Raw genomic sequence first — 54456 nt, 5'->3', positions numbered from 1 at the left:
TCACGGGAGCCGTGCCACTTCTCGCACCAGTAGTGCAGCGCCGCCAGATGCGCCCCCATGTGCGCGGGAGCGCGGTCCAGGATCTTCAGCCAGAGCTGCTCGAACTCCTCGCGGGGGTACGCGAGGCCGCGCGCGATGGAGAGCTCGATGATGTACGGAATGGGGTCACCGGGGGCGAGCAGCGCCGCCTGCGCGCACGCCTCCTTCGCCTCTTCGAGGATGATCCGGAACTCGTCGGTCCCCTGCGTGGACGTCCGCCACGCCTGCTGGACCAAAAACTCCGCGTGCACGGCGGCGCCTCCCGCGTCCTTGGGCGCCTCCGCCCGCCAGACGCGCAGCCACTGCCCGCCGGGGCTCTCGCTCACCCCGCCGGGCCGCTGACGCAGCTCCAGGGAGGCCGCGCCCGCGAAGGCCTGCACGCGCTGCCACCGCTGCTCACCGTGGGTCTCCGTGCCCACGAGGAGCTGCGAGGCCGCCTTCCACTCCTGCGTGCGCTGGACCAGGTCGAGCACTTCGAGGAGGTCGGCGTCCGGCCCGGGCATGCGGATGTCCAGCTCCTCCTGGCGCAGGAAGCCGTAGTCCGCCGGGTCGGCGGCGTCCGGCGAGCCCGGGGCTACCTGCCGGATTCCACCGCGCCTGCGCAGCAGGACGGGTCCGAGGACCGCGCCGATCATGATCACTGCCATCAGGACCCAGAGAATCTCCATGAGCCAAGCGAACCAGACGGGTCCGACAATTGGCGAACCTGCGGGGACGTACCGGACCGACTCGGGCGGAAGGTCCCTTCGGCGCACTACGCTCAGGCCGCATGAGTGACTCGTACAGCAGGCAGAATTTCGAGACCGTGGCGATCCACGCCGGCAACACCGCCGACCCCCTCACCGGTGCCGTCGTCCCGCCCATCTACCAGGTCTCGACCTACAAGCAGGACGGCGTGGGCGGCCTGCGCGGCGGCTATGAGTACAGCCGCAGCGCGAACCCGACGCGGACCGCCCTGGAGGAGAACCTGGCCGCGCTGGAGGGCGGCCGTCGCGGGCTCGCCTTCGCGTCCGGACTGGCGGCCGAGGACTGCCTGCTCCGTACGCTGCTCGCCCCCGGCGACCACGTCGTCATCCCCAATGACGCGTACGGCGGCACGTTCCGGCTCTTCGACAAGGTCGTCTCGCGCTGGGGTGTCAACTGGTCGGTGGCCGACACCTCGGACCCGGAGTCGGTGCGGGCCGCGCTGACCGAGCACACCAAGGCGATCTGGGTGGAGACCCCCTCCAACCCGCTGCTCGGCATCACCGACATCGCGGCGCTCGCGCAGATCGCCCGCGAGGCCGGCGTGCGCCTGGTCGTCGACAACACCTTCGCGAGCCCCTACCTCCAGCAGCCGCTCGCGCTCGGCGCGGACGTCGTCGTGCACTCCATGACGAAGTACATGGGCGGCCACTCGGACGTCGTCGGCGGCGCGCTCGTCGTCAGCGACGCGGCGCTCGGCGAGGAGCTGGCCTACCACCAGAACGCGATGGGCGCCGTCGCCGGGCCCTTCGACGCCTGGCTGGTGCTGCGCGGCATCAAGACCCTCGCCGTGCGCATGGACCGGCACAGCGAGAACGCCACCCGGGTGACGGAGATGCTGTCCCGGCACGCGCGCGTGACGCACGTCCTGTACCCGGGCCTGCCCGAGCACCCCGGCCACGAGATCGCCGCCAAGCAGATGAAGGCGTTCGGCGGGATGGTGTCCTTCCGTGTCGCGGGCGGCGAGGAGGCGGCCGTGGAGGTCTGCAACCGCGCCAAGCTGTTCACCCTGGGCGAGTCCCTGGGCGGCGTCGAGTCCCTGATCGAGCACCCGGGCCGCATGACGCACGCCTCGGTGGCGGGCTCGGATCTTGAGGTCCCCGCCGACCTGGTGCGCCTCTCGGTGGGCATCGAGTCCGCGGACGACCTGCTCGCCGACCTCCAGCAGGCGCTCGGCTAGCCGCGGACAGCGCCCACGGAGACCGCCCCTACCAGCGCGTCAGCGGTGGAGTCGTCTCCGTGGGCGGCTCCACCCACGGCTGCGCGACGGACGCCCACACGGCGAAGGCGACGACGGCGGCGAACAGCGCGAGCCACAGGAACCTGCGCGCCGCCCTGCGCCGCCGCAGCCTGCGTCCGCCGCGCCGTACCGCCTCCTCGTACAGCTCCCGCGGCACGGACGGCGGTGTGCTCTCCAGGAGGCGCCTGACGGCGACCTCCTTGCGTTCGTACTGGCTCATGTCGGCGCCGTCCCGCTGAGGGCCCGCGCGGGCGCGGGACCGCGCGGCGGGTGCAGGACCCGCGCCATGGCCCGGGCGCAGATCACCTGGACGCGTTCCGTGGGCAGGCCGAGGAGCGCCGCGGTCTGTTCCTCGGCCACGCCCTCGTACATCCGCAGGACGAGGATCAGCCGCTCCTGGGGGTTCAGCCGTTCGAGGACCCCGCCGTGGCCGCGGTGGCGGCGCCAGGAGTCACGCACGAAGCGGACGGCGACCTGCTGCCGGGTGCGGTCGTACGGGTCCTCGCCGCGCAGCCTGTCCCACGTCGCGTACGTGTGGGAGAGGGCGGCCGTCAGCAGGGCACGCGCGCGTGGGTTGTCGTCGGGCAGCTCAGCGGTGAGCAGCGTGGCGGCATGGAGGAGCCGCCCTGCCGCGCCCGCGACGAACGCCTCGAACTCCCGGGCACGGCGGGCGTCGTGGAACGCCTGCCGTTCTCGCACCGCACCTCCCGGCCGGAAGGAAGGGGGATCCCGGTCTCATATGAGGCCCAACGCGGGGCCGGGGTCAAGACTCCGGAGTGGCCGGAACTTCTCCGCCGGGCGCCGACTGTGACGTCTGTCGTGCCGAGAGGGCGGAATTGAAGCGTGTGAGGAGCGCACAGAAGCTCTCGCGCTCCTCCGGGCCCCAGTCGTGCGTCAGCTCGGCCATCAGCTCGCGCCGCGAGGAGCGGACCTCGTCGAGCCTGGCCTGGCCGCGCGGCGAGAGCTGGAGCACCACGGCTCGGCCGTCCTCGGGGTGCGAGGTGCGCTTCACGAGCCCGGTGTCGACCAGCGGGGCGACCTGCCGGGTGACGGTCGACGAGTCGATGCCCATGCTCGCGGCGAGCGCCTTGACGCCCATGGGGCCTTCCTTGTCGAGGCGGTTGAGCAGCAGATACGCGGCTCGGTCCATGGAGTTGCGGACCTGGCCTACGCCGCCGAGGCGGGTCTGTTCGGCCCGGCGGGCGAAGACGGCCACTTGGTGCTGAAGGCTGTCGAGAAGGCCGGGTTCACTGGCGGTCGTCATGTCCGGAGTTGTGGGCATGGCCGGGGGCTCACTTCATGCGAGGGAGGTGGGTTGGGGGACAGGGTACGCGGCCACGGGGCGGACCGTACCTGCGCTGCGTAAACCTACGCGGCAAACGGTCTCGGCCCTTGGTCGTCGCGAGAGGACACGGCCGTCGGCTGCAAGACTTGCGGTCATGAGCTTCCGGACGCCTGACTCCTTTCCGACGGTGACCCTCGACGACGTGCGCGGCGCGCGGAAGATGCTGTCCGGCGTGGCGCGCATGACCGCGATGGAGGGCAGCAGGCACCTGTCGCAGCTCGTCGGTGCCCCGGTGCACCTCAAGTGCGAGAACCTCCAGCGGACCGGCTCCTTCAAGCTGCGCGGCGCGTACGTGCGGATCGCCGGCCTGCTGCCCGAGGAGCGCGCTGCCGGTGTGGTGGCCGCCAGCGCGGGCAACCACGCGCAGGGCGTGGCGCTGGCCTCCTCGCTGCTCGGCGTGCGCTCCACGGTGTTCATGCCGGCCGGCGCGCCGCTGCCGAAGGTCGCCGCGACGCGTGAGTACGGCGCCGAGGTGCGGCTGCACGGCCAGGTCGTCGACGAGACGCTGGCCGCCGCGCAGGAGTACGCGCACGAGACGGGCGCGGTGTTCATCCACCCCTTCGACCACCCCGACATCATCGCCGGGCAGGGCACGGTCGGCCTGGAGATCCTCGAACAGTGCCCGGAGATGCGCACCCTCGTGGTGGGCGTCGGGGGCGGTGGCCTCGCGGCGGGCATCGCGGTGGCGGTCAAGGCGCTGCGGCCGGACGTACGGGTGGTCGGCGTGCAGGCGGCGGGCTCCGCGGCCTACCCGCCCTCGCTGGCGGCCGGACGCCCGGTGTCGATCACGGGCCAGGCGACGATGGCCGACGGCATCAAGGTCGGGCGCCCCGGTGACGTCCCGTTCCGTCTGGTCGCCGACCTGGTCGACGAGATCGTCACGGTCTCCGAGGATGAGCTGTCCAGCGCCCTGCTGCTCTGCCTGGAGCGGGCCAAGATGGTCGTCGAACCGGCGGGCGCCAGCCCGGTCGCGGCCCTGCTCAGCCGCCCGGAGGCGTTCGAGGGCCCGGTGGTCGCGCTGCTCTCCGGCGGCAATGTGGACCCCCTGCTCATGCAGCGCATCCTGCGCCAGGGCATGGCGGCGGCGGGCCGCTACCTCTCGCTGCGGCTGCGCCTGACGGACCGCCCCGGCGCCCTGGCGAACCTCCTCGGCGTGATGTCGGAGATGGACGCCAACCTCCTGGACGTCCGGCACGTGCGCACCGATCCGCGCCTCGGCCTCACGGAGGCGGAGGTCGAGCTGCACCTGGAGACGAAGGGGCCGGAGCACTGCTCCGAGGTGGCGACGGCGCTGCGGACGGCGGGGTACACGGTCATCGGCTGACCCGGGGCCGAGCCGCCCCCGCCGGGCCCCGTACGCCCGTCGGAGCACTCCGGAAACCTCCGTCGGGTGACTTTCCGAAAAGAGGGCGCGCGAACGCGATGTATCGCGTTATGGTGTGCTGCACATCACGCTTGCGCGACATCACTCATCACGGGGAGGCCTCTCATGCCAGGCGCCATCTATGCCGAAGGTCTGGTGAAGACCTTCGGCGACGTAAGGGCTCTGGACGGCGTCGATCTGGATGTCCCTGAAGGCACGGTGCTCGGCCTGCTGGGGCCGAACGGCGCGGGGAAGACCACGGCGGTCCGCTGCCTGACGACGCTGCTCACACCGGACAGCGGCAAGGCCGTCGTCGCGGGCATCGACGTGCTCAAGCACCCGAACGAAGTGCGCCGCTCGATCGGCCTGTCCGGCCAGTTCGCCGCGGTCGACGAGTACCTGACCGGCCGCGAGAACCTCCAGATGGTCGGCCAGCTCTACCAGATGCGGGCCAAGGAGGCGAAGGCCAGGGCGGCCGAGCTGCTCGACAGGTTCAACCTGATGGACGCCGCCGACCGGCCCTCCAAGACGTACTCCGGAGGCATGCGGCGCCGTCTGGACCTGGCGGCCGCGCTCGTCGTGTCGCCGCCCGTCATGTTCATGGACGAGCCCACCACCGGCCTCGACCCGCGCAACCGCCAGCAGCTGTGGGAGGTCATCCAGGAGCTCGTCGCGGGCGGCACGACCCTGCTGCTCACGACCCAGTATCTGGAGGAGGCCGACCACCTGGCGCACGACATCTGCGTCATCGACCACGGCCGCGTCATCGCCCGCGGCACCTCCGACCAGCTCAAGGCCAGGACCGGCGGCGAGCGCGTCGAGGTCGTGGTGCACGAGCGCGAGCACATCCCGACCGCCTCGGAGGTCCTGCGCGGCTTCGGCAAGGGCGAGGTCGCCGTCGCCGAGCACACGCGCAAGCTGACCGTGCCCGTCACCGGCGGCGCCAAGCTGCTCGCCGAGGTCATCCGCGAGCTGGACGCCAGGGGCATCGAGATAGACGACATCGGTCTGCGCCGCCCGACCCTCGACGACGTCTTCATCTCCCTCACCGGCCACGCGGCCGAGCTGCCGGACGAGGGCGGCGCCGAGGGCGCGGACGGCGCGGAAACCAAGGCCCGTACGAAGACCAAGCACGGCAAGGAGGCCGACAAGTGAGCACCGTCACCGACGCCGTGCGGGGCACGGGTCCCAGGCCCGCGGGCGGTATCGGCCAGTCCGTCAGGGACTCCCTGGTCGTCGCCAAGCGGAACCTGATCCGGATGACCCGGATCCCCGAGATGATCCTCTTCGGGCTTGTCCAGCCGGTGATGTTCGTGATCCTCTTCACGTACGTCTTCGGCGGCTCGATGAAGATCGGCGACACCGCGAACGCGGACGTCTACAAGAACTTCCTGATGGCGGGCATCTTCGCGCAGACCGTCACCTTCGCCACCGCGGGCGCCGGCGCCGGTATCGCCGACGACATGCACAAGGGCCTCATCGACCGCTTCCGCTCGCTGCCCATGGCGCGCGGCGCGGTCCTCACCGGCCGCACCATCGCCGACCTCGTGCAGACCGCGCTGACCCTGCTCGTCCTCGCGATCGTGGCGCTGATGGTCGGCTGGCGCGTCCACGAGGGCATCGGCAAGGCCCTGGGCGCCTTCGGCCTGCTGCTCCTGCTCGGGTACGCCTTCACCTGGGTCGGCGCGCTCATCGGCCTGTCGGTGCGCACCCCGGAGGCGGCCACGTCGGGCGGGCTGATCTGGCTCTTCCCGGTCACGTTCATCTCGAACGCGTTCGTGGACTCCAGCCAGATGACGCCCTGGCTGCGGCACGTCGCCGACTGGAACCCCTTCAGCGCGACCGTCCAGGCCTGCCGTGAGCTCTTCGGCAACCCCGGCGTCTCCGCCTCCACGGCCTGGCCCATGGAGCACCCGGTCTGGGCCTCGGTGATCTACTCGGTCCTGATCATCGTGGTCTTCCGCACGCTGGCCGTGCGCAAGTACCGCTCGGCGACGGCCTGACCAAGGCCTCGGGAAGGTCTCTCCCGGAAACGGGAGAGGGCAGGGTTCCCGGCGCGCGTGGCGCCGGGAACCCTGCCCTCTCAGAGCGTCGCTCGGGCCTCAGGCCTGGTACGGCGTGGCCGCGAGGATCTTGACGGAGGCGAGCTTGCCGTTCGGCAGTTCGTACTGCGCGTTCTCGCCGATCTTCTTGCCGTTCACGCCGGTGCCCAGCGGGGACTGCGGCGAGTACGTCTCGATGTCCTCGCTCGCGTACTCCCGCGAGGCGAGGAGGAACGTCACCGTGTCGTCCTCGTCGCCGTCGAAGGCGATGGTCACGACCATGCCCGGCGCCACCACGCCGTCGGCGGCCGGAGCCTCACCGACCTTCGCGGTCTCCAGGAGCTGGGTCAGCTGGCGGACGCGGAGCTCCTGCTTGCCCTGCTCCTCCTTGGCCGCGTGGTACCCGCCGTTCTCGCGCAGGTCGCCCTCCTCACGCGCTGCCGCGATCTTCGCCGCGATCTCGGTGCGCGCGGGACCAGACAGGTACTCCAGCTCGGCCTTGAGCTGGTTGTACGCCTCCTGGGTCAGCCAGGTGACGTTTTCGCTGGTCTGGGTCACAGGTGCTCCTCGTAGGTACTGGGAATACAAAGCATCGCCCTACCCAGAAGGATGTTCCTTCTCGGGTGGGCGAAACCACGAGCCTAACAATTCAGGCGCGCGAGAGGGAGGACATAAGTCGTCAGACTTACGTCGGCGCTGCTGGGAGCCGTAAAGCCGCTACGTCAGTCGGCGTGGCAGCCGAGCAGCTCGATGCTGGTGGCCTTCTCCGTCGTGCGGAGGGTGACGACCTTGTCGACGCGGTCGGTGTGCTGGTCGAAGCGGAAGTCCGCGCGGCCGACCTCGGCACCGGACTCGGCCTGCGAGCGCAGGGTGCAGTAGCCCTTGGCGCCGGCGTCCTTGCGCACTTCGAGGTGGGCCTCGACGGATTCGGCCGAAACCACGTCGAACTTGATGACCTCGGCGCTGAGCCTCGTACCGCTGACGTAGTCGTAGCCGAACCAGCCGACGACGCCGAGCAGGAGCACGCCGAGCACGGAGCCCACGATCTTCAGCTTGCGGTCGGCGGCTTCGTCGGCCGTGCGGGAGCGGCCGTACCGGCCCGCGGGAGCCTCGTCCCGGTGTTCCTCGGGAAGCCCATCGGGGAGCTTCGAGCCCGCCGCCGCCATGATCGCCTCCAGGAAACACGGGATGCCGGAATTTTCCGCCCCCCGGTTCCGTCACTATAGAAGCCTCCATTTGCCACCCGACCGCCGCCCCGCGACGACGCCCTGCGGGACGGCAGAGCCTGACCGCGCCGGAAGCACGAGGGCGCCCAATACCTTGAGGATCGAGTCTTGACTGAGCAGCTGCGACTGATGGCAGTGCACGCCCACCCCGACGACGAGTCGAGCAAGGGCGCGGCCACCATGGCCAAGTACGTGTCCGAGGGGGTGGACGTGCTCGTCGTGACCTGCACGGGCGGGGAGCGCGGCGACATCCTCAACCCCAAGCTCCAGGGCGACGCCTACATCCAGGAGCACATCCACGAGGTGCGCAAGAAGGAGATGGACGAGGCGCGCGAGATCCTCGGCGTCAAGCAGGAGTGGCTCGGCTTCGTCGACTCGGGGCTCCCCGAGGGCGACCCGCTGCCGCCGCTGCCCGACGGCTGTTTCGCCCTGGAGGACGTCGACAAGGCCGCCGGTGAGCTGGTGCGGCAGATCCGCTCCTTCCGTCCGCAGGTCATCACGACGTACGACGAGAACGGCGGCTATCCGCACCCCGACCACATCATGACCCACAAGATCAGCATGGTGGCGTTCGAGGGCGCGGCGGACGCCGAGAAGTACCCGGAGAGCGAGTACGGACAGGCTTTCCAGCCGCAGAAGCTCTACTACAACCAGGGCTTCAACCGTCCGCGCACCGAGGCCCTGCACCAGGCGATGCTCGACCGCGGCCTGGAGTCGCCGTACGGGGACTGGCTCAAGCGCTGGGACGAGTTCGAGCGGGTCGAGCGCACGCTGACCACGCACGTTCCGTGCGCCGATTTCTACGAGGTCCGCGACCGCGCCCTGATCGCGCACGCCACGCAGATCGACCCCGAGGGCGGCTGGTTCCGGGTGCCGATGGAGCTCCAGCGGGAGGTCTGGCCGACGGAGGAGTACGAGCTCGCGAAGTCGCTCGTCGATACTTCCCTCCCCGAGGACGACCTCTTTGCGGGCATCCGCGACAATGCCTAGCGTGAACGTACATCTGGCAATGACGCATCTCGTCCCTCTTGCCAAGGAGGTCGACGACGACAAGGTGACGCCCGGCGTCCTCGGGTTCATCGTCTTCGCCGTGATGGCCCTCGCCGTCTGGGCCCTCATGAAGTCGATGAACCGCCACATGGGCAAGGTCGACTTCAAGGAGCCCGGGAGCGAGTCCGAGAAGGACCGGACGGAGAAGGACGAGCCGGTCGGCGCCGCGGCGGGCGGCGACGGCTCGTCCACGAAGAAGTCGGGCACCACCGGGAAGTAGCGGCCCTCCGGGCTCCGGTGGCGCGGCCGGCGGCTCTCCGGGCCGTCAGCCGGTTTGTGGCATGTCCACTCCCATGACTTCGCGGGCGTGCCGGCTCGGGACCATGCCCAGGCGCCAGGCTTGCCAGCCCGTCTCCAGGTCGGCGCCCCGCTCCAGGAGGAGCCCGTACGCCCGTACGTACTCCGCCAGCTTGCCGTCGCGCGTCGGATGGCCGGCGCGGTCGAGCTGGGCCAGCTCCTCCTGGGCGACCGCCGTGCCGATCTCCCAGCCGCCGGGAGAGGCGTACGGCAGCAGCGTGCAGCGCAGGAAGCGCGCCCAGTCCTCGCCGCGGCGGTCGCCGTACGAGGTGAAGAGCGTGATCGCCTCGTCGCAGAGGGCCAGCGCCTGCTGGGTACGGGTGTTGCCCGCGTCCACCACCACCAGCTCCAGACACGTCCAGGCCTCGCCGTGCGCGACGCCGATCCGCTGGAAGTCGGCGCGGGCGTCGACCAGGAGCTGACGGGCGAAGCCGGAGTTGCGCAGGGAGCCGGTCTGCGCGGCGCGCTGGTCGCGGGTGACGCGCGCGGAGTGGTGCCTGGCGCACGCAAGGCCGTACACGTCCCGCATCCGGGAGAACGCCGTGCGCGCCCGCTCCAGCTCCCGCACCGCCTCGTCGAGGTTGCCGGTCTCCTCCAGGGCCTGGCCGAGGTAGTACTGGGTCCACGCCTCGCCCCGCGCGTCCTCGTTGTCGCGGTGCCGGGAGACCGCCTGGCGCAGGCCGTCCACGGCGGGCGAGAGGTCGCCGTCCACCAGGCGGGCCCGCGCGAGCTGGGTGAGGGCCCAGGCCTCGCCGCGCGCGTCGTGGGTGCGGCCGTAGCGGTCGAGGGCGTCACGCAGCTCGGACTCCGCACGCGGTACGTCACCCATGCGCAGGCAGAGCTGGCCGAGCTGGAAGTGCGTCCACGCCTCGCCGTGCACCGAGCCGCTCTCGCGGTGCAGCCGCAGCGCCGTCCCCAGCATCTCCAGGGCGTGCGCGAGATGGGCGCGGTCCCGCTCCACCGCCGCGAGCGCGTGCAGCGTCCAGGCGCGGTCGCCCGCGAGTTCGTCGGCGGCCTGGAGGTTCAGCGCCTCGGTGAGCCGGGCCGCGGCCTCGGTGAGGTTGCCCTGGTGATGCAGCGTGATGCCGAGCGAGCCGAGCGCACGGGCCGCGGCGGCGTCCTGGTTGGCCTCGAAGTACAGGTCGACGACGGAGTTCAGCGTCGTACGCGACTGATCCAGCTCGCCGAGCTGGCGGGCCGCGATGCCGGTGCGCCACTGCACGCTGCGGCCCAGCAGCCCCTGGTCGATGGCCTGCGTCAGCTCCTGGATCTCGCCCAGGCGGTACAGGTCGCCGCGGAGCAGGCAGTAGTCGCACAGGGCGCCCAGGAGATTGAGGACGGCCCGCTGGTCGACGCCCTCGGCGTGCCGCAGGGCCGCCGTGATGAACGTCGACTCGTCGTCCAGCCAGCGCAGCGCCGCGTCGAGCGAGGCGAAGCCGTGCTGCCCGACCTGGTCGGCGCGGGTGGACGTCTTGCCGTCGACCAGGCGGATCACCGTGTCGGCCAGCTCTCCGTAGCTCGCGATGAGCCGCTCCTGCGCGGCCGTGCGCTCGGCGGGCTCCTCCTCGTCCAGGAGGCGGCCCTGCGCGAAGGCGCGCACCAGGTCGTGCAGGCGGTGGCGCCCGCCGCGGAGCCGGTCGACGAGGCCCGCGCGGGAGAGCGCGGTGAGCAGCCGGGCCGCCTCCTGCTCGTCCGTGCCGAGCAGCGCGGCGGCTGCGGAGGGCCCGAGCGAGGCGCGCCCGGCGAGCGCGAGGCGCCGCAGCAGGCGCCGGGCGGGCTCGGCCTGGTCGTTGTAGCGCAGCCACAGGACGCGCTCGACGGGGCCGATCTTCTCCGCGGGGCCGTACGCCGCCAGGTCGGAGGCGAGCTGCCGGGGCGTCCGGGGGCCCAGCGAGGAGCCGGCGGCGCGCAGGGCCAGCGGCAGGCCGCCGCACAGCTCGCGGATCGCGTCCGCCGAAGTGGCGTCGTAGGGGCCCGAGGGGTCCTCGGCGGACTCCCGCAGGAGCTGCTCGGCGCCCGCCTCGTCCAGCGCCTCCACGGGCAGCGAGTGCACCCACGCGGGCAGGTCGGCTGGGAGTCCGACGGGCTCCCGCGCGGTGACGAGAACCAGGCTGTCGGAGCGCTCCGGTATCAGGGTGCGGATCTGCTCGGCGTCGGCCGCGTCGTCGAGGACGACCGTCACCGCGACGCCCGTCAGATACTGGTGGTACAGCTCGCTGAGCCGCTTGACCTGCTGTTCCTGCGAGGACCGCTCGCGGAAGAGGAGCTGCTCGCGCGGGGCTCCCAGCCGGTTCAGGAGATGCAGCAGCGCGTCCCGCGTGGTGAGCGGCGTCTCCTGCGGGTTGTCGCCGCGCAGGTCGACCACGCACGCGCCGCGGAACTGGTCCCGCAGATCGTGCGCCGCCCGCACGGCGAGCGAGGACCGGCCCGAGCCCGGCGCGCCGTGCAGGACGACGACCGTGGGCCGGGTGTCGGTGCTGGCCCGCGCCGCGTGCACCCACTGGGCGATCCGGCCCAGTTCCGTCCTGCGGCCAGCGAAAGGCCCCTCGGTCCGGGGCAGTTGCTCGAAGGACTGCTGGAGTACGGACCGCCGGCGCGCCGCCGCGCTCTTGTCGGTGCCGCGCAGCTGCGGCGCGGTCTTCTTCGCCGTCCTGGTGCCCGTGGAGGCGGCGAGGACGCGCTGCTGGTCGAGGAAGGGCCGGATGCCCCGCACCTCCAGGGCGGTCAGCCACTGCAATCTGAGCTGCTCCGGCCCGCCCGGCTGGTTGAGCGCCCCGGCGCGGCGGCTCGCCGCGGGGACGTGGGACGCCGTGACCTTCAGGACCGTGGCGGCGGCGCCCGCCACCGCCACGACCACACCGGTGCCCAGCGCCGTACCGGCGCTCGTACCGAAGGAGAGGTCGGAGACACCGGCCGCGACGGCGGCAACCACCGCCACGAGCAGCGGAGTTCCCGCCCCCTCGCGTGCGTACCGCTGGCCGAAGGTGAGCCGCCCCGCGTCCGCCTCGTCCAGCGCGCGCGTGTACGTCTCGTACTCCTCGGCGGCCGTCTGCGCCATGGCGTCCAGGGCGCCGCGCGACCGCGTGAGCAGCACGCTCCCGTCGACGCGCCCGCCCGAGCGCCGCACCTCCTCCTCCACGGCCCGTGTCAACAGCCGCTCGGCCTCGGCCCGATGGCTGTCCCGCATATGGTTCCCCCTCCGAGTGCAACAGTCGCCGGCGGACACAAGTGTCCTGCGTACGGGGCGCAGACGCGAGGGAGTCGACGGATCAGGGCCCGGCCTGCGCCGGTGTGGTGCCCGGTGTGCGCGAGGATGGGGGGTATGCCGAACCGACTGGCGCACGAGACGTCCCCGTACCTGCTTCAGCACGCCGACAACCCCGTCGACTGGTGGCCCTGGTCGTCCGAGGCCTTCGAGGAGGCGCGCGAACGCGGCGTCCCGGTGCTGCTCAGCGTCGGGTACAGCAGCTGCCACTGGTGTCACGTCATGGCGCACGAGTCCTTCGAGGACGGGGCGACCGCCGCGCTCATGAACGAGAAGTTCGTGAACATCAAGGTCGACCGCGAGGAGCGGCCCGACGTCGACGCCGTCTACATGGAGGCCGTGCAGGCCGCGACCGGCCACGGCGGCTGGCCCATGACCGTCTTCCTCACCGCCGACGCCGAGCCCTTCTACTTCGGCACGTACTTCCCGCCGGAGCCCCGGCACGGCATGCCTTCCTTCGCGCAGGTGCTCGACGGAGTGCACCGGGCCTGGACCGACCGGCGCGGCGAGGTCGACGAGGTCGCGGGCAAGATCGTGCGCGACCTCGGGGAGCGGCAGCTCACCCACGGCTCCGGCGAGCGGCCCGGCGAGGACGAGCTCGCGCAGGCGTTGCTCGGCCTGGCCCGCGACTACGACACGGCGCACGGCGGCTTCGGCGGCGCGCCCAAGTTCCCGCCGTCCATGGTCATCGAGTTCCTGCTGCGGCACTACGCCCGCACGGGCGCCGAGGGCGCGCTTCAGATGGCCGCGGAGACCTGTGAGCGGATGGCCCGCGGCGGCATCTACGACCAGCTCGGCGGCGGCTTCGCGCGCTACTCCGTCGACCGCGAGTGGACCGTGCCGCACTTCGAGAAGATGCTGTACGACAACGCGCTCCTGTGCCGCGCCTACGCCCATCTGTGGCGGGCCACCGGCTCCGACCTCGCGCGGCGCGTCGCCCTGGAGACCGCGGACTTCATGGTCCGTGAACTGCGCACCAACGAGGGCGGCTTCGCCTCCGCGCTCGACGCCGACAGCGAGGACCCGGCCACGGGCGCGCACGTCGAGGGCGCGTACTACGTCTGGACGCCGCGGCAGCTCCGCGAAGTCCTCGGCGACTCCGACGCGGAGCTGGCCATGGCGGCCTACGGGGTGACCGAGGAGGGCACCTTCGAGGAGGGCGCCTCCGTCCTGCGGCTCCCGCTCCTCGACGGGCCCCTCGCGGACGCCTCCCGGCTCGCCTCCGTGCGGGAGCGGCTCCTCGCGGCGCGTGCGGAGCGGCCCGCGCCGGGGCGCGACGACAAGGTGGTCGCCGCGTGGAACGGGCTCGCCGTGGCCGCGCTCGCCGAGGTCGGCGCGTACTTCGACCGGCCCGATCTCGTCGCCGCCGCCGTGGCCGCGGGGGACCTGCTCGTACGTCTGCACATGGATCCGCGGGCGCGGCTCGCCCGGACCTCCAAGGACGGGCGGGCCGGGTCGAACGCCGGGGTCCTCGAGGACTACGCCGACGTCGCCGAGGGGTTCCTCGCGCTGGCCTCCGTGACGGGGGAGGGCGTGTGGCTGGAGTTCGCCGGATTCCTGCTCGACCACGTGCTCGGGCAGTTCGTGGACGCCGAGAGCGGCGCCCTGTACGACACCGCGGCGGACGCGGAGCGGCTCATCCGCCGCCCCCAGGACCCCACGGACAACGCGGCGCCGTCCGGGTGGACCGCCGCCGCCGGGGCGCTCCTCTCGTACGCCGCCCATACCGGGGCCTCGCCGCACCGGCTCGCGGCGGAGCGGGCGCTGGGGGTCGTCAAGGCGCTCGGGCCCCGGGTGCCGCGGTTCATCGGGCACGGGCTCGCGGTGGCCGAGGCGGCGGTCGCCGGGCCGCTCGAAGTCGCCGTCGTCGGGGAGGTCCTCGGGGACCTGCACCGGACGGCGCTGCTCGGCGGGGCGCCGGGGGCGGTCGTCGCGGCGGGGCCCGAGGGCTCGGCGGAGCTGCCGCTGCTGGCCGACCGGCCCTTGATCGACGGTCGCCCGGCGGCCTACGTCTGCCGCTCCTTCGTCTGCGACGCCCCGACGACCGACGCGGGCGAACTCGCGTCGAAGCTTTCCTGATCACGAGCACGACCCGTGGCTAGCGCGCCGCCTCGCCAGTACACGCGGGCGAGCCTCGCGGTGAAGCTTTTCTAGCCGCCGCTCGCCTGGTCCGAGGCCGTGCCGAGCGGTTGCTGGTGGGTCGCCTCGCCGAACTCCGCCAGTGCCGTGTCGACCAGGGCCGCCAGGCGGTCGTGGTGGGCGCCTCGCCAGTACACGCGGGCGCACGCCTCGCACTGGGCGAAGACCTCGTAGGTGCCGCGCGTCCCGCCCTCCAGGAGGTCCGCCACGTCCTCCTTCGACGCCTCGCGCAGCGTGCCGTTGCAGGCGGTGCACCGCGTCCACGGCCGCAGCGGCGGCGTGAAGCGGCCGAGGACGTCGCGGAGCTGGTCGTCGGGGCGGTCGCTGTAGACGTACGCGCCCGCCCACAGCTCGCGGCGGCGCAGGAGCCCCCGGTCGCGGCTCAGCAGGACCCGCCGCTCGGCCGCCGAGCGCGCGGCGAGCGCGGGGTCGCCGATGTCCGTGCTCTCGTACGCCGCGTCGACGCCGAGGAGCCGCAACCGGCGGGCCAGCGTGCCCAGATGGACGTCGAGGAGGAAGCGGAGCGGGGCGCCCGGCACGCGCTGGGGGCGGGGCACCGCCCGTACGGCGACGGTCTCGCCCGCGGCCGGCACGTGCCCGGTGGCGGTTTCGCGGCCGTCCACCACGAGCGCGCCGACCTCCGTGAGCGGCACCCCGAGGGACTCGACGACGTGCCCGAGCGTGGACGCGCCGTCGGTGACGACCGTGCTGGGCCCGCCCCGTCGCTCCTGCGGGACGAAGAGCCCCAGCTCGGGGGCGAAACTTACGCTGATCTCCGGACCGTTCATGCGGTCAGAATGGCACGTCCCACCGGTCGGACGCCGCCGAGAATCCGCCCGTCAGCGCGGAGAGCGTGCGGTCCACGAGGGAGGGGAGGTCCTCCTTGTGGCCATGCTCGGCCCAGTACGCCATGGCCTCGGCGAGCGCGCCGATCAGACCCATGGAGAAGGCCCGCACCTCCAGGTCGCCGGGGTCCCTGCCGGTGCGCTCCGCGATGACCCGGCAGAGGATGCCGCCGGTGACGGACATGCTCTCCATCATCCGCGAGCGCACGGCGGGCACCTCGATCATGAGCCGCGTACGCAGGACGGCCTCGTCGGGCTCGGTCGAGAAGCTGAGGACCACGGCCTGGCGCAGCACCTGCCGCAGCGACTCCACGATCGGCTCGTCGGCGGGCCGCAGCAGCAGCTCGCGCTCCAGGACCGGGTCGAACTCGTCGGTGAGGACGATGTCCTCCTTGGTCGGGAAGTAGCGGAAGACCGTGGAGGGGGAGACCTCCGCCGCCTCCGCGATCTGCTCGACGGTCGTCGCGTCGTACCCCTGCCGCCGGATCAGCTCGTAGGTCGCCTCCCGGATGGCGAGGCGGGTCTTGAGCTTCTTCCGCTCGCGCAGCCCCAGTTGCGGGGCGGAAGCGGGGCGGGGGGTACGTGCGGCCGTCATGCGTTCATTGTCCGGCATCCTCCGGGGCCCTGCCCATGGCCGGGCGCCGCCCGCGGTCGTCGTCGGAGCGGGGCAGCAGCGCGGCGACCAGCAGCGCCGCGACCAGGGCGGCGACGCCGCTGACGAGCAGGACGAGGCCCATGCCGTGGACGTAGGCGGCGTCGGCGGACGCGGCGAGGCGCCCGGAGCCGAGCCGCTCGGCGACGGCGTGGGCGGCGACCACGGACTCCCGGGCGGCGCCGGCCGCGGGGCCGGGCAGCGCGCCGGTGTCGAGGTCGCGGGTGTAGGCCGAGGCGAGGAACGAGCCGAGCAGCGCGATGCCGAGGGCGCCGCCCACCTGACGCACGGTCATCATCAGCCCGGTGCCGGAACCGGCCCGCTCGACGGGCAGCGCGCCGAGCGCCGAGTCCATGGCGGGAACGATCGCGAAGCCGAAGCCGAGGCCGGCCACCGAGAGCCACAGGGCGGTGAACCCGTAGCCGCTGTGGACCTCCGTACGGCTGCCGAGCATCGCGGCGAAGGCGAGCGCCACGAGCCCGCCGCTGATCGCCGCGCGCGGCCCGAAGCGGCGTACGACGGGCTCCGCGCCCTTCGCGGCGACGAGCAGGCCGCCCATCATCGGCAGCAGCCGCACGCCGGTGCCGAAGGCGTCGTTGCCCTGGACGGCCTGGAGGTACTGGGGGAGCACGAACATCAGGCCGGACAGGACGAACATCACCAGCGTCGCCGCCAGGGTGTTCAGGAAGAAGCCGCGGTCGCGAAGGAGCGTCAGGTCGAGCATGGGGCGCGTCATCCGGCGCTCGCGCAGGACGAGCGCGGTGAGCAGGAGTACGGCACCGGCGGACATGCCGAGCACCAGCGGGTCGCTCCAGCCGCGGGCGGGCGCCTCGATGACGGCGTAGACGAGCGCGCCGAGCCCGGCGGCGGTCAGGGCGGTGGAGAGGACGTCGACCTTGGGGGACGACGGGTCGCGGGTCTCGGGGAGCAGGAAGGCGCAGGCGGTGAGGCCGATCGCGACCATGGGCACGTTGATCAGGAAGATCGAGCCCCACCAGAAGTGGTCGAGGAGCCAGCCGCCGACGATCGGCCCGAGCGGCGCGCCGAGCGCGGAGGCGGCGGAGACGATCCCGACGGCCTTGGTCCGTTCGCCGGGGCCGAAGAGGGCGGGCAGCACGGCCAGGGCGAGCGGCATGACGAGGGCGCCGCCGAGGCCCATGACGGCGCGGGCCGCGACGACGAGGGAGACGTCGTGCGCGAGGGTGCCGAGGACCGAGCCGGCCAGGAAGACGCCGAGCCCGGTCATCAGCATCCGGCGCCGTCCGAACCGGTCGCCGAGGAGTCCTGCGGGGAGCATCAGCGCGGCGAAGACGACGACGTACGCGTCGGCCATCCACTGCTGCTCACCGGTGCTCGCGTCGAGCTGACCGGCCATGGTCGGCAGCGCGACGTTGAGGATCGTCATGTCGAAACCGAGCACGAGCATGCTCGCGACCAGGGCGGCCAGCGCCCACCAGCGGCGGGGGTCCTGCTGTGCGGCGGCGGGTGTGCCGGTACCAGGACCGGTGGCAGAGACAGCGTCCATAAAGTGAGAGTAACTCTCAAAAGCGAGTAGCTGTCAATCTATTCGTCCGGCCGGTCGGCCTCCGCGCGCACGAAAAAGTGGCCGCGGCTGGGGAGCCGCGGCCACTGCGTCGTGCTGGGGAGGGGGTCAGCCGTGCTGGTAGGCCACCAGGGAGATGCCGACGTAGTGCACGGCGAACGCGGCCAGGGTCAGCGAGTGGAAGACCTCGTGGAAGCCGAAGAAGCGGGGGGAGGGGTTGGGGCGCTTGATGCCGTAGATCACGCCGCCCACGCTGTAGAGCAGTCCGCCGACGATCACGAGGACGAGGACGGCGATGCCGCCCTCGCGCATGAAGTCCGGCAGGAAGAAGACGGCGGCCCAGCCCATCGCGATGTAGCACGGCGTGTAGAGCCAGCGGGGCGCGCCGACCCAGAAGACGCGGAAGGCGATGCCCGCGACGGCCGCCCCCCAGACGCCCCAGAGCAGCCACTGTCCCTTGGCGTCGGGGAGCAGCAGCATCGTCAGCGGGGTGTAGGTGCCCGCGATGATCAGGAAGATGTTGGAGTGGTCGAGCCTGCGCAGGACGCCGTCCGCGCGCGGACCCCAGTTGCCGCGGTGGTAGAGCGCGCTGACGCCGAAGAGCAGGCAGGCCGTCAGGGCGAAGACCCCGCAGGCGATGCGGCCGCGGGTGGAGTCGGCGAGGGCCGTGAGCACCAGGCCGGAGACGAGCACCGCGGGGAACATGCCGGCGTGCAGCCAGCCGCGCATCTTCGGCTTCGGGGGGAGCGGCAGCGACAGTACGGATGAACCGGGCGAGGCGGCGCCGGCGGCTTCCGGGATCGCTTCGGGGACGGGAGCGGTCATGACGGGATCGTACCTACGGGCCCGTAAGCCGGTCGTCAGCCGTATACGAAACCACCGCCCTCGCATGCGAACCCGTACAAGTGGCGATGCTCACGTCGCTCAGGTGTGAAGCCCTCTGGACAGATGGGCGCTCCCGTCGGATGATCATATGAGTGCGGTCGGCACCGGATGAGCGCCAGAGGGAATTTTCACGTGAAGCGTCCGGGTCGCAGCCCCCACGGGGCATACACCAACAAAACCCCCTCGATTAGGAGCAACCGTGGCGCGCGACATCGCGGCTCCCAGCACCCTCCCGAGCAACACCGTCCCGACCGGCCACCGGGAGCTCGCCTCCTGGGTCGACGAGATCGCCGAACTGACACAGCCGGACAGCGTGGTCTGGTGTGACGGTTCCGAGGCCGAGTACGAGCGCCTGTGCGGGGAGCTCGTCGCCAAGGGCACGTTCAAAAGGCTCGACCCGGTCAAGCGCCCCAACTCGTACTACGCGGCCTCCGACCCGACCGACGTCGCGCGCGTCGAGGACCGCACCTTCATCTGCTCGAAGAAGGAGCAGGACGCGGGCCCGACCAACCACTGGAAGGACCCCGCCGAGATGCGGGAGATCTTCACCGGCAGGGACGGACAGGGCGGTGTGTTCCGCGGGTCGATGAAGGGCCGCACGATGTACGTCGTGCCCTTCTGCATGGGCCCGGTCGGCTCGCCGCTGTCCGCGATCGGCGTCGAGATCACCGACTCGGCGTACGTCGCCGTGTCCATGCGCACCATGACCCGCATGGGCCAGGCGGTCCTGGACGAGCTGGGCGACGACGGCTTCTTCGTGAAGGCCGTCCACACGCTGGGCGCGCCGCTGGAGGACGGCCGGGCCGATGTGCCGTGGCCCTGCAACTCCACGAAGTACATCTCGCACTTCCCCGAGGACCGCGAGATCTGGTCCTACGGCTCGGGCTACGGCGGCAACGCCCTGCTCGGCAAGAAGTGCTACGCGCTGCGCATCGCCTCCGTCATGGCGCGCGACGAGGGCTGGCTGGCCGAGCACATGCTGATCCTCAAGCTGACGCCGCCGCGGGGCGAGAGCAAGTACGTCGCCGCCGCGTTCCCGTCCGCCTGCGGCAAGACGAACCTCGCCATGCTGGAGCCGACGATCTCCGGCTGGACCGTCGAGACCATCGGCGACGACATCGCCTGGATGCGGTTCGGCGAGGACGGCCGCCTCTACGCGATCAACCCCGAGGCCGGCTTCTTCGGCGTCGCGCCCGGCACCGGCGAGCACACCAACGCCAACGCCATGAAGACGCTGTGGGGCAACTCGGTCTTCACGAACGTCGCGCTCACCGACGACGGCGACGTCTGGTGGGAGGGCATGACGGAGGAGACTCCCGCCCACCTCACCGACTGGAAGGGCAACGACTGGACGCCCGAGTCAGGCGTCCCGGCGGCCCACCCGAACGCGCGCTTCACCACCCCGGCCTCGCAGTGCCCGATCATCGCGCCCGAGTGGGAGGACCCCAAGGGCGTGCCGATCTCCGCGATCCTCTTCGGCGGCCGCCGCGCGAGCGCCGTGCCGCTGGTGACCGAGTCCTTCGACTGGAACCACGGCGTCTTCCTCGGCGCGAACGTCGCCTCCGAGAAGACCGCCGCCGCCGAGGGCAGGGTCGGCGAGCTGCGCCGCGACCCGTTCGCCATGCTGCCGTTCTGCGGCTACAACATGGGCGACTACATGGCCCACTGGGTCAAGGTCGGCGCCACGGCGACAGCCAAGGGGGACCAGTCGAAGCTACCGAAGATCTACTACGTGAACTGGTTCCGCAAGAACGAGGCGGGCAAGTTCGTGTGGCCCGGCTTCGGCGAGAACAGCCGCGTCCTGAAGTGGATCGTGGACCGCCTCGACGGCAGGGCCGAGGGCGTCGAGAGCCCGATCGGCATCCTGCCGACGGTCGACGCGCTGGACACCGAGGGGCTCGACCTGGACAAGGCCGACCTGGAGTTCCTGCTCACGGTCGACAAGGAGGTCTGGCGCGAGGAGGCCTCGCTGGTCCCCGAGCACCTCAACACCTTCGGCGACCACACGCCCAAGGAGCTGTGGGACGAATACCACGCGCTGGTGAAGCGCCTGGGCTGATGTCCCGCCATCCGGCGTGAGTGGCACCCGGTCCGCGGCCTCACCGGCCGCGGACCGGGGCCGTTCAGGAGGCGCCGACCAGGCGCGTGGCGCCCGCGTGGGCGTCCATGCGCTCGGCGGCCAGGATGGCCGCCGCGGTGTCGGCGCGCGAGGCCGCCACGACCAGGGCGCGGCCCGCGAGGGCGTGGGCGCGCTGGTGCAGGGCGGCGAGGTGGGGCTGAGGGTGCTCCCCGTGCGTCGAGCCGTCGGAGAGGACGGCGGCGGCGACGGAGGAGCGCGGGGGGTGCACGTCGTGGCGGAGCCGGGCGACCTGAGACGCGAGGCGGTCGCCCGCGGCGTCCAGGCCGGTGTCGGGGGCGAGGACGCGCAGCTCGTCGGTGACGGCGAGGAGCGCGGCGAGGTGCCCGGCGAGCTGGATGTCCAGCTCCTCCTCGCGGGAGCGGTGCGGGAAGCTCGTGTCGTCGGCCATCGAATGGACCGACTTGGTGCGGATCGGCTCGTACATGTGATGGCCTCCAAGCTGTCTTGGATACATCCTAGCTTAGATTCCGTCTAAAGTTGATTCCGGTCCGAAGGCCCAGCGTCCGGCGCCGCGCCGCCGCGCTACGGCTGGCTGTAGCCGTCCAGGAAGTTGCCGATCCGCGTGACCGCCTCCGCGAGGTCCGTCGCCGTCGGCAGGGTCACGACGCGGAAGTGGTCGGGCTCGGGCCAGTTGAAGCCCGTGCCGTGGACCACCATGATCTTCTCGGCCCGCAGCAGGTCGAGGACCATCTGCCGGTCGTCCTTGATCTTGAAGACCTTCGGGTCGAGCCGCGGGAAGAGGTAGAGCGACCCCTTGGGCTTCACGCAGCTCACCCCGGGGATCTGAGTCAGCAGGTCGTACGCCGTGTCGCGCTGCTCAAGGAGCCGCCCGCCCGGCAGCACCAGGTCATTGATCGTCTGCCGCCCGCTCAGCGCGGCGACGACACCGTGCTGGCCCGGCATGTTCGCGCACAGGCGCATGTTGGCGAGGATCGTCAGGCCCTCGATGTACGAGGAGGCGTGCGCCTTGGGCCCCGAGACGGCCATCCAGCCGACGCGGTACCCCGCGACCCGGTACGCCTTCGACATGCCGTTGAAGGTGAGGGTCAGCAGGTCGGGGGCGACGGCGGCGGTCGGCGTGTGCGTGGCGCCGTCGTAGAGGATCTTGTCGTAGATCTCGTCGGAGCAGACCAGGAGGTTGTGGCGGCGCGCGATGTCGGTGAGGCCGCGCAGCATCTCCTCGCTGTAGACGGCGCCGGTCGGGTTGTTCGGGTTGATGATCACGATCGCCTTGGTGCGGTCGGTCACCTTGCGCTCGATGTCGGCGAGGTCCGGCATCCAGTCGGCCTGCTCGTCGCAGCGGTAGTGCACGGCGGTGCCGCCGGACAGCGAGACGGCCGCGGTCCACAGGGGGTAGTCGGGCGCCGGTACGAGGACCTCGTCGCCGTCGTCGAGCAGGCCCTGCATGGCCATCACGATGAGCTCGGAGACGCCGTTGCCGATGAAGACGTGCTCGACGTCGGTCTCGATGCCCAGGGTCTGGTTGTGCATGACGACCGCGCGGCGGGCCGCGAGGAGGCCCTTCGCGTCGCCGTAGCCGTGTGCGGCGCCGACGTTGCGGAGGATGTCCTCCAGGATCTCGGGCGGGCACTCGAAGCCGAAGGCGGCGGGATTGCCGGTGTTCAGCTTCAGGATGCGATGGCCCGCCGACTCCAGCCGCATCGCCTCGTCGAGCACGGGGCCCCGGATCTCGTAACAGACGTTGGCGAGCTTCGTCGACTGGATGACCTGCATGCGCGCGAGCTTACGGGGTGTTCCGGCCGGCGGGGCGGCGGATGCCCCGGGTGGCTCTCCCGCGGGTGCGCCCTTGTTCCGGGTGCCGGGCGTCCTCAACAATGCGCATGACAAAACCGGAGTTGCTCCGGTCACACAGTCATCTGAGGGGACCCCCACATGAAGAAGCCTCTCGTCGGTGCGTGCTTCGCCGCCCTGCTCATAGGGGCGACGGCGGCGCCCGCCACCGCCGTGAGCGACGAACCGCCCGCGAAGATCAAGGCCGTCGATCTCGCGGGGACGGTGGCGCTCAGCAACTGTTCCGGCTCCGTCGTCCGCGTGCCCGACTCACAGCCCGGCGACCGCGCGCTCGTCCTGTCCAACGGCCACTGCGTGGAGAGCGGCTTCCCCGCGCCGGGCGAGGTCGTGGTCGACCAGCCCTCCACGCGCAGCTTCACGCTGCTCGACGGCGCGGGCGGAAGGCTCGGGACGCTCAAGGCCGACAAGATCGCGTACGCCACCATGACCGACACGGACATGTCGCTCTACCGGCTCACCAGCACCTACGCGCAGGTGGAGAGCAAGTACGGGACCCAGGCCCTGGAGCTGGACGGGCAGCGTCCCGGGCAGGGCCGGGCGATCACCGTCGCGTCGGGCTACTGGAAGAAGCTCTACAAGTGCGGCGTCGACGGCTTCGCGCACCGCCTGAAGGAGGGTGACTGGACCTGGAAGGACTCGGTCCGCTACACCCCCGCATGCAAGACGGCCGGCGGCACGTCCGGCTCGCCGGTGATCGACGACGAGACCGGCAAGGTCGTCGCCGTCAACAACACCGGCAACGAGAGCGGCGGCCGGTGCACGGACAACAACCCCTGCGAGGTCGACGAGAACGGCGAGGTCACCGTCCGCAAGGGCATCAACTACGCCCAGCAGACCTACTGGATCGTCCCCTGCGTCGGCGCGGGCAACGAGATCGACCTGAGCCGCGCGGGCTGCGAGCTGCCCAAGCCGTCCGGGGCCCGGTAGCGCAGCCCCCGGCCCCGGGGCGGCCGGTCAGGTCCGCCCGGGGCCGGGGCTGGTCGGGTGGTGCGCTCGTTCAGTTCTCCGAGTAGCTGAGGTCTCCGATGCTCCAGGCGCTCACGTCCTGGAGCGGGATGCGGTACATCCCGCCCGTCTCGGGGAGGCCGAGGCTGCCCTGGATGATGCGTGCCAGATGGAAGTGGAGGTGGGTGGGCTGGGCGGGCTCGGGCGGCGGACCGGAGCCCGCCCCGTCCCCCGCGAAGACGGCGGCGAAGGGACGGAGCCGGTCGGAGTCCTTCAGGACTTCGGCCACGCGCCGCCGCCACAGGGCTTCCGGGGCCAGGCGGCCGGTGATGACGGCGCCGGCCACGACCACGGTGAGGGACATCTGATTGCTGTGCTCGGACTCCACCAGAGAGGCGATGTCGACGAGCAGTTCGTCAGGCTTCGACATGACCGATGAGCCTACCGAGGCGGAGGGCGGCTCGGGCGCCGGGATCCCTGCTCCTCCGGCTGCGAAAATCTATCGCGGTTACGGTAGACATGCGTGGCTGCCGTGGCTAGAGTTCCTCGTGTAGCCAACGACAGTCGATGAAGGGCTGTCAGTGAAGAGAGACGAGAGGAGTTGACGCCATCAGGATCGCCCGGGCGAGGTTCGAGCCGCTCGGGTACCGCAGGCCCCGGATTGGAAGGTGGTCCCCGGTCACGCATTCGCGATCCCCGCGTCCCCGCCCTCTCGGGCGGTTGTGCGGAAACAGACAACCGGCGCACATAGCCGGCAGATGGTGTTGAAACCCCTCGGGGCCTGGTGCCGTACGGCACCAGGCCCCTCGACGCGTTCAGGAAAAGGTGCAAATGCCCTCAGAGACCCTCACGCATGGCCCCGATCGGTTCGATGACGACGACTACCCCGCCTACACGATGGGCCGCGCCGCCGAGATGATCGGCGCCACGCCCGGATTCCTCCGGGCGGTCGGCGAGGCCGGCCTCGTCACCCCGCTGCGGTCCGACGGCGGCCACCGCCGCTACTCCCGCCAGCAGCTCCGCGTCGCCGCACGCGCCCGCGAGCTCGTGGACCAGGGCACGCCGATCGAGGCCGCCTGCCGCATCGTCCTCCTGGAGGACCAGCTCGACGACGCGCTGCGCCGTAACGACGAGCTGTGCGGCCCCGCCGGGCAAGCCGAAGGGACACCGTCCTCCTGAGTCCGAGCCCGCCGGCAGATATCTGTTCCGGCAGATGCAGAAATTCGCCCGATGCGCGATGAGGGTTTATCCGCCGACCGGCAGAGCGGTATGAAAAGTACTGCGTCATCGCGTCGGCCGTGCTAGTGTCATTTCCAGTTGCAGTTGTGGTTCCCAGAGACTCCAAGTGCTCCGGTCGACTTTCTGTGTCGACGGAGCACTTTGTATTGCCGGTCTATCCGGACGGGGTAATCATCGCGGCGACGCGGAGTTCGCACAGTGTGGATTCCACGGGCACTGCCCCGAAGGAGATATGACATGGCTAACGGCACCGTGAAGTGGTTCAACTCGGAAAAGGGCTTCGGCTTCATCGAGCAGGAGGGTGGCGGCGCTGACGTCTTCGCCCACTACTCGAACATCGCCACCCAGGGCTTCCGTGAGCTCCAGGAGGGCCAGAAGGTGACCTTCGACGTCACGCAGGGCCAGAAGGGCCCGCAGGCCGAGAACATCCTGCCTGCCTGACGCTCACGCGTACTTCGTGGCTGGGGCCCGCACCTTGGGTGCGGGCCCCAGCCCGTTGCTTTTTCCGGGGCCTCGCGCCCCGATGACCGCCCCTGAGGCATCCCGGTGAAGACCCCCGGCATGTCGGGCGAGTCAGACCGGCCGCTTTCTCAATAAATTGCGGCCGAATTCATGTTTAATTTGTTCCGGCCCGTTCCTGCAATTCTCGGCACCCTTCCGTGCCGGATGAATTCCTCGATACGCGCCGCATCGAGGAAGGTTCTCCATGAACCGCTCATCTCGCACAGATGGCCGTCCGTCGAACAGCAGCTACCGCGGCTCGGGCGGTTCCCGCTCGGCCGGGCGCTCGTACTCCAGGGGATCGGGCCGTCGTCCCGCCGCCCTCCAGGGAGAGTTCGCGCTGCCGGTGACCGTCACCCCGGCCCTGCCGCCCGTCGAGGACTTCGCGGCGCTCGGACTGCCGGACGCCCTGCCGCCCACCCTCACGCGCCTCGGCGTCACCGAGCCCTTCCCGATCCAGGCGGCCACGCTGCCCAACTCCCTCGCGGGCCGTGACGTCCTCGGCCGCGGGCGCACCGGATCGGGCAAGACCCTCGCCTTCGGCCTCGCGGTGCTCGCGCGCACGGCGGGGCAGCGCGCCGAGCCCCGCAAGCCCCTCGCGCTGATCCTCGTACCCACCCGTGAGCTGGCGCAGCAGGTGACCGACGCGCTCACCCCGTACGCCAAGGCGGTGCGGCTGCGCATGGCGACCGTGGTCGGCGGCATGTCGATCGGACGCCAGGCCGGCGCGCTGCGCGCCGGGGCCGAGGTCGTCGTCGCGACGCCGGGACGGCTCAAGGACCTCATCGAGCGCCGCGACTGCCGGCTGGACGACGTCGCCATCACCGTCCTGGACGAGGCCGACCAGATGGCCGACATGGGCTTCCTGCCGCAGGTCACCGAGTTGCTCGACCAGGTGCGCCCCGGCGGCCAGCGGATGCTGTTCTCGGCCACCCTGGACCGCAACGTCGACCTCCTGGTCCGCCGCTACCTCAGCGACCCGGTCGTCCACTCGGTCGACCCCTCGGCGGGCGCGGTCACCACGATGGAGCACCACGTGCTCCAGGTGCACGGCGCCGACAAGTACGCCACGACCACGGAGATCGCGGCCCGCGACGGGCGGGTGCTCCTCTTCCTGGACACCAAGCACGCGGTGGACCGGCTCACCACGCACCTGCTCAGCAGCGGCGTCCGGGCGGCGGCGCTGCACGGCGGCAAGTCCCAGCCGCAGCGCACCCGCACCCTGGCCCAGTTCAAGTCCGGCCAGGTCACGGCGCTGGTCGCCACCAACGTCGCGGCCCGCGGCATCCACGTCGACGACCTCGACCTGGTCGTCAACGTGGACCCGCCCGCCGACCACAAGGACTATCTGCACCGCGGTGGCCGCACCGCCAGGGCCGGCGGGTCCGGCAGCGTCGTCACCCTGGTGACCTCGGCGCAGCGCAGGGACATGAGCCGTCTCCTCGCCGCCGCGGGCATCACCCCGCAGACCGCGCAGGTGCGCTCCGGCGACGCCGAACTGACGCGGGTGACCGGCGCCCAGGCCCCCTCGGGCACCCCGGTGACCATCGCCGCCCCGCCGAGGTCCGACGCGGGACGCGGTGCCGCATCGGGCCGTGGCCGACGCCCCCGCGACGGCCGTGCGCGCCGCGCGTACGCCGCCCGCTCGCAGGGCGGCGGCCAGGGCGGGACTTCGCACGGCAAGGCCGCCTGACCGAAGAGCCCGTCCGCCCGTCCCTCCCGACCTCTGTGAGGCACCATGCGCTGTGTCATCGCCCGTTTCCCCTTCGACTTCTTCAAGAGCGACGTCGAGCAGGCCATGAAGGGCGTCAAGCCCGAGCCCATCACGGCCGAGTCCGTGCTCATCGGCCGCCGCCAGTACCCCGTGAAGCAGGTGGGGGAGCTGATCACGCGGCAGGACCGCCGTGACTTCTCCGCGGGCGAGGTCGTCCGGGCCCTCACCGGCCTGGGCTTCACCTGTAGCGCCGCCCCGGCGCCGGCCGCTCCCGCGCCGGTCGAGGAGACGTGGCCGACGACCGTCGTCTAGAGCGCGGCGAAGGCCCGGGAAGCATCGGCTTCCCGGGCCTTTCGCATGTCCGCGGCCGTCGGCCCCTACGGCGTCCTGCGTATGGCGCGTCCCGCGAGGACGTCCGTGCGCAGCCCGTCCCGCATCACGAACCTGCCGTCGATCAGGACGTGCGGAATGCCGGTGGGCAGCGTGCGGGGCGCCTCGAAGGTCGAGCCCGCGGCGACCGTCTCCGGGTCGAAGAGGACCAGGTCGGCGCGGTAGCCCTCGCGGACCAGGCCCCGGTCGGCGAGCCGCAGCCGGGCGGCCGGGCGCGAGGTGAGGTGCGCGACGGTCTCCTCCAGGGACATCACGCCGAGTTCGCGCGCGTAGCGCCCGAGGTACTGCGGGAACGTCCCGTACGCCCGTGGGTGCGGCTTGAAGCCCTGAAGGATGCCGTCGCTGCCGCCGGTGTGCACCGGGTGGCGCATGATCGCCTGGACGTTCTCCTCGTGGCCGACGTGCTGGAGGATCGTCGAGCCCAGCTTGTCGTCGACCAGGAGCCTGCGGGCGGTGACCCAGGGGGCCTCGCCGCGCATGTCGGCGGACTCCTTGACCGTCTTGCCGACGAACGCGGCGAGCCCGGGGTCGGAGACGCCGGAGATCTCGATGGTGTCCCACTCGATGGGTACGCCGTGGCAGCCGTCCGCGCCGATGACCTCCATGTGGTGGCGGATCTTCTCGGCGGTCGAGTCGTCCTGGAGGCGGGCGAGGATGGCGTCGGGCCCGCCTTCGCTCGCCCAGCTCGGCAGCATCGCGACGAGGGTCGTACAGCCCGGGGTGTAGGGGTACGTGTCGAGCGTGATGTCCGCGCCCCGCGCGAGGGCGTCGTCGAGGAGGGCGAGCAGGTCGGGGGCCTTGCCCTTGTTCACGCCGAAGTTCATGGTGGCGTGCGCGAGGTGCAGCGGGCAGTGCGCGGTCCTCGTGAGGTTCACCATCTCCTCGTACGCCTGGAGGGCGCCGGCACCGTAACTGCGGTGGTGGGGGCAGTAGTAGCCGTTGTGCCGGGCCACGACCTTGCAGAGTTCGGTCAGTTCGGAGTCGTCGGCGTACATGCCCGGGGTGTAGGTGAGCCCCGACGACATGCCGACGGCGCCTTCCCGCATGCCCTCGGCGACGAGCTGCCGCATGCGGTCGAGCTCGGCGGGTGTGGCCGGGCGGTCGTCCCAGCCCACGGCGTACATCCGTACGGTGCCCTGCGGGATGAGGTACGCGGCGTTCACCGCGATGCCGTGGCCGCCGTGCGCACCGTCGAGCGTGTCGAGGTAGCCGCCGACCGTGCGCCACGTGAAGTCGATGTCGCCGCCGTCGCCGTTCCAGCCGGTGATGGCCCGGCGGACCTGGGCGAGGGTGCGGTCGTCGACCGGGGCGTAGCTGAGGCCGTCCTGGCCGATGACCTCCAGGGTCACGCCCTGGGCGGCCTTCGCGGTGTGCTCGGGGTCCCGGAGCAGGGCGAGGTCGCTGTGGGCGTGCATGTCGATGAAGCCGGGCGCGAGGGCGAGGCCCTGGGCGTCCAGGTTGCAGAGCCCCGTGAGCCGGGGCCCCTCTCCTGCGCCCTCTCTGCGGATCTCGGTGATCCTGCCCTCGTGTACGCCGATGTCGGCGCGGTAGGAGGCACCTCCGGTGCCGTCCATGACACGCGCGTCCCGGATCACCAGATCCATGGTGCGACTCCTCTTCGGGTGGTTCTCGGCGGGTTGTCGCCGCGGGGTGAACGGGTGGGTGGGCGGGAAGCGTCCGCCGCGGAGCGGCGGTTCAGGGGATGCCCCCGGGCCACGGGCGGAGCGGCGGCGCGCCGGGGGCGGTCGGGACCCAGGGGTCAGAAGAACGTCCGGACGTAGTCCGTGACCGTCCCGTCCCCCTCGACCAGGGGAATCAGCTGCCACTTGTCGAACGCCGTGCAGGGATGCGAGAGCCCCATCCCCACCCAGTCGCCCACGGAGAGCTCCGCCTCCGGGGAGGTCCGCAGCCACCCGTGCTGGTCGGAGAGCCCGGTCACCGTGATCCCGGTCGCGGCCCGCTCGACGCCGTCGCTCCCGTCCCGTACGACCTGGGCCTCGGGCATGTCGAGGTCGTACGCGGCGTCCCGCTTCCCCGCGTTGGTGAACGCCTGCTCCGGCGAGGGCCGGGACACCACCTGCGCCCACAGCCGGAAGGCCGGTTCGAGCGCGCCCTCCTGCGGGACGCGGTTGAAGGGCGTGAGGTGGCGGTAGTGACCGTCGTCATGCGACACGTACGCCCCGGAGCGGAGCAGCTTGAGCACCGGCACGGAAAGCTCCGGGATCTCCTCGAAGACCGACGCCACCGCGTCGAACCACGCACTGCCGCCCGCGCTGACCACGACCTCCGGCAGGTCCGCGAACCGCCCCGCCTTGTCGAGGTCGACGAGCAGCGCGACGAGCCGCCGCAGCCAGGCGGTGACCGTCTCCGTCGAGGCCTGCGGCACCTCGCCCTCGTACCCGGCGACGCCCACGAGGCGCAGCGTGTCCGCCGCGGCGACGGCGTCGGCGATCTCGAAGCACTCGGCCTCGGTCCGTACCCCGGTCCGCGCCCCGTCGCCCGCGGCCAGCTCGACGACGACGTCGACCGGGCGCGTCGCCCCTGCCTCGCTGAGCGCGGCGTGCATCGCCCGGACGCCGCGCACGGAGTCGACGTAGCAGATGAAACGGAAGGACGGGTCGGCGCCGAGTTCACCGGCGAGCCAGCGCAGGGCCGCCGCGTCGACCAGCTCGTTGGCGAGGAAGACCCTCGGTGTGCCGAACGCCCGTGCCACGCGCACCTGGTGCGGCACCGCGAGCGTGATGCCCCAGGCGCCGCGGTCGAGCTGCCGCCGGAAGAGCTGCGGGGCCATCGACGTCTTGCCGTGCGGCGCGAAGGCGAGGCCGTGCCGCTCCGCGTACGTCTCCATGAGTGCGAGGTTGTGTTCGAGGCGCTCGGCGGAGAGGGCGAGCACGGGGGTGGTGAAGCCGCCCGTGAAGAGGTTCCGGCGCTGGGCCGCGAGCTCCCCGACCGTCAGTCCTTCGGCGTCCGGCGGCAGCCCCTTGAAGCGGTGGTCCACCCGCTCGTCCGCGAGCGCGGCCAACGGATCGGCGGGACGTTCGACGGCGTTGTCGGCGGCCATGGGCGCCTCCTCCAGGAGTGCGTTGCACTATGTGCAACAGTCATTGCGTATGTCGCTTACTGCTGTCTAACATCCGAGCCAACGCCGGGTCAACGGATCCGGAGAGTCGGTTGAGGGGCTGGAAGATCGTGACCGCACAGGCAGCCGTACGGCCCGTCGAGGAGACGGCCGCCCACGCGGCGGTGGACGTCGTGGCGCTCGGCGAGTCCATGGTCACCTTCCTGCCCGCGCGTCCTGGGCGCCTCGCCGACGTGCCCTCATTCGACCGCGGGATCGGCGGCGCCGAGTCCAACGTCGTCTGCGCGCTCGCCGCCGCGGGACACACCACCCGCTGGGTCAGCCGCGTCGGCGCCGACGGCTTCGGCGACCACCTCGTCGAGACGATCGCCCGCTACGGCGTGGACACCTCCGCCGTCGGCCGCGACCCGCACCGCCCCACCGGCGTCTACTTCCGCACCGCCGACGACCGCGACGCCGACGCCCACGAGGTCGTCTACTACCGCGCGGGCTCGGCGGCCTCCGCGATGTCCCCGGCCTCCGTGGACGAGGACGCGCTCGCCTCGGGCCGCGTCCTGCATCTGTCGGGCATCACGCCCGCGCTCTCCGCCGACTGCCTCGACCTCGTACGCCACCTCTGCGCGCGGCGCCCGGACCGCGCCCCGCTGGTCTCGTTCGACGTCAACCACCGCCCCGGCCTGTGGAAGGACGCGCAGGAGGGCCCGGGAGTCCTCCTCGGCCTCGCGCGCGGCGCCGACCTCGTCTTCGTCGGCGAGGACGAGGCCGCCGCGGCCTGGGGCGTGACCGGCGGCCCCGACGCCGTCCGCGCCGCCCTGCCCGAACCCGCCACCCTCGTCGTCAAGCAGGGCAGCCGGGGCGCCACCGTCTACCGGCATGGCGAGGACCCCGTCTTCCAGGCCGCCCTGACCGTGGACGTCGTGGCCCCCGTCGGTGCCGGCGACGCCTTCGCCGCCGGATTCCTCTCCGCCACGCTGCGCGGCCTGCCCGCCGCGCACCGGCTCCGGCACGGCCACCTGATGGCCGCCGCCGCGCTCACCGTCCCCGGCGACCTCGCCACGCCGCCCGCCCGCGCCCACGCCGACCGCCTCGCGGACCTCGACGACTCCGCCTGGGAGACACTTCGTCTCGGCCCCGGCTGGACGGCGTACGTCCCGGAGGACACCGGGGCCGAGGAGGAGGTACGAACCACATGAGCCAGACCGTCGACCGCGCGCTTTCGATCCTGCCGCTGCTCGCCGAGGGCCCCGCGGACCTCGGACAGGTCGCCGACCGGCTCGGCGTCCACAAGTCCACGGCCCTGCGGCTCCTGCGCACCCTCCACGAGCACGGCCTGGTCTTCCGCCAGTCCGACCAGCGCTACCGCCTCGGCGCGCGGCTCTTCGCGCTCGCCCAGGAAGCCGTCGAGAACCTGGACGTGCGCGAGATCGCCCACCCCCACCTCCTCGCCCTCAACGAGCGGTGCGGCCACACGGTCCACCTCGCCGTCTACGAGGAGCAGGAAGTCCTCTACATCGACAAGGTCGAGAGCCGCTACCCGGTGCGGATGTACTCCCGTATCGGCAAGCCGGTGGCCATCACCGTCGCCGCCGTGGCGAAGCTGCTGATCTCCGACTTCCCCGAGGCCGAGCGCCGCGCCATCGCGGAGAAGCTCGACTACCCCACCTACACGTCCCGTTCGACGCCCAACGCCGCCGCGTTCCTCAAGGAGCTCAGCGCCGTACGCGAACAGGGCTGGGCCACCGACCTCGGTGGCCACGAGGAGTCCATCAACTGCATCGGGGCCCCCATCCGCGGTGCGGACGGGCGCGTCGTCGCCGCCATGTCGGTCTCCGCGCCGAATGTCGTCGTCACCGCCGAGGAACTCCTCACACTGCTCCCGCAGGTGCGCCGCACGGCGGACGCCATCAGCCGGGAGTACTCCGGCAAATCACCCCTGAAGGAAGCCTGAGCACGTCATGACCACCGAGAAGACCGCCCTCACCCCGGCCACCCACACCACCCCGCCCGCCAAGTTCTCCCACGGTGTCAAGAAGGGCAACATCCTTCAGGTCGCCGGTCAGGTCGGCTTCCTCCCCGCCGAGGAGGGCAAGGCCCCCACCCCCGCGGGCCCGACCCTGCGCGAGCAGACCCTCCAGACGTTCGCCAACGTCAAGGCGATCCTCGAAGAGGGCGGCGCCACCTGGGACGACGTGATGATGATGCGCGTCTACCTCACGGACGTCGACCACTTCGCCGAGATGAACGAGATCTACAACGCGTACTTCGAGGAGCAGGGCCTCAAGGCCCCGGCATCGGCCCGCACCACGGTCTACGTCGGGCTGCCCAAGGGCCTCCTCATCGAGATCGACGCGCTCGCCGTCCTGAGCTGACACACCCCAGCACGATCTCCCCCCGCAAGCCGTACGTCGTCACGGCACGGCGCCCCCTTCTGCTCGGGGCGCCGTGCCGCGATCCCCCCTGCCCCTGTTCTGAAAGCCCCATGCACTTACGAGGTCAAAGATGTCCCCGTCCCACACCGCCGTGCTCGCGGCTGCCACCGAGGAGCCACCGCACACCGGCGGCATACTCACCCTGATCGACGGCACGGCAGGCCTGCTCACGGTCGCCGCGCTCGGCATCGTGCTCCTGCTCTTCCTGATCATCAAGGTCAGGCTTCAGCCCTTCGTGGCGCTGCTCGCGGTCTCCATCGTCGTCGGTCTCTCCGCCGGTCTCTCCGTCACCGAACTCTTCGGCACGGTCCAGAAGTCCGACGCCGTCTCGGTCATCGAGTCCGGCATGGGCGGCATCCTCGGCCATGTGGCGATCATCATCGGCCTCGGCACGATGCTCGGCGCGATCCTCGAAGTGTCGGGCGGCGCGGAGGTGTTGGCCTCCCGCCTCCTTGGCCTCTTCGGCGAGAAGCGCGCGCCGCTGGCCATGGGTCTGACGGGTCTGATCTTCGGCGTCCCGGTCTTCTTCGACGTCGGCATCTTCGTCCTCGCGCCGATCGTGTACGCCGCCGCCAAGCGCAGCGGCAAGTCGATCCTGCTCTACTGCCTCCCCCTCCTCGCGGGTCTGTCGATGACCCACGCCTTCCTGCCCCCGCACCCGGGCCCGGTGGCCGCCGCCGGTCTGCTCCACGTGGACCTCGGCTGGGTCATCCTGATGGGCATCGTCTGCGGCATCCCCGCGGTGCTCGCGGCCTGGGTCTTCTCGGCGTGGATCGGCAAGCGCATCTTCGTGCCCGTACCCCAGGACATGGTCGAGGCCGCCGACGAGGCGAAGGCCGCGGTCGTCGCCGAGCAGCACGCGGCAGGCGTGGCCCCGCAGGAGAAGCCGGTGCCGCTCGGCACGGTCTTCGCGATCATCGGAACGCCGCTGTTCCTGATCCTCCTGGCGACGTTCTCCTCGATCGCCTTCGATCCCTCGACCTTCCGCTCGGTCATCGAGTTCTTCGGCAGCCCCTTCGTCGCCCTGACGATCGCCCTGCTGATGGCGTACTACCTCCTGGGCATCCGGCGCGGCTGGTCCCGCAAGTCCCTGGAGAGGGTGTCGACCTCGTCCCTGAAGCCGGTCGGCAACATCCTGCTCGTGGTCGGCGCGGGCGGCATCTTCGGCGCGGTCCTCAAGGCGAGCGGCGTGGCAGGCGCCCTCTCGGACACCTTCCAGGACGTGGGCCTGCCGATCATCGTCCTCGCGTACCTCCTGTCCCTGGTCCTGCGCGTGGCCCAGGGCTCGGCGACGGTCGCGATCGTCACGACGGCGGGCATCGTCGCCCCCCTCCTCTCCGAGGGCGACTACTCCCAGGCCTTCATCGCCCTGGTCATCATGGCGATATCGGCGGGCTCGATCTTCGCCTCGCACGTCAACGACGGCGGCTTCTGGATGGTCGCGAAGTACTTCGGCATCTCGGAGCGGGACACGCTGAAGACCTGGACGGTCCTGGAGTCGGTCCTCTCCGTGGCGGGCTTCGCGGTGGCAGCGGTGGTCAGCCTTTTCGTGTAGCGGTACGAGTACGGAGCGGGGCACCCGGCGAAGCCGCCGGGTGCCCCTTCGCGTCGTGCTTCTCGATGGCCTCCGGGGTGACGGGGGTGAAGAAGTTGACGAGGTTGCCGTCGGGGTCGCGGAACAACAGCGACCGGTTGCCCCAGGGCATCGTGGTGGGCTCCTTGACGAAGTCGGTGACGAAGCCGGTCAGGTTCTGGTGGACGCGGTCCACGTCGTCGACGAGGAACTCGGTGATCACGCTGTGGTTGTCCGCAGGGCGGGCGGAGCCCGGGGCGAACAGCGGGACGGTGCGGGTGCCGGCGATCGCGAGGGTCGCGCTCGCGGTCCTGAGTTCGGCGAAGTCCTCGGTGGCCCATGCCGCCTGCATCCCGGTGGCTCGCTCGTAGAACGCGACGAGGCGTGCGACGTCGCTGGTGATGATGCGGATCGAGACGAAGTCCATGGGAATCTCCTTGGCTGTGCTGAGGCGTGCACGTCGCAGGCTAGGAGAAATAGCGGACAGAATCGGTCCCGTATAGGCCCCGTATCGGTCCTGCATTCGCATTAGGCTGCGAACATGTCACGACCCACCGGCCGCGTGCTGACACTCCTGGAGCTGCTCCAGTCGGGCGGCACCCGGACCGTGGCCGAGCTCGCCGACCGCCTCGGCGTCGAGGGGCGGACCGTGCGGCGGTACGTGGGCCAGCTGATCGACCTGGACGTGCCCGTGGAGTCGGTGCGCGGCCGCTACGGCGGGTACCGGCTGGCTCCCGGGTACCGCCTGCCTCCGCTCATGCTCAGCGACGACGAGGCGCTGGCCGTGCTGCTCGGCCTGGTCGCCGGCCGCCGGGCAGAGCTGACGACGGCGGAGCGCACGGCGAACGAGACGGCGTCGGCGAAGATCCGGCGGGTGCTGCCCCAGCACATCGCCCGCCGGCTCGACGCGCTCCTGGAAGCTCTCGCCTTCACGGACCAGCCCGGCGAGCTGGACCACCCGGACGCCGGGCTCCTGCTCACCATCGCCGATGCGGTGCGCCACCGCCGGCCGGTCTCGGTCCGCTACACCGACCGCGACGGACGGCGCAGCGAACGCACATTGCACGCGTACGGGATCGTCGCCCATGCGGGCCGGTGGTACGTGACGGGCAAGGACGCCGGGGCCGACGAGGACCGGACCTTCCGGCTCGATCGCATCGAGGCCGCGAGGGCCCTGCCCGGCTCGTTCGAAGCGCCCGAGGGCCCTGATCCGGCGCAGCGCGTGCTGTCAGGATTCGCCGCGGCCGAGTACCGGCATGAGGTGACCCTGCGAATCCACGGGACGGTCGAGCAGATCCGCGCGCACCTGCCCGCCGGCGTGGCGAGCCTGGAGGAGCACGAGCACGAGCCCGCGGTCGGCGAGGATCCGGCGGCCGAGCGGTGGCGGCGCGTCGAGCTGCGGGCGCAGCGGCTCGACTGGTTGCCGCGGGTACTCGCCTCACTGGACCGGCCGTTCGTCATCGAACGCCCCGACGAACTACGCGACCGCGTCACCGCGCTGGCCGACCGCCTCACGACCTACGCCCGCCGGCCCTGACGCCGAGAAACCGATGCCGCCGGCTAAGAGGCGGGGGCGGAGACGTGATCGTGCGCGTGGTCCGCTGTCCGGCCGCGCTGGAACCGGCGGCGGACGAGCGCGATCAGGGAAGGTCCTCCGCGGAAGCACCACAGGGCGATGACCGGATCACAGATGGCACATGCCAGAGATGCGTCGTGGTAGAACGGCAGGATCGGATTGCCCTTGAGGTGGTGGGCCATGTCCCAGGCCGTGTGGAGCAGCCAGCCGACGCCGATGAAGGCCCAGGAGTCCAGGCCGCGGTAGGCGACGTAACCCGTGAGTGCGACGAATGGGAGCTCCCACGGGCCGAAGCCGCCCCCGCTCAGATAGGCGGCGCCGGCTCCGCCCACCATGATCGCGTTGAAGTGGCGTCGGTGCGGTTCTTTGATCAGGGACATCAGCAGGCAGTAGATGATGCCGACGATCACTGGTGACACAAGGTTCATGAGGGGATGACTTCTTCCTCCTGGGGCGGGGATGGTGAGCGACTGATCTGCGAAGGACCGGGCGTTCAGAAAGCGGTGGGCACCGGACCCTGCGCGCGCCAGACGGTGCCGCGCCGCTCGTGGGAGAAGAGTTCTTCGACGGCGTGCGCGACGCGGGGGCCCACCTCGCGCTCCAGTAGGTAGAGACCCAGATCGAGACCGGAGGTCACGCCGGCGCCGGTGATCAGGTCGCCGTCGTCGACGATCCGGGCGCGGATCGCGTGGGCGCCGGTGGCTTCCAGCATGGGCAGGCCCATGTGGTGGGTGGTGGCGTGACGTCCCTCCAGCAGGCCGGCCATGGCCAGGACGAGCGAGCCGCCGCAGACGGTGGCGACGGTGATGTCCGGGTCGTCCATCGCCTGCTTGAGGAGCGCGGGGAGTTCGGTGGTCAGCGTGCGGCCCAGCAGCACCGGGATGAGCTCGTCCTGTTTCCGCTCGCCGACGCCCACCTCTTCTTCCGGGGCCTCGCCGGGTTCGCCCACGCGGCCGGAGGCGCCGGGTACCAGAAGCATGTCGGCGCGCTCCAGGTCGAGGGCGCCGACGGCGCGCAGCGTCAGTCCTCCGATGCCGCTGACGACCTCACGAGGGCCCTCTGCGGTGACCAGCTCGACGGTCACCGCGCCGTCCGCCGCCGAGCCGCCGGCGTACAGGACCTCGTAGGGGGCGATGGCATCGAGCGGGTCGAAGCCATCGAACAGGACGACCTGGATGTGCATGGGGGTTCCTTCGGCGTCGCTTTCCATCGGGACGCTCCGAAGTCAACCGGCTTCCTGGGTGCTCGCCCAGTGGCACTAGCGACAGGTTCCAACGGGATAGTGCCAACCCCTTCTTGGGGCGTGTGGACTGCGTTGACGTGGGCCTTCCGGAGGGGCGGCCCAGGTCCGTCGAGCCCGTGGGGAGGTAGGTTCTGGCCATGCATACGGTTGCCGTGCTCGCGTTGGATCAGGTGATCCCGTTCGACCTGTCCACCCCGATCGAGGTCTTCTCCCGGACGCGCCTGCCCGACGGGCGGCCCGGCTACCAGGTCCGGGTGTGCGCCGAGCGCGACGAGGTCGACGCCGGAGCCTTCACCCTGCGTGCCCCCTGGGGTCTGGAGGGCCTTCAGGGCGCGGACACGATCATCGTGCCGGGCGTCGCCGATATCGCTGCCTCACTCCCTCCCGCCGTGCGCGACGCGCTGCGGTCGGCCGCTGCCGACGGCACCCGGATCGCTTCCATCTGCGTGGGCACCTTCCCCCTGGCCGGCACCGGGCTCCTCGACGGACTGCGCGTCACGACCCACTGGCGCGCGGCCGATCTGCTGGCTGCCGCCCACCCGGGCCTCGACGTCGACCCGGACGTCCTCTACGTCGACAACGGCCAGTTGCTCACCTCGGCCGGCGCCGCGGCGGGCATGGACCTGTGTCTGCACATGATCCGCCGTGACTACGGCTCGGCCGTCGCCGCCGACGCCGCCCGCCTGTCGGTGATGCCTCTCGAACGAGAGGGCGGGCAGGCGCAGTTCATCGTGTACGACCACGCGCCCACGCCGCAGGGCTCCGAGCTTGAGACGCTGCTCACCTGGCTACGGGAAAACCTGGCCCGCGACCTCACCCTTGCCGACATCGCCGAGCGGGCCGGAACCAGCACCCGGACCCTGATCCGGCGCTTCCGCGACCAGACCGGCACCACGCCGCTCCAGTGGCTCCACCGGGCCCGCATCCGCCAGGCACAGCACTTGCTGGAAACCACGGAGCACTCCGTGGAGCGCATCGGCGGCCAGGTCGGCTTCGGCTCACCCACCACCTTCCGCGACCGCTTCAAACGCACCACCGGCGTCAGCCCGCAGACCTACCGGCGCACGTTCAGCTGAACAGCCGAATGAGGCGCCGTCTTAGAGGAGGTGGTCGGCTTTGCCGGCTTTGATGTCGCGGATGAGGGTGCGGAGGGCTTCGTGGGTGTCGGTGAGGGGGTGGTCTTCTTGCCCGGCGATGGCGATGTAGGCGTTGCCGGTGGTGTCGGTACCGAGGCGGAAGCAGGAGTTGCCTTCGCCGCAGAAGGGGGCTTCCCAGGTGATGTCGGGCACGGCGTTGCTCCTTGTCTGTCGCCAGGCGCTCAGAGGAGGTGGTCGGCTTTGCCGGCTTTGATGTCGCGGATGAGGGTGCGGAGGGCTTCGCGGGTGTCGGTGAGGGGGTGGTCCTCTTGCCCTGCGATGGCGATGTAGGCGTTGCCGGTGGTGTCGGTACCGAGGCGGAAGCAGGAGTTGCCTTCGCCGCAGAACGGCTCTTCCCACTGTATGTCGGACATCGTGACGTCTCCTTAAAGCTGATCAGCGATAGTGCGGATGAAGCTGCGTGAGTCCTCGGGGGGCAGGGCGACGTTCTCCATCCAGTCCAGGTGGCCCCGGTACTTGGCCAACTGGCCCTCGGCGTGCAGGAAGTCGGGTCCATGAGAGCTGTCGATCTGTACGGTGTCCAGCTGCGGAACAGGCCCCTCGGCGTACAGCACCGTCTGCCCGGCGCCAGGGAAAGCGCCCGCTTCGAATGGGATGACCAGAAGCGTCACGTTGTCCTGTTCCGACTTGTGCAACAGGTGCCTGAGTTGTGCGCGCGCCACGTCTCGGCCGCCGAACTGCATGCGCAGCGCCGCCTCGTGAACGAGGGCCACGTACTGGGGCGCGTTGTCTCCCTCCAGGACCTGCTGCCGTTCAACGCGATTGGCGAGCCGTAGGGCGATCTCGTGAGGTGGGAGTTCAGGGATCACGACTCGGAAGAGGGCCAGCGCATGGTCCGAGGTCTGAAGCAGGCCGGGGATATGTATCGAGTAGGCGGCGCGCATGCGGACTGCGTGCGCCTCCAACTCCGCGATGTCCAGGAGCCCCTGGGGGAGCGAGCCCCGGTACTTGTCCCACCAGCCTCGTTGGCCCGTCTCGGCCATCTGTGCCAACGCGTCGACGTACAACTGGTCGCGGCACTCGCAGTTGCAGGCCAGAGTGCGCAGCCGCTCCGGGCTGATGGCGCGTACCCCGGACTCGATGTGGGAGATCTTGCCCCGGTCCACGCCCAGCAGCCCGGCCGCGTACTCGGCAGAGATACCCGCTGACGTGCGCATTCTCCGAACTTCGACCCCCAGACGTTTCTGGCGTTCCGTGGGCGATGTCCTCGCTGCCATGCCGTTCCCTCCGCGTGCGGTTCCAGCAGTCTGCCGCGTGTGCATGCGATCAGACCACGAGCGGGCATGACTTTCACCGGCTGGTGAAAAATTAGGCCCCGGTTCCGGTACGTTTAGTAGTGCAACAGCTACGCACGGCAGTCGGCAGTGCATCGCGCGGGTCTGCCCTCTACCTCCCTGCCCTGGGAGGGGTGAGGTCTGCGTCAGGGAGACGAGCCACCGGCGGCCCGGAGTACGTCCGTAGACCAACTTCCGCCCAGTCATGGAGTTCCGCATGCCCGAAACGCTCGTCCCGCACAGCGGAGGCGTCACCGTCTGCTCTCCTCGGCCCGACGCGTCCGCCCCCGCCCCGGAGAACCTCGCGTACAGCCTCACCCTGCCCTCGGCCCTCACGTCCCCGACGATCGCCCGCGCGGTCACCCGTACCGTGCTCGCCGCTCACGGGCTCGCCGTGCTGGAGAGCCCGGCGACGCAGGTCGTCGCCGAACTGACCGCCACGGCCTGCACGTTCAGCCCGGCGGCGGAGGTGTACCTCTCCCTCCGCTTCCGCGAGGACACGCTGCGGGTCATCGTCTACGACGGTCACCCGAGCCACCCGCACCCGCGCCTGGCGGCGGCCTGCGACGCCCGCCGCCGGGCTGCGCTACGGCTGCTCGCCTGCGTGGCCCGCGCGTGCGAGGGCGACTGGGGCTTCGGGGAGGCGCGCGAACCGGGCGGCGGTACGCGCATGTGGGCGACGGTGCCGTACAGCGGAAGCGTGGCGTACGGGCGCTGCGGCTAGCTTCGGCGGGCCGGTGGCGTTGATCGCTTACCGGGGCAGCCCGGTTCTCCGGGAGTGTGGCGGTTCCGCCCCGCCAGTAAAGGGCGCTCCTGCGTCGCGTCGGCTTCGCCGATGTCCCTTCGGGCCACCCTTGACTGCCGAGCCTCCACCGCAGGGGATTTGCTGGCCGGGCGGCCACGGGGTGGGGCGACGGGGACGGTTGGTGGGCGGTGCGGGTTGGGTGCCGGGTGCGGACTGGTTCTTCTGGCGTGGGCGCCGAGGGGCAGAGCGGGCGGGGGCCACCGGCTCCTCCGGTCGCGCGGCATAGGGCCCATATCGCCCCCTGGGGGCGGGGCTTGCAGAGAAGTCCCCGGCTGCTTTGGAAGGGACCCAGGTCGGGGGTGGGGAGGCGTTCAGGGTGGCGGGACTTTGTTGCAATGCGCTCACTTTGGCTGCCACCGGCCCGACGAAGTCTCCGGTCCTGCACGCACGCCGAAACCCGGGGCCATACCGCACCCCGGGCCGAGGCGGCGTCAGGGCGTGGTGCAGTACTGCGTCTCCTTGCCGATCGAGCGGTACATGCAGTCCGCGTTCTCCAGGAGCTGGAGGACCGCGTCACGGTTGCGGGACGTCTCCCGCTCGATCACCTCGTCCGGAGGGTAGAAGCCGCCGCCCCCGGCGGACGACGGGTACATCTCGAAGGTGTAGCTGAAGATCTTCTGGCTGCCCCAGAGCCAGTCGTTGATGGACCCGTCGGTGATGTAGAGGTCGCTGGACTGCTCCGGTGTGTAGCCGTTGCTCGCGGCCATCTTCCGGCCGATCGCCGCGTGCGCGTCACGGTCGTCCTGGGTGAGGCCGGGGCCCGTGTCCGCGTACGTGTAGCCGTACGGCCACAGGACGAGTTCGCTGTACGTGTGGAAGTCGATGGAGGCCCTGATCTGCTGCTTGCCCCCGACCACGCGGCTGCGGACGAAGTCCGCGACCACCTTCACCTCGGGCGCCGACTCGCCGGCCCGGCCGCGGTAGGTGTCCGAGCCAGTGGAGCCGGACGAGCCGCCGCAGCAGCCCCACCGGTAGGCCCAGTTGCGGTTCAGGTCCGTGCCGACGTTCGACGAACCGCTGTTGGGCTGGCGGTTCTTGCGCCAACTGCGGTACGAGCCGGACGCGATGTCGTACTCACCGCCGTCCGGGTTCAGGTCCGGCACGATCCAGATCTCCCGGGAGTCGACCATCTTCTTGACGCGCGCGTCCGTGCCGTAGTCGTCGCCCAGCTCGCGCAGCAGGTAGAGCGCCATCTCCACGGTGAGGTGCTCGCGCGCGTGCTGGTGGTGGGTGAAGAGGACCTCCGGCTCGGCCTCGTCCGTCCCCACGTTGTCGCTGACCTTGATGGCGACGATGTCCCGGCCCGAGTACGACTTGCCGATGACCTTCTTGCTCATCAGGGTCGGGTGCGCCGCGATCCGCTGGTCGATCTCCGCCGTCATCTCGGCGTAGTTGTGGTAGCGGGCGTCCGCCGGCGGGAAGTCCTTGGGCTCCACCGCCATGCCGTTCGTACGTTTCGGGGGCCCGGGCAGGGCTCTGAGTTCGTAGCCCGCCTTCCGGAGCGAGGCCGCCTCAGCGGCGTCCGCCGAGACGACCACCGCGCGGGCGTCGACCTCGTCGATCGCGACGCCGGTCCGCGCGAGCGCGGTGCGGGCGGCGTGGTCGTCGGCCAGCGGGACCTCGTACTGGCGCGTTTCCTCGTCGGCCGCCGCGGCCGCGCTCCTCGTCGGGGTTCCGTCCGAGCCGTCCGGCGCGGCGTTGGCGGTCAGGGGCGCCGCCAGGGCGAGTGCCAGCACGGCCGCCAGGGCCGCGGATCTTCTGCCGTTCAAGCGTGTACGGAGTCGCATGAAGTCTCCTGCGGGGGAGAGAGGGGGGTGGGGGTTGTCCACTGCGACGTGCGGGTGCGCGACCCGCGGGGTGCGTGCGGGCCGGGCGACTGCGGGTGCGTGCGGGTGGCGCGCGCCCATCGTCGGGGCGTGGCATGGACCGGTCAACGCTGTCTTTGGCCAACCTCTTGTGCCGCGCCCCCCGATGCGCTTTCTTGATCGGCATGGCTGAAACGACAGGCAGTGGTACCGCCGCCGGGGAAGCGAAGCCGCTTCGCAAGGCGAGCTGGAGGTACGTCGGGCCCGGCATCGTCGTCGCGGCGACCGGAGTCGGCGCGGGCGATCTCGTCGCGACGCTCATCGCGGGCAGCAAGTTCGGCTACACGCTGCTGTGGGCGGCGATCATCGGATGCCTCGTGAAGATCTCCCTGGCCGAGGCCACGGGACGATGGCACCTCGCCACCGGGCGCACCCTCTTCGAGGGCTGGCGCAGCCTCGGGCAGTGGACCACGTACTACTTCGCGATCTACGTCGTCGTGTGGGGGTTCGTGTACGGCGCCACCGCCATGTCCTCCAGCGCGCTGCCGCTCGTCGCGCTCTTCCCGGACGGGCCAAGCCTGAAGGCCTGGGCCATCCTCTGCGGCCTGCTCGGGCTCGCCTTCGTCTGGTTCAACCGGTACGCCGTCTTCGAGAAGGTCATGACGGTCGTCATCGGCATGAAGTTCCTCATCGTCGTCTACGTGGCCATCCGCGTCGCCCCCGACCTCGGCAACGCCTTCGCGGGCCTCGCGCCCGTCCTGCCGGACGGCTCGCTGCTCTACACGCTCGGCCTGATCGGCGGCGTCGGCGGCACCATCACCATGGCCGCGTACGGGTACTGGGTGAACTCCAAGGGCTGGACCGACATCAGCTGGGTCAGGGTGATGCGGCTCGACAACCGCGTCGCGTACATCACCACCGGCATCTTCGTCGTCGCCATGATGATCATCGGTGCCGAGCTGCTGCACTCCACGAACATCGCCCTCACCTCCGGCGACCGGGGCCTCATCGACCTCGGCAACGTACTGGAGGACAAGTTCGGTGCCGTCACCGCCAAGCTCTTCCTGATCGGCTTCTTCGCCACGTCGTTCGGCGCGCTGATGGGCGTGTGGCACGGGGTGAGCCTGATGTTCGCCGACTTCGTCGAGCGGCTGCGGCGCGAGCGCGGAACCTCCTCCGACGCCGGGCAGGGCACCGAAGGCATGGTCGCGGAGGTCGCCGCGGGCAAGCGGGAGAAGTCGCTGCCGTTCCGCGCCTATCTGCTGTGGCTGACCTTCCCGCCGATCGGGCTGCTCTTCCTGGACCAGCCGTTCGGCCTCGTGGTCGCGTACGGCGTACTCGGCGCCTTCTTCATGCCGTTCCTGGCCCTCACCCTGCTCTGGCTGCTCAACTCCTCCCGTACGCCCAAGGAGTGGCGCAACGGAATGCTGAGCAACGTCATGCTGGCGGGCGCCGGGCTGCTCTTCCTCATCCTCTGTGTGCAGCAGGTCCGCGACCTGCCCTGGTGAGGGCCCCGAGCGCCCGAGAACGGCGGCGTCACCGGGGGAGCGGTGGCGCCGCCGTCCTCAAGTAGGGGGACGGGCGGGTTACGGGAGCGCGTGCACGTGCGCTCCCACGGCCTTGGACCAGGCGTTGCCCGCCGTGGCGTCCCAGTTGGTGGACCAGGCCATCGCGCCCCGGATGCCGGGGTAGGTCCTGGACGGCTTGAAGGTGCCGCACCCGGTGCCCTTGGCCAGGCAGTCCAGGGCGTCGTTCACCACGTCCGGCGAGACGTATCCGCCGCCGGCCGCGCGGGAGGAGGCGGGGACGCCTATGCCGACCTGCGAGGCGTCGAGGCCGTTCTCCAGCTGGATGCAGGCCAGTCCGGTGAGGAAGTCCACCGTGCCCTGGCTGTAGACCTTGCCGTCGCAGCCCAGCATCGAGCCGCTGTTGTAGTACTGCATGTTGACGACGGTGAGGATGTCCTTCACGGCGAGCGCTGTCTTGAAATACTCGTTCTGCGGCGACTGCATGTCGATGGTCTGCGGGGCCATCGTGAGGACGAAGCCCGGACCCGCCTCACCGGCCAGCGACTTCAGCGCCTGGGTCATGTACGTCGAGTCGAGGCCGTTCTCCAGGTCGATGTCGACGCCGTCGAACCCGTACTCCAGCATGAGCTTGTGCACGGACTCGGCGAACGCGTCCGCGGACGCCGCGTCGTCGACCGCCACCGCGCCCTTCTCGCCGCCGACCGAGATGATCACGGACTTGCCCGCCGCCTGCTTGGCCTTGATGTCGGCCTTGAACTGGTCGACGGTGTAGCCGCCGAGGCCCGCCGAGTCCAGGTCGAACGTCACCTGGCCGGGCGTGGCCGTGGCGTCCGCGAAGGCGACGGCGACGATGTCGTAGTCGTCGGGCACGTCGCTCAGCTTCTGCACCTGGGCGCCGTTGTCGAAGTTCTGCCAGTAACCGGTCACCGCGTGCGCGGGGACGGCGCGGGCCGAGGTGTCCGCGCGGGCCGAGGTGTCGACGGGCTGCGCGCCGGCCGTGCCGGCGCCGCTCGTGGAGAGGCCGGTGAGAGCCAGAGCCAGGGCCGAGAAGGCGCCGACGGCGGCTCCCGTCCTGCTGCGTGTGCGAACCACTGCTGCCTCCGTGGGGGGAGAGGAAATGAGGTGGGAGTAGGGGGAGTCGAGGTGTGGGGGGCGTGCTGGACGTACAAGCTGGTCCAGACCAATGCGGGATGTCAAGGCCTCACACATCACTTGGTGCACAGCGGGAAGCCCACGCGAAGCCCGCCGGAAACCCCACCGGAATCCCCCACCTCCACATGAACAGTGGGAAGTTGGGTGTCGAGTCGACCATGACGTGGATATGGTGCTGAGGCAGGAGTGCACGAGGACCGGGGGTGTACGCGTTGCCGACCGCCATAGCCGTCACCGGACCCGACTTGGTGCTGCCCTCGCCCGACCGGCACACCCCCTCGGCGGCCGTCCTCCAGTCCGCCGTGCAGTCCCCGCGGACGTACTCACTGGACCAGGCGCTCACCGAGATGGACACGCTCATCGAGCACCACGGGTACGTCGTCATCCTGTGCCCCGCCTCCGCGCCCCCGGCCGTCGCGCACCGGCTGCACGCGGTCCGTTCGGTCCTGGAGAGCGACCGCATCGCCGTCGTCCGCTCGGACCTGCCGCCGCTCGGCCTCGCCGTGCTCGCGCTCCAGCTCCGCCAGCTCTCGGTCTGCGACTTCAGCCCGGGCGTCCTCGCCTCCGCGGCCCGGCTCCTCTCGCACTACATCTACGCGGGCGCCCTGCTCGGCTCGGTCACCAAGCTGGACCGCGTCCCCGTCACCCTCCAGTCGCACGCCAAGTCCTGGCTGCCGGGCGCGCAGTTCGCCGTCCTCGCCACGCCTCGGCCCGAACTGGTCAAGGTCTCGGGCGACGGCGGGGCGACCCTGCCGGGACCCGGATTCGGTACGAGGATGCTGTACGCCCCGGGGCAACTGGCACCCGGCTGGGTCACCGAGACCCTGGCCCCCGCGTGGAACTGCCAGGGGGTCACCGAGGCGCGCCCGCCCGCCGAGTCCGCGCGCTGGTGGGCCACCGGCAAGGTCGTCGAGTTCGTGGCGGCCATCCCGGACATCTCCGTCCTGTACCAACTGGTGTCGTCCGTCCGCCGCGACGACTGCCACTGGTGCGGGCTCGAACTCATCGGCGACCGCTGCGCGTTCTGCGCGGCACCCCTGCCGCCGGTCATGGACCGCTCCTCGCCACCTCGGCGCACCCTCGCGCCGGGCGGCACGACCGCCCTGCCCCGCGGCGCCACCTAGCCGCCGCCCCCTCCTCGTACCCCGTACGCGACCTACGACCGAACACGCGCCACCACGCTCACCGTCCGTAGCCAACCGCACTCGATCGAGGTAGTCCGGCCCATGAACTCACGCCAGCGCCGCGGCGTCATCCTGCTGGTCCTCTCGGTCCTGTGCGCGCTCGGCGCGTTCGTGGGCGTGCTCTCGGTGATCCGTGACGTCAACTCCAAAGTGGGCCCCGAGACCGCGGCGTACAAGCTCAAGGACGACATCTCGCCCTACCGGGAACTGACCGCCGAGCAGTTCGAGAAGGTCGAGATGCCCGAGCGGTGGCTCTCCGACAACGCCGTCACCGACCTCAGCGAGATCCGCGGCAAGATCGCCGTCACCCAGCTCAAGAAGGGCTCGCTGCTCCAGTCCGACATGATCGTCCGGCGCCCCGAACTGGGCCCGGGGCAACAGGAGATCGCCATCCTGATCGACGCGGCGACCGGCGTGGCGGGCAAGATCACACCGGGCGCGAAGGTCAACATCTACGCCACCTTCAAGGGCGAGAGCGACAAGGCGAAGGACCAGTCCAAGGTCATCGTGGAGGGGGCCAAGGTGCTCGACGTCGGCAAGCTGACCCCGCTCGAACCGAACCAGGACGACCGCACGCGCCGCAGGGCGTCCGAGGCCGTGCCGATCACCTTCGCCCTCGGCACGGCGGACGCGCAGCGCGTCGCGTACGCCGAGTCGTTCGCGACCCACGTCCGGCTCGCCCTGGTCGGCGCGGGCGGCGACGCCACCGTGCCGCCGCGCGACCGTACGTACACCCTCGACGAGGACAAGTAGGAGGCTCGTATGGCCACCCGGATCCTCCCCGCCGTCGGGGACATCGAGGCCGCCCGCGCGCTGTCCACGCTCGCCGGACAGCTCCCCGACGCCGAACCCGCACCGGCCGTCGGGGACTCCACCGCGCTCCTCGACACCCTCGCCCGGCTCGCCGCCGAGTCGGTCGACGAGCTGCCGGAGGTCGTCCTCGTCCACGAGCGCATCGGGCCCGCCCCCGCGCTCGACCTCATCAGGGACCTCGTCCTGCGCTTCCCGGCCGTCGGCGTCGTCCTGATCACCGCCGACACCAGCCCCGAGCTGCTCACCGCCGCCATGGACTCCGGCGCCCGCGGCATCGTCGCCTTCCCGCTCGCCTACGACGCCCTCGCCGAACGCGTCCAGGCCGCCGCCGCCTGGTCCACGGGCATGCGGCGGCACCTGGGCGGCGGGGGCCTCGAACTGTACGGGGGGAGCGGCGCGGCAGGCCCGCCCGGCGCCGGCACGGTCGTCACCGTCAGCGGCGCGAAGGGCGGCGTAGGGACGACCGTGACCGCGGTCCAGCTCGCCCTCGCGGCCCAGGCGTCGGGGCGCTCGGCCGCCCTCCTCGACCTCGACCTCCAGTCCGGCGACGTCGCCTCCTACCTGGACGTGCAGTTCCGGCGCTCCATCGCCGACCTCGCCGCCATCAGCGACATCACGCCCCGCGTCCTCCAGGACGCCGTCTACACCCACGAGACCGGCCTCGGCCTGCTCCTCGCCCCCGCCGACGGCGAACGGGGCGAGGAGGTCACCGACCGGGTCGCCCGCCAGACCCTCGGCGCCCTGCGCTCCCGGTACGACGTCGTGGTCGTCGACTGCGGCGCCTACGTCACCTCGGCGAGCGCCACCGCCGTCGAGCTCGCCGACCACGCCCTGCTCCTCGTCACCCCCGACGTGGTGGCGGTCCGCGCCGCCAAGCGCGTGGTGCGGCTCTGGGACCGCCTTCAGGTCCGCAAGGCCGAGGAGACCCTCACCGTCGTCAACCGCCACGGCAAGGGCACCGAGATCCAGCCCTCCCTGGTGGCGCGCGTCACCGGCACCAGGACGGCCCGCACCACCGTGCCCGCCGCCTTCAAGGAGCTCCAGGCCGTGGTCGACGCGGGCCGCATGCAGGACCTGGAGAGCCGCTCCTCGGTCAAGCAGGCGCTCTGGGGCCTCGCGGGCGAACTGGGCCTCGTCGAACCCCGGCCCCAGGGCGGCGGCGGCAGGCGGAGCGCCATGTCCCTGCGCCGCAAGGCCGCGACCGGCGACCGGGGCGCGGTCACCCTCGAATTCGCCGCGATGTTCCCGCTGGTCCTCGTGGTCATGGCGATCCTCTGGCAGTGCGCGCTGTACGGCTACACGTACTCCCTGGCGGGGAACGCGGCGGACGAGGCGGCGCGGGCATACACGGCGGCGCGGGCCGCCGGTCAGGGTGCGGACGAGGCCTGCTCCTCGGCGGCGAAGAAGCACCTGCCCGGCGCTTGGCAGGACGCGGACGTCTCCTGCGGGGACGGAGGGGCGGTGTGGAAGGCCCACGTGTCGGTGGACGTGCCGGTGTTCTTCCCCGGCTTCGACGCGGGGTGGCACGTCGACGGGGAGGCGGGCGCGGCGAAGGAGGGCGAGGAGGGGGAGACGGGGTGAGGGCGTACGGGGTCTTCAGGGACCGCCACCGTGGTCGTGGTCGTCGCCGGCGCTGGGGCGATCGGGGCGTCTCCATGCTGGAGTTCGCCGGGTTCCTGCCGGTCCTGCTGCTCGTGGGCCTGGCGGCGATCCAGCTCGGCCTGGTCGGATACGCCGCCAACCAGGCGGGCTCCGGGGCCAGGGCGGCGGCCCGCGCGGCCTCGCAGGGTGACTCCGGAGAGGCCGCGGGGACGGCGGCCATGGACGGCGGCCTCGAATCCTCCGTCGGCGTCAGCCAGGGCGGCGACACCACGACGGCCACGGTGGAGGTGCGGGTCCCGACGCTGCTGCCCTTCGTCGACAGCGACTGGAGCGTCACCAAGGAGGCCACGATGCCGAACGACGAGGACGCAGGGGACTGAAGTCCCGTACCGCATGGGAGGTTGAAGGACGACATGAGCCTGCGCGACCGCGTGGCCCCCACCCGCCAGACCGAGCCGAGCCGTGACGACGGACTCGTCGCGGTCTACCGCTCCAAGCTCCTGGAGGAGATCGACCTCGCCGAGATGTCCTCGCTCACGGCCGCGGACCGCCGCGTCCGCCTGGAGCGCGTACTCGGCCACATCATCAGCCGCGAGGGCCCCGTGCTCTCCACCTCCGAGCGCGCCCAGCTCATCCGCCGCGTCGTCGACGAGGCCCTCGGCCTCGGCGTACTCGAACCGCTCCTCGCCGACGCTTCCATCACGGAGATCATGGTCAACGGCCCCGACTCCGTCTTCGTCGAGCGCAACGGCCGCGTCGAGCAGCTCCCGCTCCGCTTCGCCTCGAACGACCAGCTCATGCAGACGATCGAGCGCATCGTCTCCACGGTCAACCGCCGCGTCGACGAGTCGAACCCCATGGTCGACGCCCGCCTGCCCACCGGCGAGCGCGTCAACGTCATCATCCCGCCGCTGACCCTCACCGGGGCCACCCTCACCATCCGCCGCTTCCCGCGCGCCTACGCGCTGCCCGAGCTGATCGGCCTGGGCTCGCTCGACGAGCACATGCTGATGCTGCTGGCCGCGTTCGTGCGCGCCCGCTTCAACCTCATCGTGAGCGGGGGCACGGGCACCGGCAAGACCACGCTCCTCAACGCACTCTCCGGTCTGATCCCGGCCCACGAACGCATCATCACCATCGAGGACTCCGCGGAGCTCCAGCTCCAGCAGGACCACGTGATCCGCCTCGAATCCCGCCCGGCGAACGTCGAGGGCAAGGGCCAGATCACCATCCGCGACCTCGTACGGAACAGCCTCCGCATGCGGCCCGACCGCATCATCGTCGGCGAGGTCCGCGGCGGCGAGACCCTCGACATGCTCCAGGCGATGTCCACCGGTCACGACGGTTCCCTCGCCACCGTCCACGCGAACACGGCCGAGGACGCACTGATGCGCCTTCAGACCCTCGGCTCCATGTCGGAGGTGCAGATCCCCTTCGAGGCGCTGAAGGACCAGATCAACTCGGCGGTGGACGTGGTCATCCAGCTCGCGCGCCACAGCGACGGCTCCCGCAAGATCTCCGAGATCGTGCTGCTCGTCTCGCACGGCCGCCAGCAGTTCCGCATCGTCCCCGTCACCCGCTTCGTGCCCCGCCCGATCGGGCCCGACCGCGTCGTGCACGGCTACTTCGAGCACCTGCCGCTGCCGCGCGAGGTCGCCGACAAGCTGTACGGGGCCGGCGAACCGGTGCCACCGGCATTCGGCGTGGCCGACGCCGCAGACGTGATGAACACGAGGGAGGCGATCGGATGACCGCCGGTCGGCCGCGGCCGGGGGCGCGGGGTCCGCGGGGCGTGGCGCAGGGTCCGCGAGGCGGGGCGCGCTGTCCGCGAGGCTGGGCCTGCTGCCCGCAGGGCGGGGCGTACCGTCCGCGAGGCTGGGTCTGTTGTCCGCGGGGCGGGGCGCACGGTCCGCGAGGCTGGGTCTGTTGTCCGCGGGGCGGGGCGCACGGTCCGCGAGGCTGGGTCTGCTGTCCGCGAGACGGGGCGCACGGTCTTCGAGGCGGGGCGCGATGAACGAATCCGCGTTGTTGGCGCTCGGCGCCACGCTGCTCACCGGCACGCTCGCCGTCGCCGGAGTGCACACGTACGCCTCGGGGCGCGCCCAGCGCGAAGCCCTGGTGGACCGCCTCGCGCTAGGTCCCGGCAGCGGCGACGGCGGGCCGCCGGGCCGCACCCGCCGCTTCGCCGCCGTCGACCGCAGACTGCGCCGCACCCGCCTCGGCCGCGCGATCCACCTGCGGCTCTCCTCGACGGGCCTCGACCTGACGGCGGGGGAGTTCTTCACGTACGTGGTGGCGGTCGTCGTCGCCTTCTGGGCGATGGCCGCAGCGACGCTCGCCCCGTTCTTCGGGCCGATCGCGGGCGTCGTAGCGGTCTGGAGCGCGGTCGCGTTCCTCAACTGGCAGCGGCAGAAGCGCATCGAGGCGTTCATCAACCAGCTCCCCGACGTGGCCCGCATCCTCGCCAACGCCACGGCGGCGGGACTCGCCCTACGGACCTCCCTGGCGATGGCGGCCGAGGAGCTGGAGGCCCCGGCGGGCGAGGAGCTCTCGCACGTGGCCGACCAGCTCACGCTGGGCCGCTCGATCGACGACACCCTGGGCGAACTGGCGCGACGCCTGCCCTCCCGCGAGCTGATCGTCCTGGTCACGACGCTAGTCCTCTCGAACAAGGCGGGCGGCACGGTGGTCAACTCCCTCCGCAACCTCACGCAGACCCTGGAGGACAGGAAGGAGACGCGGCGCGAGGTCCGCACGATGCTGTCGGAGGTCCACGCGACGGCGTTCACGGTCCCGCTGCTCGGCCTGGGCTCCCTCCTCCTCATCAACTCGTCGAACGAGGGCGCGCTGGAGCGGGTGACCGGCTCACCGATGGGCCAGACGCTGATCCTGATCTCACTGGGCCTCTACGGAATCGGCTTCTTCGTGATCAGACGCCTGGGCAAGATCGAGGTCTGACCCCATGCCCGAGAACTGCTCTGCGAAGGAGTTACGTTGATGGCGCTGGCTCTGGCGGTGGTGATGGGCCTGGCCGTGGTGGGCGTCTGCCAGGGCATCCGCATGTACCGCGCGGACGCGAAGCTGCCCTCCGACCTCGCCGTGGCCCTGGAGGTCGGCGCGACCCGCGTCTCGGCGGCGGGCTCGGCGGTGGACCGCCTGGGGATGCGCTTCGCCCCGCTGGTGCTGCGCCTGATGGGACCGAAGCGGGTCGACGCCAAGCGCCGGCGCATCGACATGGCGGGCAACCCCGGCGGCCTCACGATCGACCGCTACGCGGCGCGCCGCGCGGTCTACGGAGTCTTCGGAGCCCTCCTCGGCCTCATCTTCCTCACCAACGGCTCCCCGCTCTTCGCCCTCCTGACCTTCGCCTTCGGCGCCACGGCCGCGGACGGACTGATCTGGCAGGCCATCCGCGAACGCCGCGAGGTCATCGACCGCACCCTGCCGGACTTCCTCGACGTCCTCGCGGTGGTGGTCTCGGCGGGACTCGGCTTCCGCCAGGCGCTGGACAGGGTGGCCGAGCGGTACGAGGGCCCGTGGGCGGACGAACTCCGCATCACCCTGCGCCAGATGGACATGGGCGTCAGCCGCCGCCAGGCCTTCGACGCGCTGCGCCGCCGCAACGCCTCCGAGCAGGTCGCCCAGTTCGTCTCCGCCCTTCAGCAGGGCGAGGAACTGGGCTCGCCGATCGCGGACACGCTCATCCAGATCGCCACGGACATGCGCCGCACCGACGCCCAGAATTCCCGCCGCAGGGCGGCGAAGACCATTCCCAAGGCGACGATGGTGACGCTGGTCTTCATGCTCCCCGCCACAATGATCCTTATCGCGTCGGGCATGTTCCTGGGTTCGGGCTCCGACTTCGGCTCCATTCTGGGACGTTGACCGACATGCCCACGATGCTGACCGCCATGCCGACATCGACTTCGCGAAACCCCTTCGCGGCTGCAACTCGATGTGGGACAGTCGATCCTGAGTTCGCGGTCGCGGTTCGCGGGAGGGGACTTCGTGCATGGTGATCTCACCGAGGGGGAAGAGAATCCGCCAACTTGCGGGGCCGGGGCGCACGAAAGCCCACCGGTTGCGCAGAGTTGCTGCCGAGCCACGTGTTGTCGCGTACGTTGCCCATGGCGACGCCGACGGTGGTCGCGGGGGTCGCGGAATCGGGTGGGAGAGAAGGGGCCGTCGTGCTGAAGGAACGCGTGCTCGAAGTCTGGGTGAACTGGACATTGACGATCGCGGGTCGCATCCGCGGGCGGGAGCGGGATGCGGGGGCGGGGTTTGTGGAGTATGCGGGGTTGATGATTCTTATTGCGGGGATCTTCACGTTGATCGACCAGCTGGGTCTGGACGGGACGATTTCCTCGGCGATAGGCGATGCGGTCGACGATGTGGTGGGCGGCTAGCGCACCACCTGCATGGCGACCAGGGGTCGACACTCCCTATCTACATCTGGCTGACGGGGATTCTGCTCTTTGTTGCGTTCGCCTTCTTCGCTTTCGCTCAAGCGGCCTCGGCGCGCAACGGCGCGCAGTCCGCCGCGGATGCGGCAGCCCTGGCCGCCGCGCAGGAGGCCAGGGAGGAACTGGTGGAGGGCCTTGGCCTGTCCATCGGCGAAGGCGGGGAATGGCTCGACTGGCTCGCAGGGGATGGGCCGACCGGTGCCGGTGCACAGGAGGCGGGTCAGTCGCTCGCCGCGCTCAACGACGCGAAGGCCACTGTCGTGGCGACCGAAGTGAACGGGTACCCCGGCTTTCGGGCCTTGGTCGTCACCAATTACACGGTGGGTGACTCGATCATTCCCGGCACGGAATCCCAGCACGCCAAGGCTGATGCCACTGCTGTCATCAAGCCGCGATGTGACGTCGGCCCGTCGGCCGACCCGGACGGGGCTGTGGAATTCACGTGCGACGGCGAAGAACCCATCGAGATCGACCCGGATGACTTCGAGCTGGACGATCTTCCGGAAGCGTCCGTTCTCTTCTCTGTCCACCTGGCCGACTGACCGGCGATCGACGAAAGAAGGAAGCCGTAGCCATGAACTCTCGGCGTACCCTCACGGCCCGTCGGGCGATGACTGCTGTAGCAATCACGACCGGGCTCGTCCTCACGATGGTTGGTTGTGGTGGTGGGGATGACGGAAACGGTAAGGCAGAAGAGCCTGCCCCGTCCGCTTCTTCAGGACAGAAGGACAAGGGCAGTGACGAAAAGGGGCAGACGGATAAGCCCTCCGGCGGCGAGGCATTGGCGGAGGCCAAAGACGGGGACATCAGTGTGAAGATCAGCTCCGCCCTCCGTGACGGAGGCGGGTTCGTCACGGTTTCCGGAACGGTGACGAACAACGGGAGTCGGTCCTGGATGGGAGCGGACTGGGCAAGCGATGAGCGGGAGCTCAGGTCGAACGGTGGCTCACTTTCCGGGGCCAGCTTGGTCGACAACAAGGGGAAGAAGAAATACCTCGTCCTCAGGGACACGTCGGGGCGCTGCCTTTGCACCAAGTTCAATGGGCGTGTGCGGCAGGGAGACTCCGCGAACTGGTTCGCCCAGTTCCCGGCACCGCCGGAAGGCACCGACAAAGTCACCTTCCAGGTGGGGGCCATGCCACCCGCCCCCATTGAGATCTCCGAGGGGTGAGTAGAGCCATGAGCCGCCACCCCCTCACCCGCACCACAAGCACCGCAGGGACCGTCGTCCTCGCCGCTGCTCTGGTGTTCACGCTCGGGTCCGGGCCCGTACGGGCGGACGAAGGGGACCCCAGCGCGCCCCCGGGCAGTACCACCAGCTCCCCGCCCCCCGAAGTGGACTCCAACAGCCCCGGC

The 54456-nt window shown here is 71.1% G+C and carries 56 protein-coding genes (2 of these 56 only partly in view); 32 read left to right on the top strand and 24 right to left on the bottom strand.

Annotated elements, in window-relative coordinates; all coding sequences use genetic code 11:
* Positions 1-707: the 5' portion of a hypothetical protein gene (locus tag ACZ6JY_RS21880; RefSeq protein WP_469197821.1), read on the bottom strand. 412 nt of this gene lie to the left of the window's left edge; the window shows 707 of its 1119 coding nt (coding positions 1-707); its start codon is at positions 705-707; the stop codon falls past the left edge of the window.
* Between the two features lie 101 nt (positions 708-808).
* Between ACZ6JY_RS21880 and ACZ6JY_RS21875 the strand changes: the two genes are divergently transcribed.
* Entirely contained in the window at positions 809-1963 is a 1155-nt protein-coding gene (locus tag ACZ6JY_RS21875; RefSeq protein ID WP_469197819.1) for a cystathionine gamma-synthase, read from the top strand.
* Between the two features lie 28 nt (positions 1964-1991).
* Here the strand turns inward: ACZ6JY_RS21875 and ACZ6JY_RS21870 are convergent, their stop codons facing one another.
* The 3 genes from ACZ6JY_RS21870 to ACZ6JY_RS21860 all read right to left on the bottom strand — a co-directional run bounded on the left by ACZ6JY_RS21870 (position 1992) and on the right by ACZ6JY_RS21860 (position 3305).
* Complete coding sequence (locus tag ACZ6JY_RS21870) at positions 1992-2243, bottom strand: hypothetical protein (protein ID WP_469197817.1); 252 nt, start codon at positions 2241-2243, stop codon at positions 1992-1994.
* Positions 2240-2722: a sigma factor-like helix-turn-helix DNA-binding protein gene (locus ACZ6JY_RS21865; protein ID WP_469197814.1), complete on the bottom strand. Its 483-nt coding sequence runs from the start codon at positions 2720-2722 to the stop codon at positions 2240-2242. Before ACZ6JY_RS21865 ends, ACZ6JY_RS21870 begins: the two co-directional genes overlap by 4 nt.
* A gap of 64 nt (positions 2723-2786) precedes the next feature.
* A complete protein-coding gene (locus tag ACZ6JY_RS21860) occupies positions 2787-3305 on the bottom strand; it encodes a MarR family winged helix-turn-helix transcriptional regulator (RefSeq protein ID WP_469197812.1) in 519 nt (172 codons plus the stop codon).
* A 157-nt stretch (positions 3306-3462) separates the two neighbouring features.
* On the opposite strand from ACZ6JY_RS21860, the gene ilvA reads away from it, so the two are divergent.
* The 3 genes from ilvA to ACZ6JY_RS21845 all read left to right on the top strand — a co-directional run bounded on the left by ilvA (position 3463) and on the right by ACZ6JY_RS21845 (position 6734).
* On the top strand, positions 3463-4692 hold the full coding sequence (gene ilvA, locus ACZ6JY_RS21855; RefSeq protein ID WP_469197810.1) for a threonine ammonia-lyase: 1230 nt from the start codon (positions 3463-3465) through the stop codon (positions 4690-4692).
* 165 nt (positions 4693-4857) lie between these two features.
* The gene (locus ACZ6JY_RS21850; protein ID WP_469197809.1) at positions 4858-5886 is read left to right on the top strand and encodes an ATP-binding cassette domain-containing protein; all 1029 of its coding nucleotides are present in this window, start codon (positions 4858-4860) and stop codon (positions 5884-5886) included.
* Positions 5883-6734, top strand: a complete 852-nt coding sequence (locus tag ACZ6JY_RS21845) for an ABC transporter permease (RefSeq protein ID WP_469197807.1) — start codon at positions 5883-5885, stop codon at positions 6732-6734. Before ACZ6JY_RS21850 ends, ACZ6JY_RS21845 begins: the two co-directional genes overlap by 4 nt.
* 99 nt (positions 6735-6833) lie before the next feature.
* Here ACZ6JY_RS21845 and greA read toward each other — a convergent pair whose 3' ends face one another.
* Positions 6834-7331, bottom strand: coding sequence for a transcription elongation factor GreA (gene greA / locus ACZ6JY_RS21840; protein ID WP_447039551.1), 498 nt, complete (start codon positions 7329-7331; stop codon positions 6834-6836).
* 164 nt (positions 7332-7495) lie between these two features.
* On the bottom strand, positions 7496-7939 hold the full coding sequence (locus ACZ6JY_RS21835) for a DUF4307 domain-containing protein (protein WP_469197805.1): 444 nt from the start codon (positions 7937-7939) through the stop codon (positions 7496-7498).
* Between the two features lie 168 nt (positions 7940-8107).
* Between ACZ6JY_RS21835 and mca the strand changes: the two genes are divergently transcribed.
* Both mca and ACZ6JY_RS21825 read left to right on the top strand, forming a co-directional pair.
* Complete coding sequence (gene mca, locus ACZ6JY_RS21830; RefSeq protein WP_469197803.1) at positions 8108-8989, top strand: mycothiol conjugate amidase Mca; 882 nt, start codon at positions 8108-8110, stop codon at positions 8987-8989.
* A 1-nt stretch (position 8990) separates the two neighbouring features.
* Positions 8991-9269, top strand: a complete 279-nt coding sequence (locus tag ACZ6JY_RS21825) for a hypothetical protein (RefSeq protein ID WP_469197801.1) — start codon at positions 8991-8993, stop codon at positions 9267-9269.
* 45 nt (positions 9270-9314) lie between these two features.
* On the opposite strand, the gene ACZ6JY_RS21820 is transcribed toward ACZ6JY_RS21825, so the two are convergent.
* Positions 9315-12533, bottom strand: a complete 3219-nt coding sequence (locus ACZ6JY_RS21820) for a tetratricopeptide repeat protein (RefSeq protein WP_469197799.1) — start codon at positions 12531-12533, stop codon at positions 9315-9317.
* Between the two features lie 135 nt (positions 12534-12668).
* Here ACZ6JY_RS21820 and ACZ6JY_RS21815 point away from each other — a divergent pair, with 135 nt between their 5' ends.
* Positions 12669-14690 carry a thioredoxin domain-containing protein gene (locus tag ACZ6JY_RS21815; RefSeq protein ID WP_469197797.1) on the top strand — a complete coding sequence of 674 codons (2022 nt, stop codon included), beginning with the start codon at positions 12669-12671 and terminating at the stop codon, positions 14688-14690.
* 71 nt (positions 14691-14761) lie between these two features.
* Here the strand turns inward: ACZ6JY_RS21815 and ACZ6JY_RS21810 are convergent, their stop codons facing one another.
* The 4 genes from ACZ6JY_RS21810 to trhA all read right to left on the bottom strand — a co-directional run bounded on the left by ACZ6JY_RS21810 (position 14762) and on the right by trhA (position 18615).
* Positions 14762-15538 carry a Mut7-C RNAse domain-containing protein gene (locus ACZ6JY_RS21810; protein WP_469197795.1) on the bottom strand — a complete coding sequence of 259 codons (777 nt, stop codon included), beginning with the start codon at positions 15536-15538 and terminating at the stop codon, positions 14762-14764.
* A gap of 4 nt (positions 15539-15542) precedes the next feature.
* Positions 15543-16190 carry a TetR/AcrR family transcriptional regulator gene (locus ACZ6JY_RS21805; protein WP_469197793.1) on the bottom strand — a complete coding sequence of 216 codons (648 nt, stop codon included), beginning with the start codon at positions 16188-16190 and terminating at the stop codon, positions 15543-15545.
* 4 nt (positions 16191-16194) lie between these two features.
* Positions 16195-17772 (bottom strand): MFS transporter, encoded by a 1578-nt coding sequence (locus ACZ6JY_RS21800; RefSeq protein ID WP_469197790.1) that lies wholly within the window; start codon positions 17770-17772, stop codon positions 16195-16197.
* 126 nt (positions 17773-17898) lie between these two features.
* A complete protein-coding gene (gene trhA, locus ACZ6JY_RS21795) occupies positions 17899-18615 on the bottom strand; it encodes a PAQR family membrane homeostasis protein TrhA (RefSeq protein ID WP_469197789.1) in 717 nt (238 codons plus the stop codon).
* 259 nt (positions 18616-18874) lie between these two features.
* On the opposite strand from trhA, the gene ACZ6JY_RS21790 reads away from it, so the two are divergent.
* A complete protein-coding gene (locus tag ACZ6JY_RS21790) occupies positions 18875-20734 on the top strand; it encodes a phosphoenolpyruvate carboxykinase (GTP) (protein ID WP_469197787.1) in 1860 nt (619 codons plus the stop codon).
* Positions 20735-20798: 64 nt separating this feature from the next.
* Here ACZ6JY_RS21790 and ACZ6JY_RS21785 read toward each other — a convergent pair whose 3' ends face one another.
* Positions 20799-21239, bottom strand: a complete 441-nt coding sequence (locus ACZ6JY_RS21785; RefSeq protein WP_469197785.1) for an SCO4983 family protein — start codon at positions 21237-21239, stop codon at positions 20799-20801.
* A gap of 98 nt (positions 21240-21337) precedes the next feature.
* Positions 21338-22549 (bottom strand): pyridoxal phosphate-dependent aminotransferase, encoded by a 1212-nt coding sequence (locus ACZ6JY_RS21780; protein WP_469197783.1) that lies wholly within the window; start codon positions 22547-22549, stop codon positions 21338-21340.
* 159 nt (positions 22550-22708) lie between these two features.
* Between ACZ6JY_RS21780 and ACZ6JY_RS21775 the strand changes: the two genes are divergently transcribed.
* On the top strand, positions 22709-23554 hold the full coding sequence (locus ACZ6JY_RS21775; RefSeq protein WP_469197781.1) for a S1 family peptidase: 846 nt from the start codon (positions 22709-22711) through the stop codon (positions 23552-23554).
* 70 nt (positions 23555-23624) lie between these two features.
* Here ACZ6JY_RS21775 and ACZ6JY_RS21770 read toward each other — a convergent pair whose 3' ends face one another.
* Positions 23625-24002 carry a hypothetical protein gene (locus ACZ6JY_RS21770; RefSeq protein ID WP_469197779.1) on the bottom strand — a complete coding sequence of 126 codons (378 nt, stop codon included), beginning with the start codon at positions 24000-24002 and terminating at the stop codon, positions 23625-23627.
* Positions 24003-24403: 401 nt separating this feature from the next.
* Between ACZ6JY_RS21770 and ACZ6JY_RS21765 the strand changes: the two genes are divergently transcribed.
* The 4 genes from ACZ6JY_RS21765 to ACZ6JY_RS21750 all read left to right on the top strand — a co-directional run bounded on the left by ACZ6JY_RS21765 (position 24404) and on the right by ACZ6JY_RS21750 (position 27338).
* Positions 24404-24751 (top strand): MerR family transcriptional regulator, encoded by a 348-nt coding sequence (locus ACZ6JY_RS21765; protein ID WP_469197777.1) that lies wholly within the window; start codon positions 24404-24406, stop codon positions 24749-24751.
* 297 nt (positions 24752-25048) lie between these two features.
* The gene (locus tag ACZ6JY_RS21760) at positions 25049-25252 is read left to right on the top strand and encodes a cold-shock protein (RefSeq protein ID WP_062780821.1); all 204 of its coding nucleotides are present in this window, start codon (positions 25049-25051) and stop codon (positions 25250-25252) included.
* 265 nt (positions 25253-25517) lie between these two features.
* Positions 25518-27005: a DEAD/DEAH box helicase gene (locus tag ACZ6JY_RS21755; RefSeq protein WP_469197774.1), complete on the top strand. Its 1488-nt coding sequence runs from the start codon at positions 25518-25520 to the stop codon at positions 27003-27005.
* A 45-nt stretch (positions 27006-27050) separates the two neighbouring features.
* A complete protein-coding gene (locus ACZ6JY_RS21750; RefSeq protein ID WP_469197772.1) occupies positions 27051-27338 on the top strand; it encodes an SCO5918 family protein in 288 nt (95 codons plus the stop codon).
* Between the two features lie 65 nt (positions 27339-27403).
* Here ACZ6JY_RS21750 and ACZ6JY_RS21745 read toward each other — a convergent pair whose 3' ends face one another.
* Both ACZ6JY_RS21745 and ACZ6JY_RS21740 read right to left on the bottom strand, forming a co-directional pair.
* Complete coding sequence (locus ACZ6JY_RS21745) at positions 27404-29020, bottom strand: N-acyl-D-amino-acid deacylase family protein (protein ID WP_469197770.1); 1617 nt, start codon at positions 29018-29020, stop codon at positions 27404-27406.
* A 155-nt stretch (positions 29021-29175) separates the two neighbouring features.
* Positions 29176-30477 (bottom strand): amino acid deaminase, encoded by a 1302-nt coding sequence (locus ACZ6JY_RS21740; protein WP_469197768.1) that lies wholly within the window; start codon positions 30475-30477, stop codon positions 29176-29178.
* A gap of 209 nt (positions 30478-30686) precedes the next feature.
* Between ACZ6JY_RS21740 and ACZ6JY_RS21735 the strand changes: the two genes are divergently transcribed.
* From ACZ6JY_RS21735 to ACZ6JY_RS21720, 4 genes are all read left to right on the top strand, one after another.
* Positions 30687-31688 carry a sugar kinase gene (locus ACZ6JY_RS21735; protein ID WP_469198032.1) on the top strand — a complete coding sequence of 334 codons (1002 nt, stop codon included), beginning with the start codon at positions 30687-30689 and terminating at the stop codon, positions 31686-31688.
* Positions 31685-32443 (top strand): IclR family transcriptional regulator, encoded by a 759-nt coding sequence (locus ACZ6JY_RS21730; RefSeq protein ID WP_469197766.1) that lies wholly within the window; start codon positions 31685-31687, stop codon positions 32441-32443. The genes ACZ6JY_RS21735 and ACZ6JY_RS21730 overlap by 4 nt, the downstream gene beginning before the upstream one ends.
* 7 nt (positions 32444-32450) lie before the next feature.
* On the top strand, positions 32451-32864 hold the full coding sequence (locus ACZ6JY_RS21725; RefSeq protein WP_062770654.1) for a RidA family protein: 414 nt from the start codon (positions 32451-32453) through the stop codon (positions 32862-32864).
* Between the two features lie 130 nt (positions 32865-32994).
* Positions 32995-34479, top strand: a complete 1485-nt coding sequence (locus ACZ6JY_RS21720) for a GntP family permease (protein ID WP_469197764.1) — start codon at positions 32995-32997, stop codon at positions 34477-34479.
* Here the strand turns inward: ACZ6JY_RS21720 and ACZ6JY_RS21715 are convergent.
* Positions 34463-34924 (bottom strand): VOC family protein, encoded by a 462-nt coding sequence (locus ACZ6JY_RS21715; protein ID WP_469197762.1) that lies wholly within the window; start codon positions 34922-34924, stop codon positions 34463-34465. The two genes, ACZ6JY_RS21720 and ACZ6JY_RS21715, sit on opposite strands and share 17 nt — an antisense overlap.
* A gap of 114 nt (positions 34925-35038) precedes the next feature.
* Here ACZ6JY_RS21715 and ACZ6JY_RS21710 point away from each other — a divergent pair, with 114 nt between their 5' ends.
* Positions 35039-36034: a helix-turn-helix transcriptional regulator gene (locus tag ACZ6JY_RS21710; protein ID WP_469197760.1), complete on the top strand. Its 996-nt coding sequence runs from the start codon at positions 35039-35041 to the stop codon at positions 36032-36034.
* 23 nt (positions 36035-36057) lie between these two features.
* On the opposite strand, the gene ACZ6JY_RS21705 is transcribed toward ACZ6JY_RS21710, so the two are convergent.
* The gene (locus tag ACZ6JY_RS21705; protein ID WP_469197758.1) at positions 36058-36501 is read right to left on the bottom strand and encodes a DUF6010 family protein; all 444 of its coding nucleotides are present in this window, start codon (positions 36499-36501) and stop codon (positions 36058-36060) included.
* A 65-nt stretch (positions 36502-36566) separates the two neighbouring features.
* A complete protein-coding gene (locus tag ACZ6JY_RS21700; protein ID WP_469197756.1) occupies positions 36567-37256 on the bottom strand; it encodes a DJ-1/PfpI family protein in 690 nt (229 codons plus the stop codon).
* Positions 37257-37453: 197 nt separating this feature from the next.
* On the opposite strand from ACZ6JY_RS21700, the gene ACZ6JY_RS21695 reads away from it, so the two are divergent.
* Positions 37454-38392: a GlxA family transcriptional regulator gene (locus ACZ6JY_RS21695; RefSeq protein WP_469197754.1), complete on the top strand. Its 939-nt coding sequence runs from the start codon at positions 37454-37456 to the stop codon at positions 38390-38392.
* Between the two features lie 21 nt (positions 38393-38413).
* Here ACZ6JY_RS21695 and ACZ6JY_RS21690 read toward each other — a convergent pair whose 3' ends face one another.
* The 3 genes from ACZ6JY_RS21690 to ACZ6JY_RS21680 are packed head-to-tail and all read right to left on the bottom strand — an operon-like array spanning position 38414 to position 39690.
* On the bottom strand, positions 38414-38605 hold the full coding sequence (locus ACZ6JY_RS21690; RefSeq protein ID WP_469197752.1) for a hypothetical protein: 192 nt from the start codon (positions 38603-38605) through the stop codon (positions 38414-38416).
* Between the two features lie 29 nt (positions 38606-38634).
* Positions 38635-38826 carry a hypothetical protein gene (locus ACZ6JY_RS21685; protein WP_469197750.1) on the bottom strand — a complete coding sequence of 64 codons (192 nt, stop codon included), beginning with the start codon at positions 38824-38826 and terminating at the stop codon, positions 38635-38637.
* Between the two features lie 12 nt (positions 38827-38838).
* Positions 38839-39690: a helix-turn-helix domain-containing protein gene (locus ACZ6JY_RS21680; protein WP_469197748.1), complete on the bottom strand. Its 852-nt coding sequence runs from the start codon at positions 39688-39690 to the stop codon at positions 38839-38841.
* Between the two features lie 274 nt (positions 39691-39964).
* Here ACZ6JY_RS21680 and ACZ6JY_RS21675 point away from each other — a divergent pair, with 274 nt between their 5' ends.
* On the top strand, positions 39965-40471 hold the full coding sequence (locus tag ACZ6JY_RS21675; RefSeq protein ID WP_469197746.1) for an ATP-binding protein: 507 nt from the start codon (positions 39965-39967) through the stop codon (positions 40469-40471).
* A 512-nt stretch (positions 40472-40983) separates the two neighbouring features.
* Here the strand turns inward: ACZ6JY_RS21675 and ACZ6JY_RS21670 are convergent.
* Positions 40984-42339: a M14 family metallopeptidase gene (locus ACZ6JY_RS21670; protein ID WP_469197744.1), complete on the bottom strand. Its 1356-nt coding sequence runs from the start codon at positions 42337-42339 to the stop codon at positions 40984-40986.
* Positions 42340-42542: 203 nt separating this feature from the next.
* Here ACZ6JY_RS21670 and ACZ6JY_RS21665 point away from each other — a divergent pair, with 203 nt between their 5' ends.
* Positions 42543-43865, top strand: a complete 1323-nt coding sequence (locus tag ACZ6JY_RS21665) for an Nramp family divalent metal transporter (protein ID WP_469197742.1) — start codon at positions 42543-42545, stop codon at positions 43863-43865.
* 78 nt (positions 43866-43943) lie between these two features.
* Here the strand turns inward: ACZ6JY_RS21665 and ACZ6JY_RS21660 are convergent, their stop codons facing one another.
* A complete protein-coding gene (locus ACZ6JY_RS21660; protein ID WP_469197740.1) occupies positions 43944-44978 on the bottom strand; it encodes a chitinase in 1035 nt (344 codons plus the stop codon).
* A gap of 263 nt (positions 44979-45241) precedes the next feature.
* On the opposite strand from ACZ6JY_RS21660, the gene ACZ6JY_RS21655 reads away from it, so the two are divergent.
* The 11 genes from ACZ6JY_RS21655 to ACZ6JY_RS21605 all read left to right on the top strand — a co-directional run.
* On the top strand, positions 45242-46162 hold the full coding sequence (locus ACZ6JY_RS21655; RefSeq protein WP_469197738.1) for a hypothetical protein: 921 nt from the start codon (positions 45242-45244) through the stop codon (positions 46160-46162).
* A gap of 102 nt (positions 46163-46264) precedes the next feature.
* On the top strand, positions 46265-46975 hold the full coding sequence (gene cpaB / locus ACZ6JY_RS21650) for a Flp pilus assembly protein CpaB (RefSeq protein ID WP_469197736.1): 711 nt from the start codon (positions 46265-46267) through the stop codon (positions 46973-46975).
* 9 nt (positions 46976-46984) lie between these two features.
* Positions 46985-48616 (top strand): AAA family ATPase, encoded by a 1632-nt coding sequence (locus ACZ6JY_RS21645; protein ID WP_469197734.1) that lies wholly within the window; start codon positions 46985-46987, stop codon positions 48614-48616.
* A 74-nt stretch (positions 48617-48690) separates the two neighbouring features.
* Positions 48691-49017 carry a TadE/TadG family type IV pilus assembly protein gene (locus tag ACZ6JY_RS21640; protein WP_469197732.1) on the top strand — a complete coding sequence of 109 codons (327 nt, stop codon included), beginning with the start codon at positions 48691-48693 and terminating at the stop codon, positions 49015-49017.
* 33 nt (positions 49018-49050) lie between these two features.
* Positions 49051-50388: a CpaF family protein gene (locus tag ACZ6JY_RS21635; RefSeq protein WP_469197730.1), complete on the top strand. Its 1338-nt coding sequence runs from the start codon at positions 49051-49053 to the stop codon at positions 50386-50388.
* Between the two features lie 259 nt (positions 50389-50647).
* The gene (locus ACZ6JY_RS21630) at positions 50648-51595 is read left to right on the top strand and encodes a type II secretion system F family protein (protein WP_469197728.1); all 948 of its coding nucleotides are present in this window, start codon (positions 50648-50650) and stop codon (positions 51593-51595) included.
* Between the two features lie 39 nt (positions 51596-51634).
* The gene (locus ACZ6JY_RS21625) at positions 51635-52522 is read left to right on the top strand and encodes a DUF5936 domain-containing protein (protein WP_469197726.1); all 888 of its coding nucleotides are present in this window, start codon (positions 51635-51637) and stop codon (positions 52520-52522) included.
* Positions 52523-52824: 302 nt separating this feature from the next.
* On the top strand, positions 52825-53043 hold the full coding sequence (locus tag ACZ6JY_RS21620) for a hypothetical protein (protein WP_103557426.1): 219 nt from the start codon (positions 52825-52827) through the stop codon (positions 53041-53043).
* Between the two features lie 8 nt (positions 53044-53051).
* Complete coding sequence (locus ACZ6JY_RS21615) at positions 53052-53642, top strand: pilus assembly protein TadG-related protein (protein WP_469198030.1); 591 nt, start codon at positions 53052-53054, stop codon at positions 53640-53642.
* Positions 53643-53674: 32 nt separating this feature from the next.
* Positions 53675-54271, top strand: a complete 597-nt coding sequence (locus tag ACZ6JY_RS21610; protein ID WP_469197724.1) for a hypothetical protein — start codon at positions 53675-53677, stop codon at positions 54269-54271.
* Between the two features lie 8 nt (positions 54272-54279).
* Positions 54280-54456, top strand: partial view of an OmpA family protein gene (locus ACZ6JY_RS21605; RefSeq protein WP_469197722.1) — the start only. 549 nt of this gene lie beyond the right edge of the window; only the first 177 of its 726 coding nucleotides appear in the window; its start codon is at positions 54280-54282; the stop codon falls past the right edge of the window.

This window comes from Streptomyces sp. NPDC046335 (assembly GCF_055587985.1).
This window is presented reverse-complemented; position numbering and strand designations above follow the sequence as displayed.

Bases quoted from the DNA above. Each gene is read 5' to 3' on its own strand.
- ACZ6JY_RS21665 (WP_469197742.1), top strand. From the start codon at position 42,543: ATGGCTGAAACGACAGGCAGTGGTACCGCCGCCGGGGAAGCGAAGCCG.
- ACZ6JY_RS21850 (WP_469197809.1), top strand. From the start codon at position 4,858: ATGCCAGGCGCCATCTATGCCGAAGGTCTGGTGAAGACCTTCGGCGAC.
- ACZ6JY_RS21810 (WP_469197795.1), bottom strand. From the start codon at position 15,538: ATGAACGGTCCGGAGATCAGCGTAAGTTTCGCCCCCGAGCTGGGGCTC.
- ACZ6JY_RS21745 (WP_469197770.1), bottom strand. From the start codon at position 29,020: ATGGATCTGGTGATCCGGGACGCGCGTGTCATGGACGGCACCGGAGGT.
- ACZ6JY_RS21640 (WP_469197732.1), top strand. From the start codon at position 48,691: ATGCTGGAGTTCGCCGGGTTCCTGCCGGTCCTGCTGCTCGTGGGCCTG.
- ACZ6JY_RS21725 (WP_062770654.1), top strand. From the start codon at position 32,451: ATGACCACCGAGAAGACCGCCCTCACCCCGGCCACCCACACCACCCCG.
- ACZ6JY_RS21670 (WP_469197744.1), bottom strand. From the start codon at position 42,339: ATGCGACTCCGTACACGCTTGAACGGCAGAAGATCCGCGGCCCTGGCG.
- cpaB (WP_469197736.1), top strand. From the start codon at position 46,265: ATGAACTCACGCCAGCGCCGCGGCGTCATCCTGCTGGTCCTCTCGGTC.
- ACZ6JY_RS21635 (WP_469197730.1), top strand. From the start codon at position 49,051: ATGAGCCTGCGCGACCGCGTGGCCCCCACCCGCCAGACCGAGCCGAGC.
- ACZ6JY_RS21695 (WP_469197754.1), top strand. From the start codon at position 37,454: ATGCATACGGTTGCCGTGCTCGCGTTGGATCAGGTGATCCCGTTCGAC.
- ACZ6JY_RS21860 (WP_469197812.1), bottom strand. From the start codon at position 3,305: ATGCCCACAACTCCGGACATGACGACCGCCAGTGAACCCGGCCTTCTC.
- ACZ6JY_RS21730 (WP_469197766.1), top strand. From the start codon at position 31,685: ATGAGCCAGACCGTCGACCGCGCGCTTTCGATCCTGCCGCTGCTCGCC.
- ACZ6JY_RS21755 (WP_469197774.1), top strand. From the start codon at position 25,518: ATGAACCGCTCATCTCGCACAGATGGCCGTCCGTCGAACAGCAGCTAC.
- ACZ6JY_RS21780 (WP_469197783.1), bottom strand. From the start codon at position 22,549: ATGCAGGTCATCCAGTCGACGAAGCTCGCCAACGTCTGTTACGAGATC.
- ACZ6JY_RS21735 (WP_469198032.1), top strand. From the start codon at position 30,687: ATGGTCACCTTCCTGCCCGCGCGTCCTGGGCGCCTCGCCGACGTGCCC.
- ACZ6JY_RS21700 (WP_469197756.1), bottom strand. From the start codon at position 37,256: ATGCACATCCAGGTCGTCCTGTTCGATGGCTTCGACCCGCTCGATGCC.
- ACZ6JY_RS21820 (WP_469197799.1), bottom strand. From the start codon at position 12,533: ATGCGGGACAGCCATCGGGCCGAGGCCGAGCGGCTGTTGACACGGGCC.
- ACZ6JY_RS21785 (WP_469197785.1), bottom strand. From the start codon at position 21,239: ATGTACGAGCCGATCCGCACCAAGTCGGTCCATTCGATGGCCGACGAC.
- ACZ6JY_RS21775 (WP_469197781.1), top strand. From the start codon at position 22,709: ATGAAGAAGCCTCTCGTCGGTGCGTGCTTCGCCGCCCTGCTCATAGGG.
- ACZ6JY_RS21645 (WP_469197734.1), top strand. From the start codon at position 46,985: ATGGCCACCCGGATCCTCCCCGCCGTCGGGGACATCGAGGCCGCCCGC.
- ACZ6JY_RS21610 (WP_469197724.1), top strand. From the start codon at position 53,675: ATGAACTCTCGGCGTACCCTCACGGCCCGTCGGGCGATGACTGCTGTA.
- ACZ6JY_RS21750 (WP_469197772.1), top strand. From the start codon at position 27,051: ATGCGCTGTGTCATCGCCCGTTTCCCCTTCGACTTCTTCAAGAGCGAC.
- trhA (WP_469197789.1), bottom strand. From the start codon at position 18,615: ATGACCGCTCCCGTCCCCGAAGCGATCCCGGAAGCCGCCGGCGCCGCC.
- ACZ6JY_RS21710 (WP_469197760.1), top strand. From the start codon at position 35,039: ATGTCACGACCCACCGGCCGCGTGCTGACACTCCTGGAGCTGCTCCAG.
- ACZ6JY_RS21740 (WP_469197768.1), bottom strand. From the start codon at position 30,477: ATGGCCGCCGACAACGCCGTCGAACGTCCCGCCGATCCGTTGGCCGCG.
- ACZ6JY_RS21870 (WP_469197817.1), bottom strand. From the start codon at position 2,243: ATGAGCCAGTACGAACGCAAGGAGGTCGCCGTCAGGCGCCTCCTGGAG.
- ACZ6JY_RS21815 (WP_469197797.1), top strand. From the start codon at position 12,669: ATGCCGAACCGACTGGCGCACGAGACGTCCCCGTACCTGCTTCAGCAC.
- ACZ6JY_RS21675 (WP_469197746.1), top strand. From the start codon at position 39,965: ATGCCCGAAACGCTCGTCCCGCACAGCGGAGGCGTCACCGTCTGCTCT.
- ilvA (WP_469197810.1), top strand. From the start codon at position 3,463: ATGAGCTTCCGGACGCCTGACTCCTTTCCGACGGTGACCCTCGACGAC.
- ACZ6JY_RS21805 (WP_469197793.1), bottom strand. From the start codon at position 16,190: ATGACGGCCGCACGTACCCCCCGCCCCGCTTCCGCCCCGCAACTGGGG.
- ACZ6JY_RS21875 (WP_469197819.1), top strand. From the start codon at position 809: ATGAGTGACTCGTACAGCAGGCAGAATTTCGAGACCGTGGCGATCCAC.
- ACZ6JY_RS21720 (WP_469197764.1), top strand. From the start codon at position 32,995: ATGTCCCCGTCCCACACCGCCGTGCTCGCGGCTGCCACCGAGGAGCCA.
- ACZ6JY_RS21800 (WP_469197790.1), bottom strand. From the start codon at position 17,772: ATGGACGCTGTCTCTGCCACCGGTCCTGGTACCGGCACACCCGCCGCC.
- ACZ6JY_RS21760 (WP_062780821.1), top strand. From the start codon at position 25,049: ATGGCTAACGGCACCGTGAAGTGGTTCAACTCGGAAAAGGGCTTCGGC.
- ACZ6JY_RS21835 (WP_469197805.1), bottom strand. From the start codon at position 7,939: ATGGCGGCGGCGGGCTCGAAGCTCCCCGATGGGCTTCCCGAGGAACAC.
- ACZ6JY_RS21765 (WP_469197777.1), top strand. From the start codon at position 24,404: ATGCCCTCAGAGACCCTCACGCATGGCCCCGATCGGTTCGATGACGAC.
- ACZ6JY_RS21705 (WP_469197758.1), bottom strand. From the start codon at position 36,501: ATGAACCTTGTGTCACCAGTGATCGTCGGCATCATCTACTGCCTGCTG.
- ACZ6JY_RS21685 (WP_469197750.1), bottom strand. From the start codon at position 38,826: ATGTCCGACATACAGTGGGAAGAGCCGTTCTGCGGCGAAGGCAACTCC.
- ACZ6JY_RS21630 (WP_469197728.1), top strand. From the start codon at position 50,648: ATGAACGAATCCGCGTTGTTGGCGCTCGGCGCCACGCTGCTCACCGGC.
- ACZ6JY_RS21770 (WP_469197779.1), bottom strand. From the start codon at position 24,002: ATGTCGAAGCCTGACGAACTGCTCGTCGACATCGCCTCTCTGGTGGAG.
- ACZ6JY_RS21715 (WP_469197762.1), bottom strand. From the start codon at position 34,924: ATGGACTTCGTCTCGATCCGCATCATCACCAGCGACGTCGCACGCCTC.
- ACZ6JY_RS21680 (WP_469197748.1), bottom strand. From the start codon at position 39,690: ATGGCAGCGAGGACATCGCCCACGGAACGCCAGAAACGTCTGGGGGTC.
- ACZ6JY_RS21625 (WP_469197726.1), top strand. From the start codon at position 51,635: ATGGCGCTGGCTCTGGCGGTGGTGATGGGCCTGGCCGTGGTGGGCGTC.